The sequence below is a fragment of the Ureibacillus sp. FSL E2-3493 genome (assembly GCF_038077515.1).
Lineage (GTDB): Bacteria > Bacillota > Bacilli > Bacillales_A > Planococcaceae > Ureibacillus > Ureibacillus halotolerans.
Genome location: NZ_JBBOPK010000001.1, coordinates 1,412,159 through 1,469,829, shown reverse-complemented (window position 1 = coordinate 1,469,829; position 57,671 = coordinate 1,412,159). Strand labels below are relative to the sequence as shown.

General features: G+C 34.8%; 51 protein-coding genes (1 of these 51 cut by a window edge). 15 read left to right on the top strand and 36 right to left on the bottom strand.

The window, feature by feature from the left end; translation table 11 throughout:
- The 3 genes from MHH69_RS07460 to MHH69_RS07450 all read right to left on the bottom strand — a co-directional run.
- A protein-coding gene (locus MHH69_RS07460; protein ID WP_122971707.1) for a tubby C-terminal domain-like protein crosses the window boundary here: on the bottom strand, window positions 1-160 show its 5' end (the start). Its footprint begins 365 nt before the window's first position; the window shows 160 of its 525 coding nt (coding positions 1-160); its start codon is at window positions 158-160; its stop codon lies beyond the left edge, outside the window.
- A 126-nt stretch (window positions 161-286) separates the two neighbouring features.
- The gene (locus MHH69_RS07455) at window positions 287-1,648 is read right to left on the bottom strand and encodes an aspartate kinase (protein ID WP_122971706.1); all 1,362 of its coding nucleotides are present in this window, start codon (window positions 1,646-1,648) and stop codon (window positions 287-289) included.
- Between the two features lie 654 nt (window positions 1,649-2,302).
- Window positions 2,303-4,375 (bottom strand): type IA DNA topoisomerase, encoded by a 2,073-nt coding sequence (locus tag MHH69_RS07450; protein WP_341362028.1) that lies wholly within the window; start codon window positions 4,373-4,375, stop codon window positions 2,303-2,305.
- A 206-nt stretch (window positions 4,376-4,581) separates the two neighbouring features.
- On the opposite strand from MHH69_RS07450, the gene MHH69_RS07445 reads away from it, so the two are divergent.
- Together MHH69_RS07445 and MHH69_RS07440 are read left to right on the top strand one after the other, a co-directional pair.
- Window positions 4,582-4,983, top strand: coding sequence for a glucosamine 6-phosphate synthetase (locus MHH69_RS07445; RefSeq protein WP_341362027.1), 402 nt, complete (start codon window positions 4,582-4,584; stop codon window positions 4,981-4,983).
- Between the two features lie 271 nt (window positions 4,984-5,254).
- Window positions 5,255-6,160 (top strand): DMT family transporter, encoded by a 906-nt coding sequence (locus tag MHH69_RS07440; protein ID WP_341362026.1) that lies wholly within the window; start codon window positions 5,255-5,257, stop codon window positions 6,158-6,160.
- 72 nt (window positions 6,161-6,232) lie between these two features.
- On the opposite strand, the gene MHH69_RS07435 is transcribed toward MHH69_RS07440, so the two are convergent.
- Window positions 6,233-7,357: a conserved virulence factor C family protein gene (locus MHH69_RS07435; RefSeq protein ID WP_341362025.1), complete on the bottom strand. Its 1,125-nt coding sequence runs from the start codon at window positions 7,355-7,357 to the stop codon at window positions 6,233-6,235.
- Window positions 7,358-7,369: 12 nt separating this feature from the next.
- Window positions 7,370-9,265, bottom strand: coding sequence for an ABC-F family ATP-binding cassette domain-containing protein (locus MHH69_RS07430; protein WP_341362024.1), 1,896 nt, complete (start codon window positions 9,263-9,265; stop codon window positions 7,370-7,372).
- Window positions 9,266-9,647: 382 nt separating this feature from the next.
- Here MHH69_RS07430 and MHH69_RS07425 point away from each other — a divergent pair, with 382 nt between their 5' ends.
- Window positions 9,648-10,838 (top strand): C40 family peptidase, encoded by a 1,191-nt coding sequence (locus MHH69_RS07425; protein WP_341362023.1) that lies wholly within the window; start codon window positions 9,648-9,650, stop codon window positions 10,836-10,838.
- A 162-nt stretch (window positions 10,839-11,000) separates the two neighbouring features.
- Complete coding sequence (locus MHH69_RS07420) at window positions 11,001-12,215, top strand: ISL3 family transposase (RefSeq protein ID WP_136292374.1); 1,215 nt, start codon at window positions 11,001-11,003, stop codon at window positions 12,213-12,215.
- Between the two features lie 112 nt (window positions 12,216-12,327).
- Here MHH69_RS07420 and MHH69_RS07415 read toward each other — a convergent pair whose 3' ends face one another.
- The 3 genes from MHH69_RS07415 to MHH69_RS07405 form a co-directional block, all read right to left on the bottom strand.
- Window positions 12,328-13,821 (bottom strand): aldehyde dehydrogenase family protein, encoded by a 1,494-nt coding sequence (locus MHH69_RS07415; RefSeq protein WP_122970981.1) that lies wholly within the window; start codon window positions 13,819-13,821, stop codon window positions 12,328-12,330.
- Window positions 13,822-14,017: 196 nt separating this feature from the next.
- Window positions 14,018-14,386: a YybH family protein gene (locus MHH69_RS07410; protein ID WP_122970980.1), complete on the bottom strand. Its 369-nt coding sequence runs from the start codon at window positions 14,384-14,386 to the stop codon at window positions 14,018-14,020.
- A 72-nt stretch (window positions 14,387-14,458) separates the two neighbouring features.
- Window positions 14,459-15,091, bottom strand: a complete 633-nt coding sequence (locus MHH69_RS07405; RefSeq protein ID WP_341362022.1) for an HD domain-containing protein — start codon at window positions 15,089-15,091, stop codon at window positions 14,459-14,461.
- Window positions 15,092-15,238: 147 nt separating this feature from the next.
- Here MHH69_RS07405 and MHH69_RS07400 point away from each other — a divergent pair, with 147 nt between their 5' ends.
- On the top strand, window positions 15,239-15,661 hold the full coding sequence (locus MHH69_RS07400) for a DoxX family protein (RefSeq protein WP_341362021.1): 423 nt from the start codon (window positions 15,239-15,241) through the stop codon (window positions 15,659-15,661).
- A 59-nt stretch (window positions 15,662-15,720) separates the two neighbouring features.
- Here MHH69_RS07400 and rbsB read toward each other — a convergent pair whose 3' ends face one another.
- From rbsB to MHH69_RS07355, 9 genes are all read right to left on the bottom strand, one after another.
- On the bottom strand, window positions 15,721-16,632 hold the full coding sequence (gene rbsB / locus MHH69_RS07395) for a ribose ABC transporter substrate-binding protein RbsB (protein WP_122970977.1): 912 nt from the start codon (window positions 16,630-16,632) through the stop codon (window positions 15,721-15,723).
- A gap of 13 nt (window positions 16,633-16,645) precedes the next feature.
- Window positions 16,646-17,563, bottom strand: coding sequence for a ribose ABC transporter permease (gene rbsC, locus MHH69_RS07390; protein WP_122970995.1), 918 nt, complete (start codon window positions 17,561-17,563; stop codon window positions 16,646-16,648).
- Window positions 17,564-17,573: 10 nt separating this feature from the next.
- Window positions 17,574-19,070: a sugar ABC transporter ATP-binding protein gene (locus MHH69_RS07385; protein ID WP_122970976.1), complete on the bottom strand. Its 1,497-nt coding sequence runs from the start codon at window positions 19,068-19,070 to the stop codon at window positions 17,574-17,576.
- A 42-nt stretch (window positions 19,071-19,112) separates the two neighbouring features.
- Window positions 19,113-19,502 carry a D-ribose pyranase gene (gene rbsD / locus MHH69_RS07380; protein ID WP_122970975.1) on the bottom strand — a complete coding sequence of 130 codons (390 nt, stop codon included), beginning with the start codon at window positions 19,500-19,502 and terminating at the stop codon, window positions 19,113-19,115.
- A complete protein-coding gene (rbsK, locus tag MHH69_RS07375) occupies window positions 19,499-20,377 on the bottom strand; it encodes a ribokinase (protein ID WP_341362020.1) in 879 nt (292 codons plus the stop codon). Before rbsK ends, rbsD begins: the two co-directional genes overlap by 4 nt.
- Window positions 20,378-21,361, bottom strand: a complete 984-nt coding sequence (locus tag MHH69_RS07370; protein ID WP_122970973.1) for a LacI family DNA-binding transcriptional regulator — start codon at window positions 21,359-21,361, stop codon at window positions 20,378-20,380.
- Between the two features lie 360 nt (window positions 21,362-21,721).
- Window positions 21,722-22,300: a hypothetical protein gene (locus MHH69_RS07365; protein WP_122970972.1), complete on the bottom strand. Its 579-nt coding sequence runs from the start codon at window positions 22,298-22,300 to the stop codon at window positions 21,722-21,724.
- A gap of 442 nt (window positions 22,301-22,742) precedes the next feature.
- The gene (locus MHH69_RS07360) at window positions 22,743-23,195 is read right to left on the bottom strand and encodes a GNAT family N-acetyltransferase (protein ID WP_122970970.1); all 453 of its coding nucleotides are present in this window, start codon (window positions 23,193-23,195) and stop codon (window positions 22,743-22,745) included.
- Between the two features lie 139 nt (window positions 23,196-23,334).
- Window positions 23,335-24,327: an ABC transporter substrate-binding protein gene (locus MHH69_RS07355; RefSeq protein WP_174232644.1), complete on the bottom strand. Its 993-nt coding sequence runs from the start codon at window positions 24,325-24,327 to the stop codon at window positions 23,335-23,337.
- Window positions 24,328-24,435: 108 nt separating this feature from the next.
- On the opposite strand from MHH69_RS07355, the gene MHH69_RS07350 reads away from it, so the two are divergent.
- Both MHH69_RS07350 and MHH69_RS07345 read left to right on the top strand, forming a co-directional pair.
- The gene (locus tag MHH69_RS07350) at window positions 24,436-25,440 is read left to right on the top strand and encodes a FecCD family ABC transporter permease (RefSeq protein ID WP_122970969.1); all 1,005 of its coding nucleotides are present in this window, start codon (window positions 24,436-24,438) and stop codon (window positions 25,438-25,440) included.
- Window positions 25,440-26,459 (top strand): FecCD family ABC transporter permease, encoded by a 1,020-nt coding sequence (locus tag MHH69_RS07345; RefSeq protein ID WP_122970968.1) that lies wholly within the window; start codon window positions 25,440-25,442, stop codon window positions 26,457-26,459. The genes MHH69_RS07350 and MHH69_RS07345 overlap by 1 nt, the downstream gene beginning before the upstream one ends.
- A 63-nt stretch (window positions 26,460-26,522) precedes the next feature.
- On the opposite strand, the gene MHH69_RS07340 is transcribed toward MHH69_RS07345, so the two are convergent.
- Entirely contained in the window at window positions 26,523-27,011 is a 489-nt protein-coding gene (locus MHH69_RS07340; RefSeq protein WP_445954565.1) for an HXXEE domain-containing protein, read from the bottom strand.
- A gap of 270 nt (window positions 27,012-27,281) precedes the next feature.
- On the opposite strand from MHH69_RS07340, the gene MHH69_RS07335 reads away from it, so the two are divergent.
- The gene (locus tag MHH69_RS07335; RefSeq protein WP_122970966.1) at window positions 27,282-27,482 is read left to right on the top strand and encodes a cold-shock protein; all 201 of its coding nucleotides are present in this window, start codon (window positions 27,282-27,284) and stop codon (window positions 27,480-27,482) included.
- A 101-nt stretch (window positions 27,483-27,583) separates the two neighbouring features.
- Here MHH69_RS07335 and MHH69_RS07330 read toward each other — a convergent pair whose 3' ends face one another.
- The 3 genes from MHH69_RS07330 to MHH69_RS07320 are packed head-to-tail and all read right to left on the bottom strand — an operon-like array spanning window position 27,584 to window position 31,871.
- Complete coding sequence (locus tag MHH69_RS07330) at window positions 27,584-29,023, bottom strand: M20 family metallopeptidase (RefSeq protein ID WP_341362018.1); 1,440 nt, start codon at window positions 29,021-29,023, stop codon at window positions 27,584-27,586.
- Window positions 29,016-30,326 (bottom strand): amidohydrolase, encoded by a 1,311-nt coding sequence (locus MHH69_RS07325; protein ID WP_341362017.1) that lies wholly within the window; start codon window positions 30,324-30,326, stop codon window positions 29,016-29,018. The genes MHH69_RS07330 and MHH69_RS07325 overlap by 8 nt, the downstream gene beginning before the upstream one ends.
- A gap of 12 nt (window positions 30,327-30,338) precedes the next feature.
- A complete protein-coding gene (locus MHH69_RS07320) occupies window positions 30,339-31,871 on the bottom strand; it encodes an AbgT family transporter (protein ID WP_122970963.1) in 1,533 nt (510 codons plus the stop codon).
- Window positions 31,872-31,976: 105 nt separating this feature from the next.
- Here MHH69_RS07320 and MHH69_RS07315 point away from each other — a divergent pair, with 105 nt between their 5' ends.
- Window positions 31,977-33,287 (top strand): HTH domain-containing protein, encoded by a 1,311-nt coding sequence (locus MHH69_RS07315; protein WP_341362016.1) that lies wholly within the window; start codon window positions 31,977-31,979, stop codon window positions 33,285-33,287.
- Between the two features lie 69 nt (window positions 33,288-33,356).
- Here MHH69_RS07315 and MHH69_RS07310 read toward each other — a convergent pair whose 3' ends face one another.
- From MHH69_RS07310 to MHH69_RS07295, 4 genes are all read right to left on the bottom strand, one after another.
- The gene (locus MHH69_RS07310; protein ID WP_341362015.1) at window positions 33,357-34,490 is read right to left on the bottom strand and encodes a PstS family phosphate ABC transporter substrate-binding protein; all 1,134 of its coding nucleotides are present in this window, start codon (window positions 34,488-34,490) and stop codon (window positions 33,357-33,359) included.
- A gap of 50 nt (window positions 34,491-34,540) precedes the next feature.
- Window positions 34,541-35,305 (bottom strand): VOC family protein, encoded by a 765-nt coding sequence (locus MHH69_RS07305; protein ID WP_341362014.1) that lies wholly within the window; start codon window positions 35,303-35,305, stop codon window positions 34,541-34,543.
- Window positions 35,306-35,323: 18 nt separating this feature from the next.
- Window positions 35,324-35,848: a YbaK/EbsC family protein gene (locus tag MHH69_RS07300; protein ID WP_122970960.1), complete on the bottom strand. Its 525-nt coding sequence runs from the start codon at window positions 35,846-35,848 to the stop codon at window positions 35,324-35,326.
- 94 nt (window positions 35,849-35,942) lie between these two features.
- Entirely contained in the window at window positions 35,943-36,617 is a 675-nt protein-coding gene (locus MHH69_RS07295; protein ID WP_122970959.1) for a phosphopantothenoylcysteine decarboxylase domain-containing protein, read from the bottom strand.
- A gap of 336 nt (window positions 36,618-36,953) precedes the next feature.
- Between MHH69_RS07295 and MHH69_RS07290 the strand changes: the two genes are divergently transcribed.
- Complete coding sequence (locus tag MHH69_RS07290; protein WP_122970958.1) at window positions 36,954-37,940, top strand: SEC-C metal-binding domain-containing protein; 987 nt, start codon at window positions 36,954-36,956, stop codon at window positions 37,938-37,940.
- Window positions 37,941-38,110: 170 nt separating this feature from the next.
- On the opposite strand, the gene MHH69_RS07285 is transcribed toward MHH69_RS07290, so the two are convergent.
- A complete protein-coding gene (locus MHH69_RS07285; protein WP_122970957.1) occupies window positions 38,111-38,305 on the bottom strand; it encodes a zinc-finger domain-containing protein in 195 nt (64 codons plus the stop codon).
- 155 nt (window positions 38,306-38,460) lie between these two features.
- Here MHH69_RS07285 and MHH69_RS07280 point away from each other — a divergent pair, with 155 nt between their 5' ends.
- Window positions 38,461-38,850 carry a ribonuclease HI family protein gene (locus tag MHH69_RS07280; protein ID WP_122970956.1) on the top strand — a complete coding sequence of 130 codons (390 nt, stop codon included), beginning with the start codon at window positions 38,461-38,463 and terminating at the stop codon, window positions 38,848-38,850.
- A gap of 143 nt (window positions 38,851-38,993) precedes the next feature.
- Here MHH69_RS07280 and coaW read toward each other — a convergent pair whose 3' ends face one another.
- Together coaW and MHH69_RS07270 are read right to left on the bottom strand one after the other, a co-directional pair.
- Entirely contained in the window at window positions 38,994-39,839 is an 846-nt protein-coding gene (gene coaW, locus MHH69_RS07275) for a type II pantothenate kinase (RefSeq protein ID WP_122970955.1), read from the bottom strand.
- A gap of 131 nt (window positions 39,840-39,970) precedes the next feature.
- Complete coding sequence (locus tag MHH69_RS07270) at window positions 39,971-41,029, bottom strand: exonuclease domain-containing protein (protein ID WP_421930383.1); 1,059 nt, start codon at window positions 41,027-41,029, stop codon at window positions 39,971-39,973.
- A gap of 350 nt (window positions 41,030-41,379) precedes the next feature.
- Between MHH69_RS07270 and MHH69_RS07265 the strand changes: the two genes are divergently transcribed.
- Window positions 41,380-42,207, top strand: coding sequence for a squalene/phytoene synthase family protein (locus MHH69_RS07265; RefSeq protein WP_122970953.1), 828 nt, complete (start codon window positions 41,380-41,382; stop codon window positions 42,205-42,207).
- Window positions 42,208-42,244: 37 nt separating this feature from the next.
- Here MHH69_RS07265 and MHH69_RS07260 read toward each other — a convergent pair whose 3' ends face one another.
- Window positions 42,245-43,567, bottom strand: coding sequence for a D-serine ammonia-lyase (locus MHH69_RS07260; protein ID WP_341362013.1), 1,323 nt, complete (start codon window positions 43,565-43,567; stop codon window positions 42,245-42,247).
- Complete coding sequence (locus tag MHH69_RS07255; RefSeq protein ID WP_122970951.1) at window positions 43,564-44,055, bottom strand: YaiI/YqxD family protein; 492 nt, start codon at window positions 44,053-44,055, stop codon at window positions 43,564-43,566. The genes MHH69_RS07260 and MHH69_RS07255 overlap by 4 nt, the downstream gene beginning before the upstream one ends.
- A 134-nt stretch (window positions 44,056-44,189) precedes the next feature.
- Between MHH69_RS07255 and pepF the strand changes: the two genes are divergently transcribed.
- Complete coding sequence (gene pepF / locus MHH69_RS07250) at window positions 44,190-45,998, top strand: oligoendopeptidase F (RefSeq protein ID WP_122970950.1); 1,809 nt, start codon at window positions 44,190-44,192, stop codon at window positions 45,996-45,998.
- A 54-nt stretch (window positions 45,999-46,052) separates the two neighbouring features.
- On the opposite strand, the gene MHH69_RS07245 is transcribed toward pepF, so the two are convergent.
- The 4 genes from MHH69_RS07245 to MHH69_RS07230 all read right to left on the bottom strand — a co-directional run bounded on the left by MHH69_RS07245 (window position 46,053) and on the right by MHH69_RS07230 (window position 52,590).
- Window positions 46,053-47,261 carry an NAD(P)-dependent malic enzyme gene (locus tag MHH69_RS07245; protein ID WP_122970949.1) on the bottom strand — a complete coding sequence of 403 codons (1,209 nt, stop codon included), beginning with the start codon at window positions 47,259-47,261 and terminating at the stop codon, window positions 46,053-46,055.
- A 528-nt stretch (window positions 47,262-47,789) separates the two neighbouring features.
- Complete coding sequence (locus tag MHH69_RS07240; RefSeq protein ID WP_341362012.1) at window positions 47,790-48,086, bottom strand: hypothetical protein; 297 nt, start codon at window positions 48,084-48,086, stop codon at window positions 47,790-47,792.
- A gap of 73 nt (window positions 48,087-48,159) precedes the next feature.
- A complete protein-coding gene (locus MHH69_RS07235; RefSeq protein ID WP_122970947.1) occupies window positions 48,160-48,966 on the bottom strand; it encodes a sulfurtransferase in 807 nt (268 codons plus the stop codon).
- Window positions 48,967-52,590, bottom strand: coding sequence for a dynamin family protein (locus MHH69_RS07230; protein WP_341362011.1), 3,624 nt, complete (start codon window positions 52,588-52,590; stop codon window positions 48,967-48,969).
- A 432-nt stretch (window positions 52,591-53,022) separates the two neighbouring features.
- Here MHH69_RS07230 and MHH69_RS07225 point away from each other — a divergent pair, with 432 nt between their 5' ends.
- Both MHH69_RS07225 and MHH69_RS07220 read left to right on the top strand, forming a co-directional pair.
- Window positions 53,023-53,478: a chemotaxis protein CheX gene (locus MHH69_RS07225; protein ID WP_122970945.1), complete on the top strand. Its 456-nt coding sequence runs from the start codon at window positions 53,023-53,025 to the stop codon at window positions 53,476-53,478.
- A gap of 271 nt (window positions 53,479-53,749) precedes the next feature.
- Window positions 53,750-54,178: a PH domain-containing protein gene (locus MHH69_RS07220; RefSeq protein ID WP_341362010.1), complete on the top strand. Its 429-nt coding sequence runs from the start codon at window positions 53,750-53,752 to the stop codon at window positions 54,176-54,178.
- A 66-nt stretch (window positions 54,179-54,244) separates the two neighbouring features.
- Here MHH69_RS07220 and MHH69_RS07215 read toward each other — a convergent pair whose 3' ends face one another.
- Complete coding sequence (locus MHH69_RS07215) at window positions 54,245-56,146, bottom strand: ATP-dependent DNA helicase (protein ID WP_122970943.1); 1,902 nt, start codon at window positions 56,144-56,146, stop codon at window positions 54,245-54,247.
- 91 nt (window positions 56,147-56,237) lie between these two features.
- Window positions 56,238-57,380: a THUMP domain-containing class I SAM-dependent RNA methyltransferase gene (locus MHH69_RS07210; RefSeq protein ID WP_341362009.1), complete on the bottom strand. Its 1,143-nt coding sequence runs from the start codon at window positions 57,378-57,380 to the stop codon at window positions 56,238-56,240.
- Window positions 57,381-57,671: the final 291 nt, after the last annotated feature.

Here is a 57,671-nt window from a genome sequence, read left to right as displayed (position 1 = left end):
TTAAAAAATAGCGATAATCAAATATAGAGTCAATGATCCGTTGAAAAAAATGTTTGTAAACCCGTCTTGAATGGGCTATTGTTTCTCCCTTGTCTTCTCTTATTGCCACTTCTCCCGTATATTCAATATTTTCCGGGTGTATGTATTCATATGTTTTCATTATTTCTTCACCAATATTTCAAATTATTTTCCACTATACAATACTAGATGAAAATGATGGTTTAAGAAAGTAAAAAGGTTCTACAGTATGTCTGTAGAACCTTCCTTATTTACGGCTAGTCATTTCCTAGCCGACTGTTATGGGAGCAAAAAATTCGTCGTAAAGGGCACGTAAAATTTGATTTTCCGTTTGCTGTAATACACCAAACACAAGACTCACTTCTGAAGAACCTTGATTAATCATTTCGATATTTGCTCCAGTTCTTGAAATGGCCGAAGTAGCACGAGCCGCAAGACCTGTATTGTTACGCATACCTTCTCCAACAATTACAATTAACGACAATCCATGACGGAAATAAACGTCATCCGCATGTAATTCCTCTTTTACCCGCTTAACAATACGTTCTTCCGCTTCATCTGTTAATTGTTTTGAACGAATGACAACAGAAATATCGTCTAATCCTGAAGGTGTATGTTCATAAGAAATATTTTCTTCCTCGATAATTTGAAGAAGTTTACGTCCAAATCCAATTTCACGATTCATTAAATATTTCGATACATATAAAATAGAAAATCCGCTATCCGCCGATATCCCAGTTACAGGACGCCCTGTTAAGGCACGTGTTGGCACAATTTTTGTTCCAGGGGCAGATGGGTTATTTGTATTTTTCACAGTAACTGGAATACCTAATTTATAGACAGGCATTAATGCTTCATCATGGAAAACGGTAAATCCAGAATAAGATAATTCACGCATTTCACGATACGTAATTTCAGAAATACCAACTGGATTATTAACAACTTTAGGATTGGCAGAAAATACACAATCAACATCTGTAAAGTTTTCGTACAAATCCGCTTTAACCGCTGCCGCAAGAATAGACCCTGTAATGTCTGAGCCTCCACGATCGAAAGTACGTAAAATACCTTCCCTTGTATAACCAAAGAATCCTGGGAAGACAATTACTTCATCGCCTTTACCTAGGTCTTTTAAGTTTTCATATGCTTCAGGAAGTGCAATTGTACGCTCTGGATAATCGTTTAATATTAATTTATTTTTGGGGCTAACATATTTTGCACGTAAACCAATGGCATTGAAATATTCCGCAATCAATTTTGCGTTATTGTCTTCTCCACTAGCTTTAATATTATCTATAAATAAAAATTCATTTGTTTTATCTAAAGCGACCCGTTCTTGCAAATCCTTTGCAATAACATCGCAAATTGAATCATCTATTCCAAGTTCTTCGGTAATTTCTTTAAATCGATCTACTACGATTTGTAATTTCCCCGAAACATCCCCATTATTTAAGGCTGCATCAGCTAGTTCGATTAAAAGATCCGTTACTTTAATATCATCGCCAAAACGTTTACCAGGTGCTGATACTGCAACAATCTTTCTCTCAGGATTGGCTCTCACAATATTCGCCACTTTTTTAATTTGTTCTGCGTTCGCAACGGAAGTACCACCAAATTTACATACTATCAATATCACCAAATCCTTACTATTAAAAATTGTATTTTCTGAAAAAACATTTGATTGTTCACAGTGTACAAATTTTATAAACTTGCGTCAAGCTTATTTAATGAAAAGGAACATAATGGACCTGAAAGAAGCCAAAATTGCAACTATATTATGGGAAAATTGGCCTTCAGTTACTCAGGTCAGTTTATTATATGTCATTTTCTATTGGATGGTAGCATACTTGCCTAAAACCAATAGAAATCAAAACAGCACCCGAAAATAAAAGATGCACACCGCTCCTAGACGATGCACAAAAGGATAATATCGTTGTACCAAGTAATAAACTAAAATAATTTCGTCAATTAATTATATACTATGTTGACGGTTTAGCAAGATAGAAATAATTGTTATATCCATACAAATTTTCTTATAAGACAACCATTCTAATCTTCCTATCCTATTAATAGGAGGATTTATGTTAATAGTCTTTAACGACAACACAAAAACTGAAAAATTTCTCCTTTATAACAATTCTTTCCGCTCTTTTATAACTTTTAAAAAGAATCCTAAATAGAAAATCCTTACTTTTTTTCAAAAATAAAACCTCTTCATCGTTAAAGAAATCATTACATTCATGTGTAATTTCTTAACTTAGAGAGGAAATATTTCATTCAATTTTTATTTAGTTCGGGATGGCGCGCTAAAAACAAATTCTAATTTTTCGCCATTTAGTTTTAATCGGGCTTTCCCCTTTTTACCACTTTTCCAAGTAAATCGGATTTCCCTTGTTTCCTTACCACTTAATAATTTTTTCGCATCGACAGGAGTAATTTTCCCCTTCATAATCGATTTACTGATGAAAAATTTACACCCTTTCTTCGTGCAACTATACCCTTTAAAACCTTCGACTACTGGACTGCCACATTGAATACAGTTCCCTACCACCTCAATGGTTTTTTCTGCAACATTCATATTTAAATTAATAAAACCTTGGGTCGTATTTTTTACGTATTGCAACATTTCTTTGTAAAACTGGCTTGAGCTAAGTTGACCATCAACAATATCTTTCAGTTTTTTACTCCATATCGCTGTTAATTCCGGTGAAACGATATCATGCTCCCCAATACTCGTAATCACATCAATTCCAAATTGAGTAGCCATAAAGGATTTCCCATTTCTTGCAATCATTCCAATAGAAATGAGCTTTTCAATGATTTCCGCCCGCGTTGCTGAAGTTCCAATTCCTTCTGCATCCTTTAATATTCTTTGCAGTTCCTTATCTTCAATAAATCTACCTGCGTGAAACATCGCATCTAATAAGGTACTATCCGTATATCGAGCGGGTGGTTCTGTCATTTTAGACAATAATTTTTTCTCAAAAATCCTTATTTCTTCATTAATTCGTAGTGTTGGTAGAGGCTCCTCCTGCTTCTTTTTAAATACTTCATAAAGAATCGTATATCCTTTATCAATGACTACATTACCGTTTGCTTTAAAGAAGTTTTCCTCAGACTGTAAAAGGATTTCCGATTTATCGATTACATATGGGGGCAAAAAGATTGCCAATAATCTTCTCGCAATAAGATGATAAATCTTTAACTCTGATGGAGAGAGTTTTTTCTTTCCAATCGGTACTTCTGTTACTGTAATCGCATGGTGATCTGTTAACTTTTTATCGTCAACATATTTTTTAGAACGGATCGTTTTTTGCATTTGCCCTGGATTTTGTACAATTTGTTGAACAATTGCTTCATATTCCTCTAATGACCTTAAGGATTGTAAGTTCGTTTGAATATTTTGAGCAAAAGCTGTTGGTAAATGTTTTGACTCGGTCCTAGGATATGTAATCAGTTTCTTTTCATATAAACTTTGCGCAATTTTTAATGTTTCCGATGAAGTAAATCCAAAGAACTTATTCGCTTCCTTTTGCAACTCTAATAGTGAATGGAGTGGCGGAGCAGTCATTATTTTTCGTTCAGTTTTCATATCACGAACAATTACTGTTGATCCAATGTTAGAAAGAATTTGTTCCGCCTCTATTTTTGATTTCAATTTATTTTCATTTTTATCCGGATTAAACCATAGAGCTTTAAATTGCCCTAATTCAATTTCAATTTGAAAGTAAGGTTCCGGTTGAAATTGTTGAATTTCTAGTTCTCTTTTAACGACAATCGCTAGAGTCGGTGTCATCACCCGCCCAATTTTAATGACCCTTCCACCTTTTACAGTAGCCGCCCTCGTTAAGTTTAAACCAATTAACCAGTCAAAAATGGAGCGATACATGGCGGCATTTCGTAAGTTACGAATCAGTCCATCTTGTTCGTCGATTAGATGTAACAACGCTTTTTGGATAGCTCCATCTGTCGTTTGGGACGTCCAAAACCGTTTCACCGGAAGCTTGCAACCAACTTTTTTATAGAAGGAATAAAAAATGTTTTCTCCTTCCATACCGGCATCGCATGCATTAATAATAAAGTCATAATGATTCGTTTTTAATAATTGTTCAATCTCTTTATATACTTTATAAGCTGATTTTTTCACGCGAAATTCATATCGTTCTGGTATCATTGGCAAAACATTTAAATCCCACTTTTTCCATTCCGGTTTATATTCATGAGGTTCTTTCAATTCCACTACGTGACCGACAAAGGATGCAAAGTCGATTTCGAAAGGCAGCTGCAACTTTTTATATACTTTTTGTATATCACGCATAAGAGACGGTTTTTCTGCGATTAATAATGCTTTTGTCATTGACAGAATACCCCCTTCTTAATGATTAGTATAAAGTAGAATCCTATATTTTTAAAATCTTTCATTTAACGAAATAACTATTTAAAACTTAAATTTATTTTATACAAAATAATATACTAAGTGCTCGAAGTAGAAGATTTCAACATTTTATAGAAATAGTATACATAGATTGCTATAATATTTTTACATCAATAGGGGGGATAGTTTTGCAAAATGTTTCGAAACGTACCATTTTATGGATCGTACCAATTCTCATCATCGCAATCTTTTGGTATTTTTACGGACCGCAGGAAGAAATTACCGATAATGAGTACATTACGTACATTAAAGAAAAAACGATTAACGAAACTAGTAATCAAACATTTGACCAAGCTTTTTCTAATCATTGTAAAGAAGGAAAATGGGTTTATTTTAAAACCCAACGAAATCAACATGTCGTAGAATATAAAGGATCTTGTGATGTAGAAGGTAAATTATCCGAAGTCAACCTACAATACGTAGTTGAAGATGATCAAAAGGACTATCAAATCGGCGTTCTTCTTTTAGATGGCGAACAACAATCCGAAAAGATCCGTGATGACTTTATCCAGCACATGGCAATTCAATAACAAAAAATAACTTACATAAGTAACGAAAAGGATTAAGTTTTCATCAGCAAACTTAATCCTAATCTTTTTATATCATAATATTTTTACTCTCCAATTCTACACTCAAAAACTTTGCCACTTACAACCATCCAGTATTTTTATACCATTTCCCCTATAACCATAGACTTTTCTATTTTTTTAAAAGAATAATCAAAAAAATTTGAAATTATATTATCTTTTTATGGTATTTTGCTATAGTGGTTAATGATTGAGGGTGAAAGTAGGGATTAAAATGAATATAGGTGCAGCCATTAAACTGGCAATTGCCATGGCCATCTTTGGCTCTATCGGTTTTTTTACGATTAATACTGGTATTCCAGCAGTAGAACTCGTTTTCATCCGTTGTATTTGTGCCACACTATTTTTAAGTATTTTATGGTACTTTACCGGTGGTCATAAAACGGAACAATGGAATAAAAGAGAAGTACTCCAAACGTGTCTTTGTGGGATATTTCTAGTATTAAACTGGGTATTTTTATTTAAAGCATTTAACGAAATGTCAATTTCTATAACCATTTCTATTTACAATTTAGCTCCAATAATAGTCCTTATTCTTGGAACAATATTTTTAAAGGAACGGATGACCGTAAAAGCTATACTCGCGACTGTCGTCTGCTTTATCGGTAGTATTTTGATAGTTGGAATAGATAATTTCCAATCAATAAATTCATTGATGAATTCTGGCTTTGTTTGGGCATTGTTATCTGCTATTTGTTATGCACTTACAATGCTTACAAGTAAAACGATTCACAATTTATCAGCCTATTCGATGACATACATTCAGACAACTGTCGGAATTGTTATACTTCTGCCCCTCTGTGATTTCACAGTTTTTAATGGGCTAACCGTTTCAAATTGGCTATACATTCTCGGAACAGGAATTATCCACACCGGTTTTGTTTATTATTTGTTTTTTGATAGTATACGAAATTTACCTACAATGGTCGTATCGGTCTTAACCTTTGTCGATCCTGTAGTGGCTATTTTACTTGATGTACTCGTTTTATCATTTATCCCTTCATTATTACAAACCTTTGGGATTATATTAATTTTTGGAAGCATTTTATATATCATATTTAAACCAACAACGACAATCGAAACAAATCCTTCTGAAGAAAAACAAGCAAGTACTTCGTAAAGGTATAGTTTTATAGCATCTAATTTAACCATTTAAAAACCGCTTGATGGATTCATCAAGCGGTCTTTCATATTATTCAGTTACATTTCTTTCTGTCATTTGCTTCCAAACAGAACCTTTTGCTTCTTCCCCTTGCTCGATACGCGCAATGGCCATTTTCACTTGGAGTTTCACTTCGAATTCCGGATCATTTTCAGCTTCATGCAGTGCAGGTAAACATTGTTCTGTACCTGTTTCAAATAGAAACATGGCCGCGCGCCAACGTACAAGTTTGTTTCGATCTTTTAACGCTTCAATCATGAATGGTTCAAACTCAGAAAAGCCTAAATCACTCATACAATCCCCAGCTGTACGGCGAACAGAAGAACTTTTATCCTTTAAAGCACGACTTAAATATGGTACAACCGCCACATCTTCAATCATTCCTAGATAAACCGTTGCTAGCCGCCGAATGGACATTTGGTCATCTTCTAATGCTTTTTCTAGAAGGGGTAAATCCTCTACTTCCGGATCTGGCATTTGATCTAATAATTGATAACGTTTTTGCCAATCACTAGCTGCGATAAACTGTTCCAACGTTACTTTTTCCCGTTCTAATGTAACGGTATTTTTCTTACTTGCGGCATCAACAATTTGAGCAATACGCTCTTCTGGATATGTCGCATAAATTTCTTCTACAATTTGATTAGCAATGTCTTCTTTGTCACCGTAACGTACTCCGAAATCTACCCATTTTCTTTCTAAAATATAGTTATCATCAAATTTATCTACTTCAATCGATTGGAACGCTTGTACAAATCGGTCACCGGTAGAAACTCGATGTTCTGATGAAGAATCAAACACTTTTACTTGAAGGGGTAGTCCTCTAAACATTTGAACATGGACAAATACTTCACCAAAATGATCGGCAGCTTGCACTTCTTGTTGCGTTGCTTCACCTTTTTCACCTAATGCTACCCGGACACCAGATAAGATAGATTCCCAATTATATTTTGCGTTACGTTCGACCGCTAAAAAATCGGCTACATGGTAGACACCTTTTACACCTTCAATTGCTAAAATCGAACGAATCGCTTCAGGAGCATCACTAACGTTTTCTTTTGTGTAATTATAGCTTTTACCAAAGGGTAGTTCTTCATCTACAATAACTTTCATTGAATTGGGGCTTGGTGTTGGTTCAATTGTTACAATTTTCATATATGATCTCTCCTATCCATTTACTATGTCGTCTAAGTAAGTCCATCTTTCAATTAAACGTTCATATTCTTTATTTAACTCATCAAGTGCTTCTGTAAGTTGCTGCAACTTTGTATAGTCAGCGCCAGCATTCGAAATATCCTCTTCTGTCTGAAGGATTTGTTCCTCCACTTTAGCGATATCATCTGAAATAGTTTCCCATTCCTTTTGCTCTTTAAAAGAAAGTTTTTTCTTTTCACTTTTGACTTTTTGTTGCTTAGGCTTTTCCTCTTTCACTTCTTTTAACTCTTTTGCTTCTACTTTTTGTGCCAATGCTTGTTTTTCCAAATAATCACTATAGATGTCAAGATTTACTTCAACATTCCCTTGGCCGTTGAGAACCCAAAGTTTTTTAGCTATTCGGTCAAGGAAAAAGCGGTCATGGGAAATCGTAATGACAACACCTGGAAAATGTTCAATAAAATCTTCTAACACACCTAACGTTTCAATATCTAAATCATTTGTCGGTTCGTCAAGTAGTAAAACATTTGGTTGTTCCATAAGTAAGCGTAATAAATGAAGTCTTTTTCGCTCCCCACCAGATAATTTTCCAATTGGTGTACCGTGGGTATGTAGTGGGAATAAAAATCTTTCAAGCATTTGAGCAGCAGAATATCTTACCCCTTCTGCATCTGTTATGTCATTGGAAGCTTCCCGAATATATTCAATCATTCGTTGATTTTCATTCATGCTAGGTAATACTTGTTTAAAATGAACTCTTTTAACCGTAGAACCAACAATTACTTCTCCACTATCTGGTTCAAGTTCTCCAGCTAAAATATTTAGCAAAGTCGATTTTCCATATCCGTTCGCACCGATAATACCGATACGGTCACCTGATTGTAATAAAAAATCAAAGTCCTTTAAAATGATTTTATTACCGAAAGCCTTTGATAATTTTTCACCCTCGATTACTTTTTTTCCAAGGCGGGTTGTCGCAAGGGATAATTCTAAATTCGCATCATTTGATCCCCGTTCAATTTTCGAATCCAATTCATCAAAGCGTTGAATTCTCGCCTTTTGTTTTGTTGTTCGAGCCTTAGCACCCCGGCGAATCCACTTTAACTCGGAACGATATCGGTTTCGTAATTTTTCTTGACTTGCTGCATGCATTTCCTCGCGAATAGCACGGGCTTCTAAATAATCTGCGTAATTCCCCGTATGGCGAAACAATGTTTGATTCGCCAATTCATAAATATGGGTAGAAATTTCATCTAAAAAGTAACGATCATGGGTAATGAAAATGACTGCTCCTTTAAGACGTAACACCATTTCTTGTAACCATTCCGTCGATTGAACATCTAAATGGTTCGTCGGCTCATCTAATAAATATAAATCGGCCGGTTCAATTAATACTTTTGCTAATGCAACACGTTTTTGTTGACCGCCAGAAAGTTTTGTAACTTGTTGGTCATACATATCAATTCCAAGTTTTGTTAATGCTTGTTTTGCTAGAGCATTAACATCCCATGCTTTCTCACTATCCATTTGCTGTTGCAATCGGAACAACTTATTTTGAAGTTCTTCTGATTGAGGATTCTCAGATAGTAAAGAGACCGTATCTTCATATTCTCTATTTAATTGTAAAATAGGGGAATCACCAGAGAATACAGCTTGTAATACCGTTTCCCCTTCTTGAAATTGGGGCTCTTGAGGTAAATAGGCAATCCGATACTTATTGGGATGGTCTAGTTCAATCACATCTGCCTCTTGTTCACCAGCGAGAATAGATAAAAGTGTTGACTTTCCCGTCCCATTAATTCCAATTAATCCGGCACGTTCCCCTTCATAAATGGTAAATTCGATATTTTTAAATAACGTCTTATCGCCTACTGTTTTTGTTAAATTCGATACAATTAAATGACTCATATTATTCCTTCTCTTCTGTTTTTTACAAATGAATATTGTAAAATTCCATTTTATTAAGCAATTTTATAGGTCAACCTTTTAGACTATATAGTTATTGTTTCATTATAATGGATTTTCTATTGAATTGCATTGCTTACGGTTTCCCAATGACACGTTGAACTATAAAACTACTACCTATATATGTATAAATAAAATGGAGAAATTATAATATTTCTAAATAATATGTAACAAATGTAATATTCAAGTTACACAAAAGAAAAGTAAATGAAATATAAATGACCTTGAGTGACAGTACGCTAATTGTTAAAGTTATAACTAGATTAAATTAGAAAATAAAGGTACATTTCATAAAAATTAAATATGGATAAAGGAGCTGGAAGTAATGAAAATTCACTCGAAAATGGGTGGAGTGCTTACTTTAAGTGCTTTAATAACATTCGGATCTACTTTCACAATGACATCAATCAACGCTCATGCTGAAACAGTTCAACAATTAGAAGCTGAAAAAGCGAGTGTTGATCAAAAAATACAACAATTAAATGATCAAATTGCATCTTTACAAAAAACTTTAGCCGTTAAATCGGAAGAATTTAATGCAACAACTAAAAAAATTGCAGAAATTAATGCTTCAATCGAAGAAACACAAAAACGAATCGAAGAACGTTCAACAATTATTTCTGACCGTTTAGTAGCGTATCAAAACCAAGATTCCGTTTTAGATACGTATATTGAAGTAATTTTTAGTTCTGATAGTATTGCAGATTTAGTTGACCGCGTATCTTCTGTTAAAACAATTGTAGACGCTGACCAACAATTAATTGCTCAACATGAAGCAGATAATAAAAAATTAGCTGATCAAAAAGAAGAACTTAAAAAAGTAGAAGAACAACAACGCGTTCAATTCCAACAATTACAAGAACAAGAAGCTGAATTAGATACAATTATTGCTGAAAATAAAGCTGAATCTTTACGTTTAAAATTAGAGATCGCTGATCAAAAGGAAAAAGAACGTTTAGAAGCTGAACAACGTCAAGCAGAACAAGAAGCGTTAGCTTTACGTCAATTACAAAACACTTCCTTTGTAGCAAATGCTCAAGGTCAAGGAACACAAAACTCTGCAAATACTGAAAGTCAAGGAACGAACAGTACGACAGAGACTAAAGCGAAAACAGAAACAAAACAAAAAGCTACAGAATCTTCTAAACCAGTTGCATCTGGTCTTTCAGGAGCTATCGCTGAAGCGAAAAAATACATCGGTATGTCTTATGTATATGGCGGAAGCAGCCCATCTACTGGATTTGATTGCTCAGGTCTTATCTATTGGTCATACAAACAAGCAGGTATTAGCTTACCAAGATCTTCTGGAGCACAATATTTAGCAACAACTCGCATTAGCCAAAGTGAAGCTACTGCAGGAGATTTAGTATTCTTTAGCTATGGTTCTGGTATTGCCCACGTTGGTATTTACTTAGGAAATGGCCAAATGTTAAATGCTCAAAATCGTGGTGTAAAAATCGAATCAATCAACGCAGCTTGGTGGAAACCATACTTAGTAGGTTTCGGACGAGTTTAATTCACTTATAGTTATTAGCCTTCTAAATGATCATTTAGAAGGCTATTTTTATGGCTCTATAATATTTGTTGGGGTTTGAAAAAATTTCATAAATAAAAAAGCACGTAATCACCGATTTCTATATACTTGAATTGTCGAGAAACAAGCAATGAAAGGTGATACGTGCAAATGAATTTTAACATGAATATTCCAGGATTAAAAGGTGTAACTGTTCATAAGGTGGAGGAGATGGGGGAACGTATTGTTCTACACGTTTCCATACCAAAAAAAGAACATCAATGTCCAGCATGCAAGAATATAACATCAAAAGTCCATGATTATCGAATTCAAAAAATTAATCATTTAAAATGGTTTGAACGATTAACCGTCCTTTTTTATAAACGTCGTCGTTATGTATGCCAATGTGGGAAACGTTTTTCAGAAAAATCCCCTTTCGTGGATAAATATCAACGTTTCTCGAAAGAATGGAATCAAGTTGTACGAATCCGTTCAATAAAGGCAAAAACATTTAAAGAAGCAGCTGAAGTACTTGGTACATCAAGCTCAACAGTGATTCGTCGCTTTAAAGAAGTAGTAAAGGAACAATTAAATGAAGGGGTTCATTTACCAAAATGTATCGCGATTGATGAATATAAAGCAGATACCGATGCGGGAACTTATCAATTAATTATTGCCAATGCGGAAACACATGAACCAATTGATATTTTACCAAATCGTAGAAAAGAAACCATTAAGGATTACTTGATGAAATACGGTGCAGATGTAGAAATTGTGGTTATGGACATGAATCCAAGCTTTAAAGCAGCAGTTAGGAAGGCGTTAAATCGCCCGATTATTATTGCGGATCGCTTTCATTATTGTCGTTATATTTACTGGGCACTAGATGAAGTACGTCGAAATGTTCAAAAAGAATGGCATGCATATGATCGAAAGAAATGTAAGAAAATGCGTCATGTACTATATAAACGATTTGATAAGTTAACAGAAACGAATCGTTGGTACTTAAATCGTTACATAGGAATGTCGAAGGAACTAAAGCAAGCCTATGAATTAAAAGAAGCTTACTGCGAATGGTTTGATTGGGCAAAAACTTCAAATGATTTGATAGAAATAAAAAAAAGATTAGAAGCCTTTTACCGAAAGGTAGAAAAAGCAAATATTCCGGCATTTTTAAAGGCCATTCAAACGCTAAAAAATTGGCAAGTTGAAATTTTAAATAGTTTAAGTTTTGGATATTCAAATGGTTTTTTAGAAGGAATTAATAATAAATCAAAAGTTTTGAAGCGTAATGCTTATGGTTTTAGAAGCTATGAACACTTTAAAGCGAAAATTTTATTAAATAATTTATCTAAGAAAATTGGGATTCATTTAGGATAATCGGGGTGCCGTGTAATATCACTTCACCCCAACATTTGACATAGAACCATTTTTATTTATCTACAAATAGTCCCCTATTTACTATTTGCCGCTAAAAGTTTATTTCTTTTAATTAATCGATATTCACCCAAATGTTTTTAATTTCTGTATAGGCATCAATAGAGGCAAAACCATTCTCTCGACCTAATCCACTTTGTTTATATCCGCCAAATGGTGAACCTGGCTCTGTAATGTTGTACGTATTAATCCAAACATTTCCCGTTTTCAGAGCGTGGGCTACTTTATGCGCCTTACTTAAGTTTGTCGTACATATCCCCCCACCTAATCCATAGTCTGTATCATTTGCTAAATGGATTACTTCCTCCGTATCTTTAAATGGAATTCCTGATACGACCGGACCGAAAATTTCTTCCCGTGCAACAGTCATTGTATTATTGACATTTGCCAACACAGTTGGACGTACAAAGTGACCTTTGGCTAACGCGCCTTCTTTAACTTCCCCACCAACAATTAGTTCAGCCCCTTCTTGTTGGCCAATATCAATATAATTTAAAACCCGTTCTTTTTGTTTCGCTGAAATAACAGGTCCAATGACAGTTGTTGGATCAAAACCATTTCCTACTTTGTATTTCTTAGAGTAATCTGCTAAATCGGTTAAAAACTTATCATAAATTTTATCTTCAATAAATAGTCGCGAACCTGCAAAACATACTTGTCCAGTATTCCAGAACACTGCATTAGCAGCATTTTGTAAAGCTAATTCATAATCTGCATCTGCAAAAATGATATGAGCAGATTTGCCACCTAATTCCAGAGTAACTTTTTTAATGTTCGTCGCACTATTTTGAAGTATTTTTTTACCTACTGCAGTAGAGCCTGTAAACGCAACTTTATCTACATCAAGATGTGTGGCAATTGCTTCTCCTGCCGTTGGACCATAACCTGTTACGATATTCACAACACCATTAGGGAAGCCTGCCTCTTGAATTAATTCCCCTACCCTTAATAAACTGAGCGGTGTTTCTTCAGATGGTTTAATGACAACTGTATTCCCTACAGCTAAAGGAGCTGATAATTTCATCATCGCATTCATAAATGGAGCGTTCCATGGAACTATTGCACCACATACCCCTAACGGTTCACGACGTGTATAGTTGAATATATTACCCGGTTGACTTGATGGTATCGTTTCACCATTTAAACGGGTCGTCCATCCTGCATAGTAACGGAAATTATCCGCTGCTGCTCTAGCAAAATTTAACGTCGTTGATAATGGTTGACCATAATCCAATGTATCTAAATGAGCCATTTCTTCTCCATTTTCTTCAATCAAATCGGCTAACTTTAAAAGAAGCTTTGCCCGTTCATTTGGCTTCGTTGCAGGCCATGGACCTGTTTCAAATGCCTTTCTAGCAGCAGCAACTGCTAAGTCAACATCTTGTTTATCCGCCTCTGGAACAGTTGTGATTAAGGAACCATCTGCCGGATTTCGCACTTCTATTCTTTTCCCTGACTGTGCCTCTATCCATTCCCCACCAATGAACATTTTTAACGGCTTCGAAATAAACTGTGCAGCCTTTGAATTTAACTGAACTACTGTTGACATATTATTCTCTCCCATCTAAATAGTTTCTGTTTCCATCATGGCACTATCTAAAGTCTATGTTGACTATAATAGTATTATCATTATTTTTAATAGATTTTTATAAAAATTGATTCCGAAAAGCTTCATTATCAATTGCATCAAAAAATGCTGATGGAAATCTCCATCAGCATTTTTCATAATCCGAATATAATTTAATTTATTTTATACTACTTAAATGTTCATGAACTAACTTCCAATGTTGCTCATGATCTTTTACGAACACATTGGTCGCACGTCCACTTCCAGTTATAAAACTTCCATTAAATTGTCCTTCATAGTTGAAATTGTAAATACATGTTGCCGTATTTTCCTCAACTACTAACCATTGTATATTGGAAGCAGCGTATTTTTCTTCTTTTATTGTATTCCATGCATCTTCAAAATAATGTTGAATTTCTTCTAATGTGGTACAAGTTTTATCAGAGAACCAATAAATAGCTTTAGGGTGTAGTAATGGTTTAACATTTTCAAAATCATGGGTATTTGTTGCGGTAATATACTGCTCCAATGCATTCATAGCACTCATTGAATCCATTTCTCCTTCGTAATTTTAAAATTGTAAACTTAAAACTACTTTTATAATAGAAGAAGTTTGCTATTAAGCTTTTCCTGCCCTTTCCTTCTTCAACTGTTCTAAAAATCCTTCCATAAAGGCATGGCGATCCTGTGCCATTTGCTTCCCTTTCTCCGTTGTCATTAAGTCTTTTAGAAGTAATAGTTTTTCATAGAAATGGGTTACGGAAGCCGTATTTTTAGAATGGTATTCCTCTTCCGTCATTTGCACCCTCACTTCTTCTGCGTCGTCATATAATTTCCGCCCCTTTGCTCCACCATAGGCAAACGTACGTGCAATACCTACTGCTCCTATGGCATCTAAACGGTCCGCATCTCTCACAATTTTTGCTTCAATTGTCTTTGCTTCTACTTCATTTCCACCATTAAACGAAACACTTTCAATAATATCTTTTATATGTTGTTTCTTTTCTTCAGACAGATTTAAAAGGTTTAAAAGTTTTTCTTCAGTTTCTTTACTATCGCTATATTTTTTATCACTCACGTCATGTAATAAGACGGCAATTCGAACAATCTCCCCATCAGCATCAGGCTCCGTTGCAAGGATTGCCTCGGCATTTTGTAAAACCCGCTCGATATGCTGAAAATCATGACTAGCATCAAATTGGTCATAAATCTCTTGAACCGCAACTTTTAGTTCCTTTAACACAAAAATCATCTCCTCTTCCCATTATTATAATGGATGAAACTACTATATATATAGAAATGATTTCAACTAAATGAAGAACTATTTCCCTTAATCAGTATTATATTGGGACTAGCCACAATAAGATAATACAAAGAAGATTACGAGAGGGGAAAAAATATGTACAAAAATGAGGTTGGTGGATTGTTTTTAAGAATTGTGCTAGGAGGTATTTTTCTTCTACACGGTTTGACGAAGTTCCAAGAAGGAATCGCTGAAACGATTAGTAGATTTCAAGGCTATCAAATTCCTTATGCTGAAATTGTGGGATTTGGTGTAACTAGTATTGAATTAATTGGTGGATTCTTTTTAATTATCGGATTTTCAGTTCGTTTTGTTTCTATACTTATGATTGGTATTATGGTAGGAGCTATTGTTACTGTGAAATTTGAACAAGGTTTCTTTGATGGCTATGAATATAATGTTGCATTAATTGCAATGGCTCTTTATTTATTATTTTCCGGAAGCAAATTAATGTCTTTAGATCAACTATTTACGACAAAAGAAAAGAATAGTAAAGGGAAAATTCAATTCCGTAATTGAAGGAAATTAATAAAACTGCAGTAGTCATTGCTAAAAAAACAATGGTACTGCAGTTTTTGTTATTTTACTAATTCTAATTCAACGGGAACAAATTCTTCTACTTTTTCCCCATTTAAGTAAGCTACAGCAGTTTTAATAGCCGCTTTACCTATTTCTTCCGGTTTTTGAGCTACGGACGCTGCAAGTTTTCCTTCTTTAATTTTCGCAAGGGCATCATCTGTTGCATCAAAACCGATAACAACAATATTTTTACCGGCAGCTTCAATTGCTTCCAATGCACCTAATGCCATTTCATCATTTTGAGCGAACACTGCTTCAATTTCTGGATTTGCTTGAAGCATGTTTTCCATTACCGTTAAGCCTTCTCCACGGTCAAAATTAGCCGTTAAGCTTTTTACGATATCGACTTTCCCTTCCACTGCTTGAAGGAAACCTGCCCCACGATCACGGGCTGCCGATGAACCGGCAGTACCTTCCAGCATCGCTACTTTTGCCCCTTCACCCGCTAATTCAAGTAAATATTCTCCTGCTAATACACCACCGGCCACATTATCAGAAGCGATGTGCGATACAACTTCTCCGCTTTCTGCTGAACGGTCAACTGTAATGACTGGAATTCCAGCAGCATTGGCAGATTCAACAGCAGAACCTACTGCAGAAGAGTCAACCGGATTAATTAAAATTAAATCAACCCCTTGTTGAATTAAATCTTCCACGTCAGACGCTTGTTTCGAAGCATCATCTTGGGCATCGACGATTGAAATATCTGCCCCTTGCTCTTTTGCGTTTGCCTCTGCCCCTTCGCTTAATGTAACGAAGAATGGGTTATTTAACGTAGAAATCGAAAAACCGATTTTAAAGTTTTCATTTGTTGTACTTTCTTCCGCATTTTCTAAAAACGGTGATTCCATGGAACAGGCAGTGAGAACTAGTAACATTAACGTTGCAAATAATAATTTAAACTTTTTCATGTTTCGAAAACTCCTAAACAGTTTTTTTACGATCCATTAATACTGCAATTAAAATAACGATCCCTTTGACAACTTGTTGCCAGAAGGAAGAGACACCGATTAAGTTCATCCCATTATTTAATACACCGATAATTAATGCACCAATTAATGTTCCGAAAATCCAACCTTTACCACCGTTTAAGCTCGTACCACCTAATACAACCGCAGCAATTGCATCCAATTCATAGGATTCCCCAGCTGTTGGTTGAGCTGAATTTAAACGGGATGTAAGGATTAAAGCAGCTAATGCAGCTAAGAAACCAGTAATAGCATAAACTGCAATTTTCACTTTATCTGTATGAATCCCAGATAACTTTGCAGCCTCTTCGTTACCACCGACTGCATAAACACGGCGACCGAAAGTCGTTTTCTGTAATATAAAATACAAAATAACGAAGGCAATAACCATTGTGACTACCGGTACAGGGAAACCTAAAAAGTAACCTTTACCGAATAATTGGAATGAATAATGATCCCCTAAACCAGAAATAGGTCGACCATCTGTATATACTAAAGTTAATCCACGGTAAATTGTCATTGTTGCAAGGGTTGCAATAAATGGCGCCACTTTCCCTTTCGTTATAATAACACCGTTAATTGCTCCTAAAATTAAACCAATAATTAAAGCAATACCCATTGTTAAAAATGGATCTGTCCCACTTGCAAGAAGACTTGCAGCGATTGCACCGGTTAAAGCTAATGTGGACCCAACGGATAAATCAATACCGCCTGTCAAAATAACGAAGGTCATACCAAATGCGATAATAGCACTAATAGAAACTTGACGTAAAACGTTGAAAATATTTGCGATTGATAAAAAACTTGGATTTAAAATCGATACGACGATTATTAATAAAATTAACCCGAATAGTGGTCCAAGTTTTGATAACATTTCTTTCGATTTATGATTGGACAACTTTTTCTCCTCCTGTTGCGTACTGCATAATGATCTCTTGTGTCATTTGTTCTTTCTTAACTTCACCAGTTAACTTTCCTTCTTGCATAACAATAACGCGATCCGCCATACCGATAACTTCCGGTAATTCAGAAGAAATCATCAAAATAGCTACTCCCGCTTCTGCTAATTGATTAATAATATGATAGATTTCTTTTCTTGCACCGATATCTACTCCGCGAGTCGGTTCATCTAATATTAAAATATCTGGTTCTGTACCGAGCCATTTAGCAAGTACTACCTTTTGTTGATTCCCACCGCTCAAAGACTTCACCCTTTGATCTGGACCAGAAGTTCGAATTTTTAATTCTTCGATATATTTTGCAACCATCGAATTTTCTTTCGTTTGATTGACAATGCCTGATGAAGCACATTTATTAAGGTTTGTTAGCGTAATATTTTCTTTAATCGAAAAATCTAAAACTAATCCTTGTGTTTTACGATCTTCTGTTACAAACCCGATACCATGTTTCATAGCATCGATGGGCGACTTTATATTCACTTTTTTTCCATCAATTAAAATATCCCCACTACTAGCCTTTCGATAACCAAATAGAGTTTGAGCTACTTCTGTGCGACCAGCTCCCATTAAGCCAGCAACACCAAGTACTTCACCTTTTCGTAATTCGAAGGAAAGGTTGTGGAATAAACCATTGACAGTTAAGTTTCGTACTTCTAATTTCGTATCACCGATGACACTTTTTCTTACCGGGAAGCGTTCCCCAAGCTGACGACCTACCATCATAGCCACAATTTCATCAAAATTCGTTTCAGGAATATTCCGAACCCCAACATATTGACCATCACGTAAAATCGTAATTCGATCGCAAATGGCAAAAATCTCTTCCATACGGTGGGAAATATAAACAAAGGAAATCCCTTTCGCTTTTAACTCACGAATCGTTTGAAATAAAGTTTCAATTTCCCGATCCGTTAGTGCGGCAGTCGGCTCATCCATGACAATTACTTTCGCATTACTTGCAATTGCTTTTGCGATTTCTATAATTTGTTGTTTCCCAACGGATAAGTCTCCAGTTCGAGTTTTCGGATTTATGTTCAATCCTAATTTTGAAAGTAATTGAGTTGCCTCTTTTTCCATTTGACGAGTTTTTAAAATACCGGTTTTCCCGTATGTTAATTCTTTTCCAAGAAATAAATTTTGTGCCACTGTTAAATCGGGCAACATATTTAGTTCTTGATGGATAACAATAATTCCAAGCTTTTCTGCATCTTTAGGTGATTTAAAATTGACTACTTGTCCATCTACTTTGATTTCACCGGCATCCTTTGTATAAATACCGCTTAAAATCTTCATCATCGTTGATTTCCCAGCACCGTTTTCACCCATCAATGCATGAATTTCGCCATCCGCTAATTCAAATTGCACATTATTTAAAACAACGTTTCCACTGAATGCTTTTGTAATGCCAGACATTTCAATCATGCAAAATCACCTACTTTTATTTTTTAACTTTTATTGTGTCCTTTAAAAAATAACGCCACATTGTAAAATCACATTGGCATACGGAGTTGTTTCTCCTGTCCGAATGATTAATTTCGCCTCTTTAGTTAGCTCTTTGAACTCTTCATGGGTTACATAGGAAATATTTGATAAGCTACTTGCTACTTCTTTTGCAACCTTTTCATTATTCCTTTGAATCTCTTCCGCCAATACCGCTGCTTCAACAATCAAGTCATCTAAAACGACTTCTAAAATGGAGAGGAATGTTGGTTCGCCTAATTTATAAGCCAAATCGATACACGGTACCTCTTTCGGTATTGGCAATCCACAATCGGCGATAACAATTCGATCAGTATGACCTAATTTAGCAAAATGTCCAGCTAATTCTCGATTTAAAATGCCATGTCTTTTCATTTCATTTCCTCCAAACGGATCATTACATCCTCTATTCGAGGCATACCACCTTGAGCTCCAAACTTTTCAACTGAAAGGGATGCAGTTATGTTTGCAAATCGTACGGCTTCTTCAATTGATTTTCCTTCTATAATGGCATGGGCAAAGGCACCGTTAAATGTATCTCCAGCGCCTGTTGTATCAACGGCCTTCGTTTTATAACCAGCTATTCGAATAATTTGATTCCCATCAAAGTAGGCTGCCCCTTCTCCACCTAACGTGACGATTATTTTATTTGGGTATTGTTTTAAAACGGTTTCATAATCTTCGCCAAACATAACTTCACACTCAGTTTCATTCGGTGTTAAGTAGGAAACTTTATCGATCCACTCTTGTTTAAAATTAGCGGCAGGTGCTGGGTTTAATAAAACAGGAATAGCCAAATCCTCACAAACTTTCAGCACGTACTCAATCGTTTCAACAGGAATTTCTAACTGCAACATGACTAAGGCACTTTGTTTAATTAACTCCAAATTGGCATCGATCATCTTTTGATCCACATCAAAATTGGCACCTGGAACGACAATGATACGATTATCATTGTTATGCAATAATATATTGGCAATCCCCGTTGAATTGTCCGTTTTTTGAATGCCGTCAACATGAACATTTTCATTTTTTAAATTCATATAAAGTTCTTTACCAAAGGCATCTTTACCTACCGCTCCAATGATTTGTACATCACTTCCAAGTCTAGCAGCCGCCACTGCTTGATTCGCACCTTTTCCACCTGGAATCGTTGTAAATAAATTTCCTAATACCGTTTCACCTTGTTTTGGAAAAATAGTTGTCTGGATAGCAATATCCATATTGATGCTACCAATTATTGTAATCATTTACGTTCTTTCCTTTCGAGTTGTTTCTCGCTCTATAAGCTTCGGATTAATACATACGGATGTATTTTCCAATGGTTTACCTTCTATTTGATGAATTAACATTTTCGCTGCAGCTTGACCTAATTGATAAATATTTTGTGCAACCGTTGTTAAACTCGGAGATACAACTTTCCCCATTTGTATCCCATCAAAACCTACAATTTGAATATCTTCAGGTACGGATAAATTTAATTTATGAATCGCTTTTAACGCACCTATTGCTGATGCATCACTACAGGCAAAAATACCATCGATAGTCGGATTATGTTTTAAATAATCGAAAATAATTGTTTCGGCTGTTTCAAAATCATAGGGACTTTCAATAATATGTGAATCAATTGGGTATTCTTTAATTATTTCTTGAAACCCTTCAACTCGTAATTTAGAAGAGCGAATTTCCTTTGGACCGCCAACACATAACAATGAAGTCGCACCTTTATCAATTAAAAATTGTGTAGCTAGCTTTGCACCTTCTATATTATTCGTTGTAACAGTCGGTATATTGATTTCTAATGGTCTATCTAAAGCAACCATTGGAATTTTTAATTTTTTAAAGTTCGTTCCTTGATCAAAAATAGAAGTCAGTATAATTCCTGCTACATATTTATTTGTCAAAGTTTGAAAATAATGTTTTTCCTTTAATTCATTTTCATCCGAATTACACAATATGACAGTATAACCATATTCAAAGGCAGTATCTTCTACTGCTCTAGCTAACTCGGGGAAAAAGGGATTTTTAATATCTGGAATAATAAGTCCGATAATATCCGATTGTTTTGTTGAAAGCGACCGTGCTACTTCACTAGGGACATAGTCTAATTCTTGAATCGCTTTTTTTATCGCTTCTCTTGATTTTTTCCCTACGTATCCGCTGTCATTTAAAAATCTAGAAACCGTCGCAACCGATACTTTGGCAAGTTTTGCAACATCACTAATCGTCGGCACTCATCATCACCCATTTCAAAAAAGTAAAACACAATATGGTATCGGTTACATATTTCATAAAAAGAAAAAACCATATGTAATCGGTTCCATCTTTTATTTTATCGTAAACCATTCCATATAAAATATCATTTAAAACTTTTTATAGTATGTCACATTTGAACCGTTTAAGCTATACTAAAATTTCAAATTCAACAAAATGTCATATTTTAATAGTGTAAAAAACCCTTTATAAACGTGATAAAATCAATATTTATTGATATCTAGAATGAGAAAAATATTTTTATAAAAAATCCGTACAATTGAAGAGATTTAAGTTGCATACAAAAAGAGGAGCACCTTTATAGATGACTCCCCACTATATTATTTGGAATTTTTCCTTTTATTTGTAATGAAATATGTTATAAAAATAATCATTAATGCACCTAATGATAAACCGATAATGATTGAAGTGGCTGTTATTCCCCCGTCTCTATCGTTTTCATTCAGGTTTACAATTTTTGCAGGTTTTTCCCCTTCACCTAGTTCATGAATGTCAGCTGATGCATCAACTAAAGGAGTTGTTCTTGAACAACTAATTACTTTCTTTTTTCCATTCTCATTATCACCATATACTAAATAGTCTTCATTGGCTGTAAATGAAAAACCGCAACTCGCTGATTCCCGCTCCGTAAAGACGATTACTTCCGTTTCATCTATCCCTTTCCACGTCTCATTCACTTTGAGATGAATTTCTAGTAAATCGGCAGACGATTTTATAATAGCGTGTTCATTTGGATCCATAATACTCTTTACCTTTCCTGAAAAAACAAAGTCCCGTCCATTTAATTCCTTTTGTGGAGACTCTGGTTGTACACAGGAACATGCATAACTTGACGTTCTCGTTAAATTGAATAGAAACGAAATGGCTAATAATGAACAAATGAATATTTTAAACTTCATCAATATGGACCCCTTTTTACCATTTGACTTAAAAATTAGTTGGAAGTTACATGAAAATTTAGATTTCGTTTAAAAAAACATGGTATATTGGAATAAAATTTCCAACGAGTGAGGATCTAACATTATATATTTTAATTAGTATAACTCTATTATTTGGCTTCTATTTGTACATTTACTTTACACAGAAGAAAAAGATTAAAAAATGATTGAAGCGGAGTGGAAAGAAAAAAGGATACTTTCTTCTCAAGACAATATAAAATCTATTGCTACTTATTGGATGATGCGTAGTAAAAATTCAAACTATATTGGAGTAGTTACGTGGCGAGACTTATCAATGGACGATGTTTTCTATAAAATCAACTATACCCAAACCTATGTAGTTCTATAAAGTGAAGAAAATCATGGAAATCATTTGTTTTCTTCACTTTTACTATTTTAGGAATTATAAATCCTTTGATAATCGAATCATATCTTTACATTGAATTCCATTTTCATAGATTTCTTCTTCATAATGTTTAACAAAAAAATCTATCTCTATATTAACGATTCGAAAACCACATTTTTGATAAAGGGCTAATTGATTAATACTTGAATTTCCTGTACCAAGTTCAATTGTTTGATAACCCATTGATTTGGCCACCTGTATGGCATTTAATACTAATTGTTTTCCTATTCCTTTACCTTGTTGTTCTTCAGAAACGGCAACATTAACTAATTCTACCGTTTTAGGTCTTGTTGGGAGTAATACATAAACACCTATAATCTTTTCCCCACTGTCCGCTACGAAACAATATCCCCGTTTTACATAATCATGAACTAGCTCTTCAGAAGGATCGGCTAAAAGCAACAATTCCATAGGTGCCTGTTCTCTTTCATTCAATTGCCTAATCTTCATGTCATCACCTTTATTATTATGAATAAAAAATTTTTATTAAATAACCTATTATCTTATTATACAAAATAGTATTTTCTTTAATAGCAGTTTGAATGAAAAAATGACTCCCAATGGAAGTCATTTTTTCAAACTATCCCTACTATTTCGTTAGTGATGTTACAATATCATCTACAATTTGTGAATTCGCAATTGGTCCTGTATATAACCAAGCTGTTTCTGCTGAGAAGGAGAAAACATTACCTTCTTTAACCGCCGGGATTGTATTCCATAAAGCATCACTTACCGCGTTTGGATTTTCAGTATTATCACTATTGATTAAGAATAGGTAATCCGCATCTAATTCTACTAATTTCTCTAAAGAAACGGCATTCCAACTTGCTGTTCCGCTAGCAGAAATTTCTTCTACTACAGGAGGCACTTCTAAGCCTAGATCTTCATACATTACTGCACCACTAGATAATTTGTCAGAAACGATATAGTAGCTTCCCCCTACTAACCAAATAGCCGCTACTGAAGGTTTCCCTACTGCTTTTTCTATTTCAGCTTTAGCAGTTGCTACTTTTTGATCATATTCTTCTAAAACTGCTTGAGCTTCTTTCTCTTTACCAAAAACTTCACCAACGACTTTCAATTCATCGCGCCAGTTATTATCATTTTCTTTACCAACTACATATGTAGGGGCAATTTTATTATATTGGGCGTATTTATCTCCTTCTACCATAGAAGCAGAATCCATTAAAATTAAATCTGGTTCGAAGCTTTGTACTGATTCAAAAGGTAAATCGTGAGGAATCGTAGGAATATCCTTTAACTTATCTTGTAAATAATTTTGGATGCTTGCTCCATCTCCTACACTCCATTGGGCTACTGGCGTTATACCTAAAGCGACTAAATAATCTTCTAAATAAGAAGCAATGACACGTTTTGGTTCATTCGGAATGGAAACCTCGTTTCCTAACGCGTCTGTAACGGTTCTTGTTTCGGATCCGGTTGTTTCAGTCTGCTCCGTTTTTTTTGTCGTTGTATTGTCTTCTGAACTTGAAGAGTCATTTCCACATGCTGCTAATGATAATGCTAATAAGCTAGCACAAATTAACCCTACTTTTTTCTTATTAAATAAGTGAATTGACATTTTCATCCTCCTAAAAATGTGATATAATTCGACATTGATAATCATTCTCATTAAAATTACAGTAATCAAGAACGATTGTCAATATGATTATGTAGGAGTTTTTTTGAAATGGCTGAAAGAAATCTATTTATTAAAATTGGAAGTTTTTTAATCGGACTTATCATCATTCTATTAGCAGTCATTCTTTCCATTCGTTTCGGTGCTAATGACATCACCTATTCTACAATTTGGAAATCTATATTTCAGTATGATGCTTCCGATTCAAATCATATATTGATTCATCAACTAAGAATTCCAAGGGCAATTGCTGCCATTTTTGTAGGGGCTGCCCTTGCAGTTTCAGGTGCGATTATGCAAGGAGTTACTCGTAACGCTTTAGCTTCCCCTTCTATTATGGGCGTTACTGCCGGAGCAACATTTTTTGTTGCGATCGTTTTTGCCATTTTCCGTGACCCTTCTTATTCGGCCATTGTTATCGGTGCTTTAGTAGGTGCAGGTTTAGGTGTTGGTCTTGTATTTCTATTTACTTCTATTGCAAAAGGGGGCATAACCCCTGTTAAATTAGCATTAGCTGGGTCAGCCATTACATCCCTATTAAGTGCCTTATCTACCGCTATAGGTTTGAAATTTGATATATCAAAAGATATGAGTTATTGGTATGCTGGTGGACTTAGTAGTATTCAACCGATTCATGTTCAAATTGCTGTTCCGCTCATTTCCGGAGGGATTATTCTTGCAATCCTTCTTTCTCGTTCTATTTCTGTTGCAAGTTTAGGGGATGAAGTAGCAAAAGGACTTGGGTTAAAAACGAACTTTGTTCGAATACTCAGTACGATTGCCGTACTCATTTTAACAGGAACAGCCGTATCAATTGCAGGAATGATTGGATTTGTCGGATTAATTGTTCCCCATATCGTTCGAATCATTGTCGGTGTTGATTATCGATGGATTATCCCTATGTCCGCAATCTTTGGAGGCGCACTTTTACTTGTAGCTGATATTGTAGGTAGGGTTATTAATGATCCCTTTGAAACGCCTGCAGGAGCTGTCACTGCACTAATAGGAGTTCCATTTTTCTTATATTTAGCCCGGAAAGATGGGAGAGGTTTATAATGCAAATATTAAAGAAAAAAATCCCTTTCACCCTTTATATCAGCAGCTTAGTCGTACTTATTCTTGTCATGATATTTATTAGTATCAACGCCGGATACATAGAAGTTCCTTTTCAAAATGTACTAAAAACCTTCATTGGACAAGGAACCGATTCTGATGAGTTAACAATAGTTAATTTTCGATTACCTCGTATTATAATGGCCATATTAGTCGGAGCTGGTATTTCGGTTTCTGGTGCTATATTACAAAGCATTTCAAGAAATCCTTTAGCTGACCCAGGAATTCTTGGCATTAATTCCGGTGCAGGATTTATGGTTGTGTTCTATATGTTTTTCATTCAAGGAAACGTATTTTATCAATCTTGGGTTTCGGTGTTTTTAATGCCCTTAATTGCACTCTTTGGTGCTTTTAGCGCTGCGCTCATTATTTATTTGCTAGCGTGGAAAAAAGGGACAATAAAACCAACGCGAATGATCCTTGTCGGCATAGGTGTTAATGCAGCTTTTAGTGCCGGATTAACCATCTTTCAATTGAAAATGGAACCAGCCGATTTTACAAAAGCGCTCATTTGGATATCAGGAACGATTTGGGGGTCTACTTGGACCTATGTATGGGCCATCATTCCATGGTTAATGATTCTTATACCATTTGTAATTTATAAATCTCGTACTTTAGATTTGTTAACATTAGGTGAAGTGCCTTCCATTGCGGTCGGTATATCCGTAGAAAAGGAACGACGACTACTGCTATTTGTTTCCGTAGCGTTAGCAGGCGCTTGTGTAGCGGTTGGTGGTGGTATAACGTTCGTTGGACTAATCGCTCCCCATATGGCACGAAAACTTGTTGGAGCAAGCCATCGTCGAATTATTCCGATTAGTTTATGTCTAGGAGCATTATTAGTTTTAGTAGCAGATACAATCGGACGGGTACTATTAGCCCCTGTTGAATTGCCAGTAGGTATTGTTATTTCAGTTATTGGTGCCCCTTATTTTATTTATTTGCTGTTATTTAAACAATAAGAAGGTAAAAGCCGCTTATACCTTTTTTGGAGTAAGCGGCTTTCATTTTCATAAATGATTATATCAATAGATTTGTTGAGTAATCGGTTTTCCCACTTTAAATAGAACAGGAATGAGACTTAGCAATACGATACCAACAATGATTGTTGATAAAATTAAACCGGTAATCGTTATTTCGTTTCCTTGAATAAATCGAAGGATAATCAAACTATTGATGGGTATGTTCAATAATACTCCAGTTACAACACCAGGTGCATATCGTTTTAATAAAATTGTCGCAAGCAAATGAGGAAAAATAGCATTCACTACCATAGAACCGAGGAAACCAATTAAAATATATTTAATGAAAGTCAAATTTGGGTAACACAGATAAAGGAAAGAAGACAAATATGCTAATGAAGTTATGACAATTACTGCAAAATGAAATTCATTTTTCCCAACTGGTCTATGAAATTTAGAACTATGCTGGGACCAAGTTGGTAACCATAATGCTTCTTCTAAATTATGTAATGTAATGGCAAATAAAAATAAAATGATAAAATCTTCCAACATACCCCTCCTTTCTATCTACTTACAACTTAAGTATTTTCTATCCTGAAAACTGCTTAAAAATAGAGATTATTGAATATCCTAAAAGAAAGTTGAAAGAATTTATACAATATATTTTTACGAATTGTACAGTTCTATTCCTCATTTTTCCATTTCATTTATTTACGAAAATGTCAAAATGTTGACACTATTTTTATAATAATGTATATTTTAATTCGTAACAAGCTTCATAATAAAGATGCCATTACTATGGAATAGGAGGAGAACGCCTCTATGCACCAAGGAAAAGTGAAATGGTTCAATAACGAAAAAGGTTACGGTTTTATTGAGTGTAACGATGGTGAAGACGTTTTCGTTCACTTCACTGGCATTAAAGAAGAAGGATTTCGTACATTGGAAGAAGGGCAAGCGGTATCATTCGATATCGTAGAAGGTAACCGAGGCCCCCAAGCTTCAAATGTTGTTAAATTATAGAGAGATGGGTACCAGTCAAAATATGTTGACTGGTTTTTTATAATTTTTCATTAAAAGAGCTGGTTTAGTATTCTTAACTAAACCAGCTCTTTTCCCATTTATTAACCGTACATATTTGGTACAATTTCTTTTGGTATCGGGTTAATATATGTATCTTTTACTTGTTCTTGTAGCTCTTTTTTCGCTTGCTCAATTAATTCAGGGTTTTGTAAAAGCTCTAAACCAGTTAGTGCCATTACTTTACTTGCATAAATCATCCCTTTATGGGCAAGACCCGTTTTACCTTGAGAGACAAGCTGCCAACTATGAAGCGGTGTCCCTAGTACAAAACAAGTTGCAAAAAATTGGGCAGTTGGTACGACCCAACTTACATCTGCTACATCGGTAGAACCTGCCATTGACGCCTTTGACTTTTGGTAAGGAACCACCACAGGATAAAATACGGATTCGCTCCCCTTTTCCTTTACCACTGGGTTATCTTCAGACATCGTTTTAATTTCATCCAAGGCACTAGAAAATTCAGCTGGACTAATCGTTTCAGCCATTTTCCTCGCATACTCCAATTCAGCCTCATTATACGTAGGTAACCCTACTAACTGTAATTTTTTATAAATAATTTGGTTGATCGTATCATTAGGGATATAATTCGAACATGCTTTATCAAATTTTACTTTTACTTTCGTTTCAGTCATTAATGCAGCGCCCTCTGCAATTTTCACAATTCGTTTATAAATCTCATCTACTTCTTGAATTGTATTAGCACGGATTAAATATAAAACTTCAGCTTCCGCTTGAACGACATTTGGGGACATCCCACCAGAGTTCGTAATCGCATAATGGACTTTTGCATCCTTCGAAATATGTTCCCGTAAATAGTTCACCCCAACATTCATTAATTCAACCGCATCTAATGCACTTCTTCCTAAATGGGGAGAATTTGCTGCATGGGAAGCGATCCCTTCAAACTCAAAATATACTTGATAGTTTGCAAGGGAAGAAAAATTAAATACACTTGTAAAAGAGTTCGGATGCCAAGTTAATGCCACATCGACATAATCAAATACCCCTTCACGGACCATAAAGGTTTTACCTGAGCCACCTTCTTCGGCAGGGCATCCGAAGTAGTGAATTTGACCTTCGACTTCTCCTTTGTCAATTAACTCCTTTAATACGACAACCGCTCCTATGCCAGCTGTGCCAAGTAGATTATGACCGCAACCGTGACCATTTCCACCTTCAACTAGCGGTTCTCTTATCGGACTGCCCGCTTTTTGACTTAACCCAGGGAGGGCATCATATTCACCTAATATTCCAATAACCGGACCTTCTGTACCATATTTTGCAACAAAGGCCGTGTCGATGCCACCTACACCCATTTCAATTTCGAATCCGATTTGACGTAAATAGTTGGTGAATACTTTAACAGATTCTGTTTCTTTAAAACGGGTTTCAGGATGTTCCCAAATACGATCAGAAAGATGAATCAATTCCTTTTCATATTGGTCATATAGATTTTCAACCTCTTCTACTATGTTAGCCATTCTCTTTCATCTCCTCATAAATTTTGAATGGCACGTTTAACCAAATTTCAAGGGCTGCAAGCATATCATCTTCTTCAATATCAAATTTTTCGTGATGATGATCTGCAGCTAACGTTGTCCCAATAATGGAGTAACATGCTAATCCACCTTGTTCTTGTACATGCTTCATTAAAAACGTTGCATCTTCAGAACCGGAATTAAATTCTTTATACTCGACAATCTCATGAATCGCCGATTGGAATTTAGCCGTTTCCTTTAACGTTTTGGCCAATTTTTGATCTGAAGGAATATTTAACGCATATCCTACTTTTTCTACTTGAATGTCAACATCATACATTGCTCGTATCCCATTGAAAATCTCTTGAACACGTTTTTCATAAAAGTCATGAATCGCTGTTGTTTCTCCGCGAATTTCCAATTCCATTTTTGCTAAAGACGGGATAATATTACGTCCACTTCCAGCTTGTAACGTTCCGACGTTCACACGTGCTACCCCTTCACTATGGGGAGGCAAACTATGTAATGCGAGTGTTGCTTGAGCACTGGCTAACAAAGCATTTTTTCCTCTTTCAGCATTAATTCCCGAATGGGCGGCAACACCTTTAATCGTTACATCAAATTTCGATGTCGCTAAAAAACCATCTACTCCTGCAACAAATGTCCCTTTTGGTACACCCGTTCCAATATGGAGGGCAAATAAATAATCAATATTTTCTAACAATGGAGAAGAAACGATAGCACTTCCTCCCCTTACACCTTCCTCTGCAGGTTGGAAAATAATAATGAACTTTCCACGAAGCATTGCTTTTCTTTCCATTAATTGTTGTGCCAACCCTAATCCAATTGTTGCATGACTATCATGACCACAAGCATGCATAAACCCTTCATTTTCAGAACGGAAATTTAATTTTTCAGGCATGTGATCTTCATCTGCTGATTCAAGAATAGGAAGCGCATCTATATCGACACGATAAGCAATCGTCGGTCCTTCAATACCTGTGTCGAAGGTAGCTATCACACCGGTTTTACCAGCCTCCATTTTTTCTAACCATTTTGATGAAACATTACTTTGTACCGCTTTTTGATAAAATGCCTGTTCTAATGATTGATTTGGTACACCTAATGAAATACCGTTAACAATCTCTTTCCCTACATATACATCATATCCCCAAGATTTGAGTTTTTCGGCGATTATTGCAGAAGTGCGGAACTCTAACCAACCTGGTTCAGGAAATTTGTGAAAATCCCTTCTCCATTCTTTTAAAACTTGTAAATAATCCTTTTCTAACGTAAGAAAATTCATGAACGTCATCTCCTATTTTAATAAGTAGTGAACACCCGGACCAATTGGAATATTAAACATTACAAACACTAACATTAAAAGAATCCATGCAATTAAAAAGATAATTGTGTATGGAATCATCAATGACATCAATGTACCTATTCCTGCTCTTTTGTTATAAATAAGCATGAAACCTAGTATTATCGCAAAATATTGATTTAATGGTGTTACCATATTTGTAGATGATTCCCCAATACGATATGCTAATTGAACGAAGGCAGGATGATAACCTAATAACATAAAAGTCGGTACGAAAATTGGAGCCACAAGGGACCATAGGGCAGATCCACTAATAATAAATAAACTTAATACAGCTACAAGCAATGTGAATAACACGATTGCAAAGACATTTGTTAAATTAATAGCCGTTAGAATGTTAGCTAAATGGACTGCCATCCACGTAGCGATATTCGTCCAGTTAAAATATCCGATAAATTGGCCAATCATAAAAATTAAAACGATATAGCTTGAAAGATCGCGAATCGCCTCTGCCATTAAATTCGGAACATCAGCTATTTTCTCAATTTTTTTAACTGACATACCGTATGTAATACCTGTTACTAAGAAAAATGCAAAAAGAATTGGTACTATACCTGATAAAAATGGTGAGCGTAATAGTGTACCGTCATCGTTTAATAACGGTGAATTCGGAATAAACATTAAAACTAATATGAACCCGATAAATAATAAAGCAGCGATTCCTGTATTACGAAGAGCTTTGTTTTCTAATGGTGTCAATTCATGTAAATCGGCTTTCTTTTCTCCATTATATGTACCTAAACGGGGTTCCACTATTTTATCCGTAACGATCGCACCTAAAAAAGCTAATAAAAATGTAGATGCGCTCATAAAGAACCAGTTATCTAATGGTGAAACGACCATCTCACTATCAATTGACTTAGCGATTTCTGTAGTAATACCCGAAAGTAAAGCATCTGTGCCGGCAACTAAAATATTTGCTGTAAAACCGATTCCGGCTCCAGCTAGTCCAGCTGCTAAACCTGCTAACGGATGTCTTCCTAGTGATAAAAAGACTAAAGCAGCTAAAGGAGGAATGACTACAAAGGCTGCATCAGAAGCAATATTTCCTAAAATACCGATGAATACGACCATAAAGGTTACGATTCGTTTAGGGGTTTTGATAATTGCCTTTGTCATTAATGCAGAAAATAGTCCTACTCGTTCAGATAAACCAATACCAAGCATCATTGTTAACACTAAACCTAATGGTGCAAAACCGGTAAAGTTTGTTAGCGTATTACCTAAAATATAGCGAACGCCTTCTTTTGAGAGCAAATTGTTAACCGCTACCGTTTCACCCGTATTAGGATGAATAACAGAGGCATTCATAACGCCTAAAATAAATGAAATTGCAACGAGAATAAGTGTAAGATAGAAGAAAAGCATAAATGGATGGGGTAATTTATTACCGATTTTTTCAACAGTGTTTAAAAATTTGTTGAAAGCACCATTTTTGGCAGTTTCTATTTCCTGATGATTGTTCATATTTTTACTTCCCCCTTTTTATTTTTGGACTATTTTTTACAATGTCTTTAAATTAGGTTAAAATATTTTGAAAATTACCACAATAGTGACAACGGAGGATATTAAATGTATAACGTATGCGTCTTTTCGACTAAATATTCATACAGATGGTTAAAAAATTGTGAAACGATTCAAATTGATAATATTAATCTGCAAATCTTCTTTTATGAAAATTTAGTTGATTTAGAAATGGCATTTTTAGAAAAAGTGAAAACCTTTGATGGAGTTATTTTCAGTGGTCAAATTCCTTACTTACATATCCAAAGAAACCTTCCTGACCATTTTTCTAAAGTACCATGTGCCTATTTTGACATTTCTGAACGAGATTTTTATTTTAAAATCGCAGAAATCCAATATAAATATCCGGATTTCTCTTTTAAACATTGCATCATTGATTTTTTATATAAAGAGAATAATTATTTAAGATTAAAGGAAATTATATCGCCAGAAGATTTCCCCTACTTACTTGGGGATACGGTGGAAGTTTTTGGACATCCGAATGCGTACGATGTCGTCTATGAAGCCCATTCAAAACTTTGGGAGGAACAAAAAATTCGTTTCTCTTTGACTCGGTTAACGAATTTACATTCCTTTTTTGATGATCAAAATATAAATCTTATTCTTGTCACACCTACTTTAGAAAGTATGAAGTCGACCATTTTAGAATTGTTAAAAGAAATAGAAGTAGCAGATTTAATGAACAGTCAAGTCGTTGCAGGATTTTTAGAATTTTCCATGTCTCAAAATGATCCTACTGAAATTGAATACAGGCAAATTGCTCTTTACAAAGCGATTTTAGACTTTAATCGAAAATTAGGAATTTCATTAATTACATATAGAAGTGCTATCCACTACGAATTAATAACGAACTACAAAGACTTTTTATTGATAACAAATCATCAAGAAATGTGTTCCCTTGTTGAGTTTTTAAGAAATCAATTGTCCTTCAAAGTAAAAATTGGTTGGGGAATCGGTAAAACATTACAAGAGGCAAGAATACAAGCAGAGAAGGCAGCAACCTATTGTACTGGTTCACTTACAGAGGCTTATATTTTAACGAAAGAAAATCAACTAATCGGACCACTGGATGGCAACGCTACTGCTACGATGAACGATTTTGATAACGAAAAATTAGTAAAAATTGCGGAAGATACGAATATATCCCTTCTCCATTTACAAAAAATTTATAGTTTAGTTTACAAGCTGAAACGCGAGGCGATAACAGCTGAAGATTTGAGTATCCATTTATCTGTTTCCATTCGCACTGCCAATCGATTGTTAAAACGACTAGAAGAAACGAACTATGCGACTTCCATAACAAATAAAGTTACAAAAGCAAAAGGACGGCCAAGCAAAATTTATCAATTGAATTTTTAATTAGTAAAAGAGCATGGATACCCATGCTCTTCTCACCAATTTTATTTTAATTCAACTCTACGCTTCACTTTAACGTACAGGCACAAACCCAGTTTTTTCTAAAATTTCTTGTCCCTGTGAGGATAAAATCCATTCAATAAATGGTTCTACATTTGGATTATCAGTACCAGCTGTTACAATATAAAATTCTGTTGAAAGGGGATAAGTTCCATTTTGAATCGTTTCTTTTGTCGGTGCTATGCCATCAATTTCTAACAATTTAATTTGGTCATTCTTAACCATTTCCTTCACATAAAAACGGAAAGTATAGCCAATTGCATTATCATAATTTCTATAGTTAGCAACCTCTTCAATAATGTCTCCCATGCCAGAAGCAACATTTTCTGTTGGTGCCTCCATAATGGCCTTATCACCCATTAAACGTTGCAACGCCGATTGGGAACCACTATCTTCAGGACGTTGAAATGCTCGTATCGAATCATTCTTTCCTCCAACATCTTCCCAATTTTTCACTTTACCCGAATAAATATCTTTTATTTGATCTATAGACAATCCGTTGATTTGATTCTTTTGATTCACAAAAAACACAAACGCTTCGCGACCAATTGGCGTCATTTCAAGTTCAAGTCCCTTATTCTTCGCTACTTTTTTCTGGGAATCAGATGGAGCAGCGACAAAAATCATGTCTACTTCTCCATTAAATAATTTCTCGTAAGCATTAGGGGTTTGATTGACCATCACTTCACTGAAATAAGGGTCATAGTCTTTTTTAGGAAATGTAGCTTGTACGAAGGCAGAATACAAAGGATAAAGAGCAGTAGCTCCATCAATTTTCGGTAAGTCATCTGTTACTTTGAAAGATGATTCTTCCTCTAACGTTGCTATTCTTCCGTTTTCAGAGAACGGTATATATTGATAGATATCAACTTCCATATTTCCAATGATTTTTGAACTATCATATGCACGGTAGATTGGTTGAATAGATGCAATGATAATAGCGATTATTGAAATCGATATAAATACCCTTTTCCTTTTTTTCGTCTTAAAAAAATGAGACATTAAAAAAACAAACAGTAAGTAAAGTATACAAGCAACAACAACAATCAATCCTATATAATATATTTCACCTGATAATAAAGTAAAAATTACTACGATAAACGTAACAAAAACCATGCAAATAAACAAAAAAATAGCGTTAATCATGACACATAACCCCTTTTAATAAACACCTGCTATAAGTGAAGCCCTCATACTCACTTCGTAAATTTGTACAACCCGCACTCTAATTGAACCATCTTTTCTTCTATAGCACCTGAAATGACAACTTGATCAATATTGTTGCGTTCCCCTTCTTCCTGGAGGTTTCCATAAAAAGTAAAGTTACAATTAGACGTTCGTAATGTAATGCATGAATCATTTTTTTCGATAGCAAATCCGAAAACGTCCGCCCATTTTTGTGGGATTTGTAAATCTTCCACCTGATAGACTACTTCTGATATGCGAAGATCGCCTAAAGGGTGGTTTCCGATAGTACCCCTTTTAACTAAATCATCCAAACGAGCCTCATCCGTTTCTTCCCATTGGATTAAAAACGGCCATTCTACTTTCGTGTTTTCTTCACCTATATGTAATAGTTTCCAAGTTAAAACCGAACCATCAGGACGTGTCCTTGAGAAGGTTTCCGGTCCATAAACGACTAACCCTACTTGTCTTAACCGAAGAGCGTCTTCTTCAATGGAATTTGTTCGTAGCGCCATACGTGTGAAGCCATTGCTCCTATTACTCTTTTTATAAGTTTCATGTAATGTGTAAGGTTCTTTCGCCGCCCTCTCAAATAACTCGTTATTAAAGATCCCGATGAATTCTATGTACGTTAACCCAAAGTAACATAACGTGTTATAAGTTCCCCACATTTCATGTTTACCGCCATTAACTGTATAAAGCCCGATTTCCTTCGTTTGATCGATAAGATGTTCAGGTTTTTCTACAAAATGTACAATATGATCTAATAAGTACATAACGAACTCCTTTCCATATCAATAAAATGAAATTGACGTCTTTTCCTCAGTACCGGCCTCACTTACGTCTTGATCCCACCCTTTACTTACATCTACCCAAGCAATAGCGCTCGAATATTCTTCTAATTCATGGCAAGTTAACTCGATTGCGGAATGATCATGACCACATGCTGGGAAAACCGTAGAAAATCGTTGTAAAGATTGATCTAAATACACTTTCAAATCCTTAGCCAATCCAAAAGGACATACACCGCCAACCGGATGTCCCGTTTGCTCCTCTACTTCATCGGCATTCAACATTTTAGCCTTCATATTAAATTGATTCCGAAATTTTTGATTATCAATCTTCGCATCGCCTGCAGTAACAATTAATAAGCCATTTCCCTCTTTATCTTTAAAAGATAATGTTTTGGCGATTCTGGCAGGATGAACATTTAATGCTTCGGCAGCCTGTTCCACCGTCGCACTAATTTTATCAAATACTAAAATATCTTGTGCACGATGAAATTTCTCTAAATGTTCTTTTACGCTTTGTAATGACATTGTATCCGTCCTTTCAAAGATTTTATTTTAGAATATACACAGAAATTTCTGAAATCAAATGATAAAATAGACTAGAAATACTAGTCTATAAAAGTTAATTGTCCGCTAATAATTCAATTAGCTTTTTAGCTGTTTTTTCTTTTCCCTCAACTTTTAATACTTCCCCCTCTTTTGAGATGATAAAGTGGGGTTCTTCTACTCCATAAAGAGAGTTAGAACTGTTGGCAACCATATATTCTGCATTGGAAGATTCCATTCTTAACTTAGCTCGCTCGATTAAATAATCAACATCATCCGTTGCCTCTAATTTAAAACCAATTAATGTTGTGTTCGGCGACCAACCTTTAATTTGACCTAATACTTTTGGTGCTTTTTTAAAATGAATAATTGGTGGTTCATCTGAGGGCATTTTCCCCTTTTCTTCTAACAAATTGCCGGATTGGTCATATACTTTATCGATTACCCAATCGGAACCAGCAGCAGCCATAATAACGAAATCAATGACTTCCCCTTGAACAATTGATTTTATTTTTTCAGCTAAATCTTCTATCCCTTTAAATAAAACTGTTCTCATTTCCGATACATGTTGGGGGAGATTAGCAAAATAGCCGTGCATATAAATAACTTCTGCCCCTGCCGCTAAAGCTTCTTCTGCAAGAAAACAACCCATCGTTCCTTTGGATAAATTTGTATGTCCACGCACCCGATCCCATTTTTCTAATGTACCACCACTTGTAATTAACACTTTCTTACCTTGTAATGTTTTCAACCGTATCACCTAATTTTATTGTAGTTATTATATTGATTTTATCATTTACTATATTGCCATTATATATGAATCGTTGCCTATAAGATATATTTCGGGTTTATATTAATAAACACAAAGAAAATCTATTATTTGATTCAATTTAATAGATTTTAATTCTATTTTTTCCATATAAAACATATAAATAATAATAAGTCCGATATTTCAAATAGTTTAAAATAAACTTTCATTTTTCATCGGATAGTAATTTTCGATATTATTATGAATGCATAGTAATAAATATAAAATTACTAAACCATGTAACTATTCAACTAGATTTTAAGAAAAGGAAGTGTTCGTATGGTAGGACGTAACGACCCATGTCCATGTGGAAGTGGAAAAAAATACAAAAAGTGTTGTGAAGGTAAAGAACAAGTTACTACCGAACAAGTGTTTTTAGAAGAAATAGAACAAGTTCTTCAAACTTTTTATAACATATATCCCGAAAGAAAAGATGTAAAAGATTACTTAGATATTGTAAAAGAATGGTCGCCCCAATTAGAAACCCACCTACAGCGTGAGTTAATCGAAGCGGTCGCCCTTGACGACTTTTTCTTCCATAAACGATTAGATATTTGGACAAATTATATTAAACGTACGATGAAGAAAACGATTCGTCCAGCGATTGTGGAGTTATTGAATCAATGGCAACAGCCGAAAATGTTTATCGGAGAAGTAGAAGCTGTAGAGGAACGATATTTTAAAGCGGTAGGATCGATTACAAATGAACCTATTTTTATTCGTCGTGAATCAAACCGCGTTATACCGGAAGGAATGCAAGTTTTCGCCTTTTTACTACCAGATGGTTCAAAAAAAGAGAACCATTACTTAGCGGTGTCGACATTGATTTTCTTCCCAACAAATTATAAACAAGCCTTTGAAAGCTTTGCAAAAACATATGATCAATCGAACGGAACAGTTGAGCAATTTTTACAAAATAACCATCTACAATTTTGGACGAATCTCGTTGCTTCAGGGTATAGCGGCGAAGAATATACTTCTTTCGAAATCGAAGTCGTGGAACAAGCGAAACAATTTTTAGAGGAACGTCAAATTGAAGCGAACCAATTATTAGAACAATTGGAGGATTATTTAGTTGTTAAAAAACCAAAAGCTAGAAAAGCTGCGGCAATTGCAGCGGGTGCTATTCGCTTCGGACAAGAAAAGGATCTTTTCCATGGCACAACATTTACGATAAAAGAAATTGCTGAATACTTCGGCGTATCTTCCTCTTCATTAAATAAATATTATCAAGAACTTCTTGAATATAATACAGTGCTCATTTAATTCGAGACGAATTGGTCCTATAGGATGGATAGAAACCTATAGGACTTTTTTGTATCTCGATCCCAACCATCAACAAAAAATCGTCACCAATTTTCGGAGACGACCTCTAATTGAAAAATTTATTTACATGTATATAAATGAAAAGAAAGTTTCATTATTGTTCCCCAACTTTACTTCTTCTCATAAATTTTCATTAATTCATTCCCTAAAAATTGTAATTGTTCCCCAACAGAACATTGTTCAATACAAAAACGATGTGCACCTGATTTTCCCCTCTTATTGCGTAAATCCCGTTTAATTGGACAATCGTTGCAATAAGTATCGGTTAATTCATCAATATCTTTTATTACAGTATTTTTATTCACAATACTCCCCCTTTACACAACGTTTTCCTATTTTACTACTATCATTTTTCATTTGTCAAAGTGAAGGCTACTTTCATCATTACTAATAATTTTTTAAAATTCCCTAAAAGTAAGTTATAATATGTTCAAAATAATGATGAAAAAGTAGGGATAGTTTGTTAGAAGTTTATATCGACGGTGCTAGTGCTGGAAATCCGGGACCAAGTGGCATTGGCATCTTTATAAAAGGTGAAGGTCATCACATTAAAATAAGTGAATACATCGGTGAAACAAATAATCACATTGCTGAATTTACTGCCTTACAACGTGGGTTAGAAGAAGCATTGAAATTAGGTTCTTCCTTTATTTCCGTTCGGTCCGATTCAAAAATTGTTGTATCTTCTATTGAAAAACAATATGTGAAAAATGAGCAATATAAACCATTTTTAGAAAAATCCCTTCAGCTATCAGAACAATTTGACTTATTTTTTATCAAATGGATTCCAGATAACGAAAATAAAGCAGCAGATGCTTTAGCCCGCGAAGCCATTTTAAAGGCAAAATAATTGTCATCTTATTATGTTCAATTTTCCACCTTCAATAAACGATTCATGAAAAACTGTTTTTTGTATATGCTATGCAAATCAAGCTAAAATGAACAGGTTAAAAGGCTTTCAAGCAAGTAAAAGTTGCTTAAAAGCCTTTTCAATTAAGGTTGTGTAATATGGGACTGTTCTACTTTGTTTAATAAAGCACCAATAGCACCTGTAAAACCACAATCATCTAAAAAAACAGGTTTATGTTTTTTCAATATTGTATAGTTGGAAATAACTTCTTTTAAATGATCATTATTCGTTAAAGTTGACCCGATATAAATAATTTCATTTGCTTTTTTCTCTTCAGCAAATTGAATGCTCAACGTCGTAATCACTTCTCCGACTAACCCTTGAATAGTCGCTAATAAGTCATTTGTTTCATATTTCGTATCTTTTAAAATACTAACATTCCCAAAATTACTTGCTGTTAAATGTCCTTCAATAGGGGGCTCCATTCCTTGGAAAATATCTTTTACAAACAAATCAATATTTTCCCGACTACCTAAAGCTGCATTTGAAGTAATTTCATTGAAATCCGAAACACCGGTCATAATCGTTGAAAGGCCCGTTAATGTACCTCCACCAATGCCCGTACCTCCGACTCGAATATGGCTATAACCTTCCATATAGTGAATAGAAGTACCTGTGCCAATGTTTGAAATAATGGCATTTTCAATGTCATACCCATTTTTATTTAATAAATATTTAACACCTTTGAAAGTAGCTTCAAACTCAACTAAATATTGAATGGATTTCATTGTTTTTAACACGTTCAATAATTGTTTTGTACGGCCACCCGTTAACCCAATTTCTTCTATATGAGGATGATTTTCAAGCCAATTTTTTACTTTTGAAAAATCATTGGACGGAAATATTTCAAAATCCATTTCATTTTGCTCATTAATATAAGCTAATTTTGTTAAAGTTCCCCCTGCATCAATACCAATTACATTTTGCATAAAAGTTCTCCTTTATTTTCTCCCTTTTTAAACTTTAACTGTCTTATTACTATTGTGCAATGATTTTATCTTATTTCAATTCAATGATTTTACAAAATTGGATTTTTAAGAAAAAACCTCTAGGCACTAGTTTATATATCCACTTTTTCTTTTACAAATAAATTTCTTTTCTCAAATTCTGCTATAATTTCTTTTTCATATTTCCCTATCAACTGTTGAAGTTTCATTTCATAAGTTGTAACCGTTAACTGACTAATCGTAAATTCATTTACAGCCTCTTCTTTTTGAAGTAAATGTTGTAACGTCATAACTTCTGTTTTTGGAAATACAGCATGATGTAGCCGATTAATTTTCCCTAGTTGTTTTAAACCACTGCGAGTAATTAATACTTTATCCTGTATATCTTCCATAACCATTTTTAAAAAAGTTTCGACCTCAGCATTTGGTTGGATAATTGTACGATGAATCGTTTCGATTTCCCCGTCTTCCAATTCCCTTCGTTCTTCTTTTATATCAAAAAATAGTTGTTTATGAATTGTTTTAACAGATTGCACATCTATAAAAGTTGGCCATACTCGACCTGAGATATATGAAAGATAAAGTTCATACATTTCTTCCTGTTGTCGAAATTCACTTAATATTAAACCAAACTCATCGGTTTTATGTTTTTCAATTAGTTCTTCACCATTTACCTCTTTAAAAACTTGAAATAAACTAATCGCATCAGCTAAAGCACGATGGTTTATATCTGAAGTGATGTCATATGTCTCTAATAATTTTTTAAGACTTGGTTGCTCCTTCAGTTGAAATTCAATCATATATTTTTGTTGAAAATCAACAATTGGATATAAAAAACGAACATCCATATGATTTCGTATTAGCTCCTCCTCTAAAACTTTTCGATCAAATTCACCGAAGGTTACGATAACCGAATTTCCTTCACACCACTGGATGAATTTAGGCATGACCTTTTTAAATGAGGGAGCATTTAATATTTGTCCCGTCGTAATGCCTGTTAGTTTTTGAATATGGGAGTTTAACTTTTTAAATTTATACGGTTGAATTAGCTGCGAAAAACGTTCAATCGTTCCATCTGGCAACCATTTAATTGCACCGATTTCAATAATGTGTTGTTTGCCACGGATTAATGTAGCCTCTACATCGACAAAAATGTAAGTATTTTTACGCACCATCATTCCACCTTTAACTGTTAGAGAAACACAATTGAGCACATATGGAAAGATAAATAACGATGTTATACTATATTGATATATTTAAAATCCCATTATCTATTTCAATATTAATATTGCTTCTCTCTTGTAATTTCTATTATTTATTGTAACGAAATTTTATAATACTGACATAACAATGTCACAAAGACATTATAACACCTATAAAAGTAGAATATAATAACTTTTAATTGGAGAAACGTTATCATACAAAATTAATTTCATGTAAAAAATTAGAGTTTCTATTTTTCAATTGAAGAAATTTAATGTAACATAATATAGATGTATGTGATGAACGGAGGAACATGTGAATGAATGACAAAGAACTCCTAAAAGATGCAATGCGAGTATTAAAGGAAACGAGTCGGACTTTTTATATTCCAATTACATTTTTACAAAAAGAGTTGAAAACGGCTGTTGCTACTGCTTATTTAATGATGCGTGCAATCGATGAAATTGAAGATAATGAACATGCAGAAGTATCAAACGAATTAAAATACGCCATGTTGGCAGATGTTAGTGTCTTGTTAAAAGAGAAAACTTTTAATGAGGAAAAATATTTAGAAATTCTTCGTCCTGTAAAAGATTTTATGCCCGAGGTTACTTTACGACTTGCCGATTGGATTCGTTTAATTCCCGCAGGAGCTGAACAAATCGTAAAAGATGCAACGAGTGAAATGGCAGATGGCATGGGGAAATGGTCTAAATCTAATTTCCAAGTTCGTACGAAAGAAGACTTAGATGAATATACATATTATGTAGCTGGACTAGTAGGCGTCATGCTTTCAGAACTTTGGGAATGGAATGCAGGGATAAAAACGGATCGGGAATTAGCTATTGGATACGGTCGCGGTCTACAATTAGTAAACATTTTACGTAACCAACAGGAAGATATGGAAGAGCGGGGTGTAAGCTTCGTTCCAGAAGGTTGGACACGTAATGATTTATTTGCATATGCTGAAGAAAATTTAGAAAAAGCCGATTTATATATGAAAGATATTCATAAACGATCTATTCTTTTGTTCTGCCGACTGCCCCTTGCATTAGCCCATAAAACGTTAAAGGCAATGAAAAATGGCCAAGAAAAAATGACAAGAGAAGAAGTAGAACGAACTGTAAAAGAAGTTCAAGCTGACTAATTAAAATGCCCTAGACGTAAACGTTTAGGGCATTTTTTTAATTGCTGTTTTGTAAATATTGTTGTCTTTGATCTATCGGCACCATATTACCACCAGTTGACCAAATAAGATGGGTCGCTTGTTCCATTTTATCGGATAATTGATTACGTTCGATATATTGCTGCCCATTTTTAAATAAGGCGATGGGACCGTAAATCCCTGCATGGGCAGAAGGTTCTGCAAAAATTTGTTCCATTTCATTTAACCGTCGTAAGCTTTGAAATAAGAAAGATTCATCCACAGTATAGCAACCGCTAATGATTGGCTCCATTACTTTCCCAACAAATTTCGAAGCCCTTCCTACTGCTAATCCATCTGCTTCGGTTTTATTCGTTAGACCAATGTCAACAACAGAGATTTCATCATGTAAACCTGTCATCATACCGATTAACATACAAGGAGATTGCAGTGGTTCACCAAAAAATATATGTACATGTTCCCCATAAAGTTGCTTTAATCCATAGGCAACTCCACCAGGACCTCCCCCTACTCCACAAGGTATATAAACAAATAGGGGATGATTTGCATCGACTTTAATATTAGCATCCGCTAATTGTTTTTCTAACCTTAAGGCTGCAACGGCATAACCAGCAAATAAATCCTGTGAATTTTCATCGTCGATAAAATGACACTTTAGATCTAGCTCTGCTTGTTTTCTACCTTGTTCCACTGCTTTACTATAATCAGACATATATTCAATGACTTCTACACCTTTTTGACGAAGTAATTGTTTTTTCCATTCCTTCGCATCAGCAGACATATGTACGGTTACTTGGAAGCCTAGCTTCGCTCCTATAATACCGATGCTTAACCCTAAGTTCCCAGTTGAACCGACTGCGATTTTATACTGGTTAAAAAATGTTCGGAAAGATTCAGAATGAAAAATGGAATAATCATCTTCTAGACGAATCATTTGATTTTCTAAAGCAAGTTGTTCGGCAAATTTTAATACTTCGTAAATACCACCTCTCGCTTTAATCGAGCCAGAAATAGGTAAGGCATGGTCACACTTTAACAATAGTTTCCCCTGTATGCTAACATCACCACTCTTTTGTAACCAATGTCTAAAATTCGATATGTTTTTAATATCCGATTCAATAATACCGTTACAGTATTCAGTTTCAGGAAAGGCTATTTTTAAATAAGACGAAAAGCGTTTAAGCCTTTGTTCTGCATCTAATACTTTATGAAAAGAAAAAGATTCTACTTTTTTATCACGGGCTTCAAACGGATTAAGCCACAAAACCTTTTTCAGAGAAGCGATTTTCTTCAGTAAAGGATGTTGTTGATATAATTGATTTATTTGTTTATTTTCCCTCACCGATTTCCTTCCCCCTTTACTAATACAGCTTTTTCACATATTCGTTGAAAGGAATTTTTAAAGTTTAAATTATTTTGTTCTGTCCTTTTTTTCGGTCCTTTTGTTCTTCCACCTGCACGCCTTAATTTTGCATTTTCATAACGGATAGCAAGCAACTGATCAATATTTTCTGACGTCATTTCTCGACCGTTTTGATCAACAACAAAGGCACCCTTAGCTATACACATTGCTGCAAGGCCATAGTCTTGAGTAATAACAATATCATGTTTATTGATTGCGTTTACCAATTTAAAGTCTACGGAATCCGGTCCTTTTGGTACTATAATTGTCATCGCATTTTCCCTTTCAATCCGATGGGAAGTATCACAGAATAAAATCGGTTTAATATCGTATTGAGATGCGACAGTTAGCGCTAAATCAATAACTGGACATGCATCAGCATCAATTAGTAATTGTAAAATCTCTAATCCCCTCCTATAATAAATCATTTTACATTGATTCCTTACATTATATTCTATCTAAATTAACAAATTAAATGTTCGAATTTTCGCTCAATAGATATTCATATTGAAAAGTTTATGGTACAATTTATTTCGACTACCGGAATAAGGGAGGAAAAGGAATGTTAAAAAGAAGCGAAGTTAAATTAGAAGAAACTTGGGATCTATCCCATCTTTTCGAAACAGAACAAGCCTTTGAAGAAGCAATGAAAAACGTTCTAAAAGTATCCAATCAAATTGAAGAAGAATTTAAAGGGAAAATCGATAGTGCAAAAAAAGTTACCTTAGTTCTAACAGCTTACCAAAATTTATATGAAAAAATGGTCCCTATTTCAACCTATGCAAGTCTTTCATTAAGTGAAGATCAAACAAATGATGAAGCACAAATGCGTTCAGCTAAAGTAGGGCAAAATTATTCAAAAGTTCGCGCTCAACTTTCTTTCATTACAAGTGAACTTCTTCAATTGAATGAAGACGTTTTAATGGAGGCTAAAAAGTTAGCACCTCAATTTGAACATTACATTGATGACGTGTTACGTCAAAAACCTTATCAATTGCATCCAGAAGCAGAAAAAGCTTTAGCGGCTTTCGGTTCTACCTTTGACGGACCTTATGAACTATATAATACGACGAAATTAGTAGATATGAAGTTTGATAATTTCGAAGTAAATGGGGAAAGTTATCCACTTAGCTACAATTCCTTTGAAGGAGATTGGGAATTAGAAAGTGATACAGCCATTCGCCGCGCTGCATTTGAAGCCTTCTCTACTAAGTTACGTGATTATCAACATACGACAGCTAAAACGTATGACAACCATTTAAAAATTGAAAAAACAGATGCTGATTTGCGTGGTTTCGATTCCGTTTTTGATGCCCTCCTTTTTGATCAAAAGGTTGACCGCGAACTTTATAATCGCCAAATTGATTTAATTACAACAGAGTTAGCTCCACATATGCGTCGTTATGCAAAGCTATTACAAAAAGTACATGGATTAGAGAAAATGACGTTTGCAGATTTAAAAATTTCTTTAGACCCGACATATGAACCAAAAATTTCAATTGAAGAATCGCGCCAATATATGCTCGACGGTTTAGCCGTTATGGGGGAAGATTATCAAAACATGTTAAACCGTGCCTTTGATGAGCGTTGGATTGACTTTGCTCAAAATCAAGGAAAGTCAACGGGTGCCTTCTGTTCAAGCCCATATGGGTATCATCCATACATTTTAATTTCATGGACGAGCCGTATGAACGAAGTGTTTGTCTTAGCCCACGAATTAGGTCATGCGGGCCATTTCTATTTAGCCCATGGCGAACAAAACATTTTCAATTCAAGACCATCTTTATACTTTATCGAAGCACCATCTACAATGAATGAAATGTTAATGGCCAATCATTTACTTGCAAATTCAAATGATCCTCGCTTTAAACGTTGGGTTATTTCAACAATTATTGCCCGTACTTACTATCATAATTTCGTTACCCATTTACTTGAGGCTGCTTACCAACGTAAAGTTTACGAAATCATCGATGAAGGTGGTAGTGTAAATGCATCGATTTTAAATCAAATTAAACGCAACGTATTAGAAGATTTCTGGGGAGACGCTGTTGAAATTACTGAAGGTGCAGAGCTTACTTGGATGCGCCAACCACATTATTATATGGGCTTATATCCATACACTTACTCAGCTGGACTAACTATCGCTACTCAAGTTTCTCAGCGCATTCTTCAAGAAGGAGAGACAGCTGTACAAGATTGGATCAATGTATTGAAAACTGGTGGAACAAAAACTCCAGTAGAACTTGCTAAAATGGCAGGAGTCGATATTACGACAGATCAACCATTAAAAGATACAATCGCATTTATCGGTTCTTTAATAGACCAGCTTGAACAATTAACAAATGAAATAGTAGAAGAAACAAAGGCATAAGAGGAAAAGGACTACACTGATCTATTTGAAAAAATAGATCATGTAGCCCTTTTTTTAAATTACTAATTCGCTATTTAATGACTGTTTATATAAAATAGATACACCGGTTTGAATAGCTGTTTTTCCAACCGCTTTTGCTACCACTTGAGCTACCCGTTCATCCATCGATTTTGGAATAATAAAGTCTTCACTTAACTCTTCATCTGATACTAATGAAGCAATTGCTTCTACTGCAGCTAACTTCATTTCTTCATTAATCGCCGTAGCTCTTACATCTAAAGCACCTCTAAATATTCCTGGGAAAGCTAACATATTATTTACTTGATTTGGATAATCTGAACGTCCTGTTCCAATAACACGAACCCCCCAAGCCTTTGCATTTTCATAGGTGATTTCTGGATTTGGATTTGCCAAGGCAAATACGATGGAATCAGACTTCATTGATTGTATATGCTCTTTCGTCAATAAATTAGCTACAGAAACACCAATAAATACATCCGCTCCAATTAATGCATCACTAAGACTACCTTGTAAATTTTCAGGATTTGTTAAATGGGCAATTTTATCTTTCATTGGATTCATTCCAGTTGGTCGACCACTATAAATAATACCCTTCGTATCACAAATAACAACATTGTTAAATCCTAAATGTAATAAAATACGTAAAATAGCAATTCCAGCAGCTCCTGCCCCATTAATGACAATTTTCATATGATCCATTTTTTTGCCCACTAACTTCATTGCATTCAACAAACCAGCACCTACCACGATTGCTGTTCCGTGTTGATCATCATGGAATACTGGAATATTACATTCATTCCGTAACCGTTCTTCAATTTCAAAACAGCGAGGAGCTGAAATATCTTCTAAGTTAATTGCACCAAAAGTTGGAGCAATTAATTTTACCGTTTGAACAATTTCATCAACATCCTTTGTATTTAAGCAAATTGGTACTGCATCTACATTACTAAACCTTTTTAGCAACAATGCTTTTCCTTCCATAACCGGTAATGCAGCCTCTGGTCCGATATCACCTAATCCTAATACTGCTGTACCATCTGTTACAACCGCTACAAGATTTCCTTTCATTGTGTAGTCATATACAGTGGACGGATCTTGTTGGATTGCTAAACATGGTGCTGCAACCCCTGGTGAATAAGCTAAACTTAAATCGTACGTATCCTTCAAAGGTACTTTCGAAACAATCTCCATTTTCCCCTTATGTTGACCGTGCATTTCAATTGATTTTTTCATTAAATCCAAAATACCCACCCTTTCCAAATTCCAATTTGGTTTATATAGTTTTGAATAATATCGCTTTAACAAAACAGAGTCAACAAAAAATAGCGAAAAATTACAAATCAAATTGACAAAACGTTATTATTGCAACATTTATGCCATTTACTCATTTTTTCACAACCACAATTTCAAACGTATTTTTCAATATTTTTATTTTATTAATATAATATTTGCAACCCCTTACTTTTTATAAAACTCTATTTCGTTGAATGCCATTGTGTGAAATAAAACACGTATTACTTTTTCAATCGTAATATGAAATCTTTCACAATGTCTTCTGTTCAAAATTTCACAAAAGCAACCCATCAGTTCACAATTTCGTCACATATTACAGTCAGACTTCATGCCTATTATTTATTTAGAATGATGCATTTTCTCCATTTAATCCAAAATGTTGTGGTCATTTTATTTAAATAACCATAAAAAACAGCACTCTTTAACAAAGAGTGCTGTTGAATAAAAATTGTGCTATTCATTTACACGTTCGATAACCTACTGAATAAAAGGCGCCATGATAAATAGGAAAACAGAAAGGGAGATAAGAGAACAACTTACCTTTTTGGAAAGTTTTATTTTCCCTTCCCCATCATAAAAACCTGAAAATTGAAGTTTATTTCTATACAATACGAAGAGCAATATGAAAATGGCTATTCCGACTAAAAAAACACCATTTGTATTCGTAATATCTACAGAAAATAATCGATAAATAATAGTCATCATGGCACTCATTATACTTCCGAGAATGAATGATATCACTAAAATTCGAATTAATTCTAAAATTACTTTCAAAATGTCATTTCTCCTTTTTAATAAGCGACATAATTGTACAACGCTTCATAAAGATGATTTGTCCAATAAGAACTTAGTTATTGTCACCCGTTTCAATATCGTATTGTGTAATCCAGTCACTGTAACTACCGACATATAACTTTAAGTCATCGTATCCTAAATCAGCTAACACGGCATATAAAGGTGATGCCGTTACCCCCGAACCACAATAAACTACAATTTGTTCATCCTTTTGTACTTGCTGTTGTAATAATTCGTTCCCACGAAGGAATGTTCCTTCTTTCAACTGTTCCCAGTCAAAATTTTTCGCAGTCGGAATATGGCCAGCTACTTTATCAATCGTCTCTGTTTCGCCTAAATAACGCACCCTCGCCCGCGCGTCTAAAAGAATCGCTTTGTCAACACCATCTACGATCCTTTTCACATCTTGTCTTGTTGCATAGATGGAATCGTTCCAAGTAATTGAAAGCTGCGTCGGTGGAAAAACAGAAACTTCCGCTGATGATTGCCAACCTGCTTCAATTAAGGCATCATAGCCCCCATTTACAATAAAAACATTTGGGAAATTTGCATATTTTAACATCCACCATGCCCGGGCAGCAAAGGGAGCACCGCCTTGGTCATAAACATAAATGGTATCTTCATAATTTAACCCAGATGTTTCAAATAAATTTTGTAGTTTTTCTTTTGACGGCATCGGATGACGCCCTTCTGTTTTTATCATATCGGATAAATCCCGTTCTAAATCCCAGAAAAGCGCCCCCTCTATATGAGCCTGTTCAAACACCTTTTGCCCCCAAAGTTTATCTTGCAAATTAAAACGCGTATCGATAAATCGTCCCTTTGTAACCTTTGAAGCATCAATAAACACATTCCCCATCTACTTTACCTCCGTCTTTTGTAATTCCGAATAAATCGTTTTCCAAGACGCTAATCGGCTTTCTTCTTGTAGTAATAGACGTTCTGTTTCAATTTGATTTAACGCTTGTTTCAATAAATGATCGTTTAATTCCTTCGTTTTTAAATCAATTAATTGGGCAGCCCATTGCAAAATTTGTTCTTTTTCATAATCTAAGTAACTTTGCGCATCTGGTTTCGTTAACTCCTCTAAAGCTGCTTTCAATTGTTCCTTCTCATTTTTCTCAAAGAAGGATTTTGCATTTTTAAAGTAAGATTTTACCGATGCATATTTTTTCTCGTCGTCAAACGGTCCTTTAAAATCTAACAAACTTGGTTCTTCGGACTCAAAGGAAATAAAGGAGAAGCTTGGGTTTAACTCTTTTAATGACCTTACTTCATCTTTGAATCGTTCTTGAATACGTTTTTGTATAAATTGGGCTAAACGGAAATTTGTCACCCGTAGTTCTTGGGCAAAATCAAATCTTAGAGCATGGATCGTCTCCTTTAACGCTTGTTCTAGCGCAGCTTGTGCTGGTTTAGATGAAAATGCTGAAGGATTGTACGCTTCTCTAAAGAAATCAGGATATCGATAATAAACGCGTTGCATAACGTAGTAAAGAAGTTCATCCAACTCTTGCTTCATATCGCTTTTTAACATGCTAGTAGAAGCACTACTATACGTTTTTTCTATATGCTGTTCCAGCTCTTCTAATTCTTTTAATCGCTCATCTTTTCGCTTTAAATTTTCTTCCGTCTGAGCAATTAAGTCAAATAGTCGTTGCTGTGTTTTTTCAACTTCCTCGTGCAATGCTTGTACCGCAATAGAGGCCAATTCTTCATTTAAGAAGTGATGGAACGATTCTTCAAACGGTTCCATACCTGAATGGAGATCGGTACCTTCCACTTTTTCCTTTAAGGCAAGTAAACTTGAAACACCAAATAATTTAGGGAATCGAATGCCAAATCGTTGAAGTTCTGTTTTAACATAATTTTTTACGTCCTCTTCTTCTTCTTTCGTAGAAGCAAGATCAATGGCGTTTACAATAAAGAACATTTTATCTAATTCAAAGGCATCCTTCACACGACCTAATTGAATTAAAAACTCCCGATCAGCTTTTGCAAAGGCATGATTGTAATACGTAATGAACAAAATAGCATCTGCATTACGAATATAGTCAAAGGCTACTCCCGTATGGCGAGCATTTATCGAGTCTGCTCCTGGTGTATCAACAAGGGTAACACCCATACGAGTTAATGGACTATCATAATAAAAATCAATATTATCAACAAAGCATGAACGACTCTCTTCCGCAACAAAACGCTCGAACTCTTCCCGGTCTACACGTAAAGTTTGACCTAATTGGGATTCGTACGTTTTGAAACCGTGGGCAAAAGCACGGATAAAAGATTTGTGTACATTAAGACGTTCATCGGTTAATTGTACTGCAACGCCTTCTTCTGCCCGTTCAAATGCTTCTTGTAAAGAATGAATCGACATACCGATAGCTTCATAAGAACTACGGATATCTTCTAGTAACTGTTCTGCTGTTTTCAATTGAACATCTGCCGTTTCATGAAGATGTTCATTCGTTACAGGGCGAATTTTATTAATCGCCGCTGTCGTTGGATTTGGTGACACAGGTAATACTTTAGCCCCCATTAACGCATTGGAGAAACTCGATTTACCCGCACTAAATGCACCGAATAAGGCGATTGTAAAATCCTTTTTCTCTAAACGTTCAACCTTCTTCATTAAAAATTGAGCAACTTCTTCAAAGCCGTCAACTTTTTTCACTGCATTGGCTGTTCGAATCGCAGCTTGAATGACTTCACCGCTTTTTTCATTATAATGGGCTGTTTGTTGTACTGAATCCGTTTCTTCTTCCGTTTTGGACTCCTTAACAACGAGCATTGAAGGATCGAATGGTCGAATGTCTTTCAATGACTGCTCATAACTCTCCTGCCATGCTTTGTATTGGTTTGATGCTCCATTACGCGTATCTTTCGTTGCAGTTTTAATTTCTTTTTCAGCAAACTGTTTTTGTTCATCAACTTTTATTATCGATTGAATCGCTTCTACTTTTTCTTCTAACACTTTTAACTTTGCCTTTACTGGGGCAGAAAGTTGTTTAGAGGCATCTGCCAATACATCCTTTTGTTGATCTCTCCAAATTTCCGTTGCTTCAATGAAATATCTTTTCGTTGCTTCCGCTACTCGGTTAGCAAAGTTTAGAACGGCATCACCAGTTACTAACGAATCCTTTTTAACCTGTTGTTCAATTAAAGAAAATGGAACATCAAAGGACATCGAATCGATGTTGCTAGCCCGTTCATCTGTCAATACGCCAACATCTTTTAATGATTGTTTCATTAAATTTTTTAAATGGCCAATAATTTGGGATTGTAAAATGACTTTATATTGCTCGTATACGTCTTGAATTCGGCGATTTCGTTCTTCTTCCGTTTTCTTCTTGGCAGAAAATAGACCACCCACTTTAAATCCTTGTTGAGTACTTTCAAGATACAACCGTAATTTCTCGCGGAAGTCAGCTGGGATAATAGCCGCATTCGAAAGTAATTCTTTACTTTTCTCTTTAAAGGATTCGTTCCAATTTTCAATGGAAAATAATTCTGTTTGAAGCTTTAATTTTTCGTATTGTTCCAAAATATCCTGATGATTTTCCCATTCTTCATCACTTAAAACATTTTCAGATTCGGTCAATAACTGTTGTTTTTCTTCCTCTAAATAATAGATATGTTCATTTTGTAATTTTAATAAAGTATTTTCCGCGGTAACAATCAACTGTTCTTTCCAATCTTTCATCGAATCTATCACGATTTTTTTCACCGTTTCAAAATCGTTATGAGGATGTTCAAAATCCCGCAATGAAGTGAAAAAGATCCCTTTAGGTTCAACGCCCCACGCTGCAAAGGATTGATGAACGGACTGTTTAAAGTCTTCAAAGGAAAGTTCATAATCTTTATGTTTATCTATTTGGTTAACAATTAAATATACATTTGGATTGTATTTCATTAATTGCTTTGTAAATTGGAAATTCAACTCGGATTGAACATGGTTATAATCCATCGTATAGAAAACGACATCGGCAATATGGAGTGCTGACTCTGTCGACATGGCATGGGCATCATCGGTAGAGTCGACTCCTGGGGTGTCCATTACAGTGACCCCTAAAGGTAATGTGGAATCACGATGGCCAATTTCAATTTGGGATACGAGCTCACCGTTTTTACTTAACTCTTTAACCGTTTTAAAGTCATAACCTGCTTCAAATTTCACCGGTTTTTCATGATGCATATATACAATGGCATAATCTTCTTCCGATTTATGCACTTTGACGATATTTGCACTAGTAGGAATAGGACTTGCTGCTAATATGTCTTCACCTGATAACGCATTGATCATACTGGATTTCCCTGCTGAAAAATGACCAGCAAATCCAATAACATATTCCTTTTGTAACAGTTTACGGGCGAATAAATGAAGTTTTTCCATCCGTTCTGTATCTTCATTTTTTTTATAAATTATGTATTGTACAGCGGATTGCTGTAATAAATTTTCAATTTTTTCATCAAAAGAACTCATGCAAATAAATGCCCCTTTGTCTCATTTTTGTCACAATTATATACTATCATAATAAAAAAGACAAAATTCGCTAAAGAAATGAACAGAAAGGGAATTTTTTTGACATAAAAGGGAAGGAATTAAAAAATAATGATGATTGTTGGGGAATTAATAGGTAAAAAAGAATGTTTTATGATTTAATCGTTCTTTTTAGTACATAAGTACCAACTCCAACATAAATGACAATTGTTGCTGCAACAAATAAATAAACCACTCTTTCCTACCTCCTATAATGAGAATCATTTTCACTAATTATAATAAAAATTTTGTAAAAACGTCAAGTTCATACTACTTCCGACTTAAAAAGAATGTAAATTATAATAATTTTCATATACTATTATACTAGAACAATGGTAAGATAGGGAAAAATAGAAAAAAGGATGGATGATTTTATTGAATAATTCAAAACATATACAAACCGTTTTAAATGGATCCATTCATTCATTAAAAACGATTCTACCAATGGAAATGAATATTCAACCCCCTTCTGTATTAAATCAACCATACATACAAGAAGAAATGGGCGTTTTAATCGGTCTGATTGGAGATATTAAAGGAAGACTTGTTATTAATAGCAGTTCATCCACCATCAGCGCTATTGGTACTAAAATGTTTGGAATTCCAATCGAAGGAGAAATGTTAGAGTCTTTTACAGGAGAGTTTGGAAATATGTTTGCCGGAAACCTTTGTACCCATGTTGGTCAACAATCATTAAATGTTGATATTACACCACCAACGGTTATGGTCGGTACAACTAAACTATGTGGATTTGAAAAAGCATTTAAATTACCTGCCATGTTAGAAAATATCGGTCCCCTTACCATTCTATTTACGATCGACGAAGAGTAATAGATTGTTCCATTCTTTATTAAAACAACAAAAAGGATGACTTTTTAAGAGATTGATTTAAGGAGTCATTCTTGTTGTTGTTTTAATTGAAAATAAAAATCCTTCGCCTTTTTATCTTATTAAACGACAAATAAATGTATTCATAGGTCATAAAAATTTTAACAATTTTCCTTTCAACAGTAGTTCAATTATGTGAAATTTCGTCATAAACTCCTTTTTAGAGTGAAACTTTCCCTTTTTCCTTCCGTATAAATGTTAAGGAGGTAATAGGATGGAGTTTCGTTCGAAAGTAGATAACTTTTTTGTTGTTGTTATATCCATTACGTTATTTATCATAATGGCTGTCTTGTTAATTCCTCTCATTTTAGATAATGACAAAACGTTAGTAGATGTAATCATTGTCCTCTCTTTATGTTTCTTATCTATTGCCTTTATTTTATGGACGTCCTTTTCTATTAAATACATTTTTAATCCAGATACGTTACTCGTAAAAGGCGGACTTTTTAAAACTTGTATCCCTTATGAAGACATAACAAAACTAACAGAGACAACAGAAATCTTTACAGGTTATCGGGTGTTGGCATCAAAAGATAGCCTTGAGATCTTTTATAAAAAAGGTATTTTAGGGAGCGTTAAAATTTCACCTACAGATAAAAAACGTTTCGTTTCTGAATTAAAAAAACGATGTCCTAATTTATAGCATAAAGAAGAACCTTTTCTATGAAAAAAGCAAAAGTCCCATAATGGAACTTTTGCTTTTAAACTTTCACATCGGATTTACTGGTAAAATGTTTATAAACTCTGAACGATATATACTCTCCTCTTCGTTCAATAATAGGTGAATATCACCATAGTCATTAGATGTACGAATCAATCTTCCAATTCCTTGTTGGAGTCGTAATTGCATAAATGGTAATTCCACTTCTTCGAAAGGATTTTCGGCAAAGGCACGTTTCGCATCAAATAATGGATCTTGAGGTGGGAATGGTAAATCAAATATAATCACACGGGTTAATGCTTCCTCTGGTAAATCTAACCCTTCCCATAAATGGTATGAACATAATGTTTTTACTGTTCCCTCTTGGAAATCACGAATAATAGCCGATAATTCCCGATCACCTTCAAAGGCAACTGTTAACTTTGTCATCATAGATAATTTCGACTTAAAGGACAACATTGACTGTTTTGATTTAAATAATATTAATGTCTTTTGTCCATCCTGTAATAACTTTTCAACTTTCGATACTTTCTCCTCTTGCTTCAAGTCATGTAAATATACTTTCATCACTTCTTCATAATCAAATGGAGAAGGCACGCTAAAGGATTGATATTTTTTAATGCCTAAGCTATACGCAATATAAGAGAAATCTTTATTTACCGATAAAGTAGCCGATGAGAAAACAATCGGTATTTTTTTAGAGAATAATTTCTCTTCCAGAACATCTGTTATTAAACGAGGCATGATGACTAATGTTTCTTCCCCATCGGTTTCCTCTAACCAATCGACCGCATCTCCTTGAGCAATAAAAATACGGATTGCTGCTTCATATTGTTCTAGAAATTCTTCAGCCATATTTAATTCGTATTCTGGAATCATATATAATTCAGATTCAAATACAAACTCTTCTAATAATTTTTCAACATCAACGATTAATTGTTTCCCTAGTTGAAGTAAACGTTCTGACTTTCGAATTGATTTTCTGTCCTCTTCTGATGGTACTACATCGTCTCGTAATTGATCGAAAAATAATTCGTGATCATCTTGTAATTTCTCCATTGCATATAAAGTTTTTTCACGAACACCATCTACCATCAAACGTTCCAATAAGTTGACAATCGTATAACTTTGTACTTTAACCGTCATTGCATTTTGAGCTGCATATTCTAATAAATGTCCCTCATCTAAAACGATCATCGATACTTCAGGTAGCAATGGTAATTGACCTTCCCGTTCCCGTGATTCTTTCGTTGCTAAATGTTCCATTAGAAAATCTTGAGAACAAATAATTAAATCACTAGATTCACGATAATGGGCTCGGTGTAAAGTTTGACCGCATCGGTTTCTCATGTCGCAAACTGAACATTGCATAATTGAGTTATAATTAACCTTTTGCCAATCTTCATCACTAACCGATGGATAGTCACTTCTCGCCCCAAAGGGACTCACCGTTAACATAGAACCTTGGGCATACACACCATCAGGAATAGACATGGCAATATCATCGATCCATTCTTCTGTTACTACTTTTTCAGTCTCTTCAAATCTTTTTAAACATAAATATTGATTGCGAGACTTTGCTAACCGAACATCAATCGTTAAACCGAGGTGTTCGGTTAATTTATAAATATCTCCACCCTCTTTAACAAGCTGGTCAATTAAAGTTTCATCTGCACACGCAATTAATGCTGGACGACCAGTATAACGGGCGTAGGAAATTGCCGGTAATAGATAGGCAATCGTTTTACCAGTACCAACACCGGCTTCTGCGAATAAAACATTTTTTTCTTTTAATGCCTGTTCAATTTGATATGCCATAAAAATTTGTTCATCACGACATTCAAATCCTTTTTCAGGCAATTCATCATATAAAACATCTCCCATCCAATCTCCAAGGGAGTCGAAAAAGGAACGATCTTTTGATAATTCAAACGGTAAAGACTGTCTCATTCTTTTATCTCCTTCATACTCACGTCTATTATAAAGACATGGAAACGGAAGGAGTATTTCTCCTTCCGTTCAATTTCCAATTTAATTTACTTTAAATATTATCACGTTTTGACTTTTGACCCCAGTATTGATATAAATCCGTACGAATAAATCCATTAAATAATTTACGTTTTTTTGTAGCCTTCTTGCCATAAAGCTCTTCAAAATTTTCCATTGAGGAAAGCATATATACGGACCAAGTTGGATAGTTTTTCATTATTTGTCCTAATGTACGAATAACGTTTTCAATTTCTTCCTTTTCTCCAATACGTTCCCCATACGGTGGATTGGAAATAATAACGCCATCTAACAGTTTTGTTGTAAAATCCGTTGCCTGCATTTGTTTAAACGTAATTAAATCACCAAAGCCTGCCTCAAGCGCATTACTTTGCGCAATCGTTACCATGCGATGATCAATATCCGAACCAATAATTTCGAGAGGTTGATCGTAGTTTGCTAAATCGTCCGCCTCATTTCGAGCATCTTCCCATATTTTTTCTTTCATCCAATTCCATTCTTCTGAAATGAATTCACGATTATAACCAGGTGCAATATTTTGCCCAATCATCGCAGCTTCCAACGGAATTGTACCGGAACCACAAAATAGATCAACAAAAGGTCTACTTGGACTCCATCTGGAAATTTTCACAAGGGCAGCAGCTAACGTTTCTTTTAACGGCGCTTCCCCTTGGGATTGTCTATAGCCACGTTTATGTAGGCCAGCTCCCGATGTATCAATCGTTAAAGTAGCTACATCTTTCAAAATAGAAACTTCAATTTTATATGTCGCTCCCGACTCATCTAAAAAGCCCAATCGTTTATAATGAAATTTCATTCGTTCGACAATTGCTTTTTTCACGATCGATTGGCAATCCGGAACGCTAAATAATTTCGATTTGACCGACTTACCTGATACTGGGAATGCCGCATCAACAGGTAAAAATTTCTCCCATTCAATTGCTTTTGTATTCTCAAATAATTGATCAAATGTGTGGGCTGGGAATTCTGCTACTACAATTTTCACACGGTCTGCTACACGTAACCAAAGATTACATCGAGCAATGGCGGTTTCATCGCCTTCAAAATATACTTTTCCATTTTCCACACGTGTTTCATAGCCTAAATCTTGAACTTCTTGGGCAACAATCGATTCTAACCCCATTGCCGCAGTCGCTACTAATTGAAATTTTGTCATTCTACAATTTCTCCTTGGTGTTGTTATTACGGTTGTGAAAAAAGTTCACGTAAATTGTAATTCTTTTAGTTAAAACATCTTATTATATGCCAACCTCACCTTCAGAATAAAAGGATATTCTTAAATGAGAAAATTACGTTATTTATTAACTTTTGGGACCGATAATGTAATACGTATTGGAAAAATCAAATTCCATTTTATGTATTTAAACGATACCATTAGCATATTACCCTAAATTTTACTCTCCCATACACTAAAAGAAAAGCTCTCCAATAGGATGGAGAGCCTCTT

Bases quoted from the DNA above. Each gene is read 5' to 3' on its own strand.
- MHH69_RS07405 (WP_341362022.1), bottom strand. From the start codon at position 15,091: ATGATTTTTGTGTTAAAGGAACTAAAAGTTGCGGTTCAAGAGATTTAT.
- MHH69_RS07235 (WP_122970947.1), bottom strand. From the start codon at position 48,966: ATGGGGAATGTGTTTATTGATGCTTCAAAGGTTACAAAGGGACGATTT.
- coaW (WP_122970955.1), bottom strand. From the start codon at position 39,839: ATGCAAAATGTAATTGGTATTGATGCAGGGGGAACTTTAACAAAATTA.
- MHH69_RS07415 (WP_122970981.1), bottom strand. From the start codon at position 13,821: ATGTCAACAGTAGTTCAGTTAAATTCAAAGGCTGCACAGTTTATTTCG.
- MHH69_RS07310 (WP_341362015.1), bottom strand. From the start codon at position 34,490: ATGATTAACGCTATTTTTTTGTTTATTTGCATGGTTTTTGTTACGTTT.
- rbsB (WP_122970977.1), bottom strand. From the start codon at position 16,632: ATGAAAAAGTTTAAATTATTATTTGCAACGTTAATGTTACTAGTTCTC.
- MHH69_RS07365 (WP_122970972.1), bottom strand. From the start codon at position 22,300: ATGAAGTTTAAAATATTCATTTGTTCATTATTAGCCATTTCGTTTCTA.
- pepF (WP_122970950.1), top strand. From the start codon at position 44,190: ATGTTAAAAAGAAGCGAAGTTAAATTAGAAGAAACTTGGGATCTATCC.
- MHH69_RS07215 (WP_122970943.1), bottom strand. From the start codon at position 56,146: ATGAGACAGTCTTTACCGTTTGAATTATCAAAAGATCGTTCCTTTTTC.
- MHH69_RS07230 (WP_341362011.1), bottom strand. From the start codon at position 52,590: ATGAGTTCTTTTGATGAAAAAATTGAAAATTTATTACAGCAATCCGCT.
- MHH69_RS07335 (WP_122970966.1), top strand. From the start codon at position 27,282: ATGCACCAAGGAAAAGTGAAATGGTTCAATAACGAAAAAGGTTACGGT.
- rbsK (WP_341362020.1), bottom strand. From the start codon at position 20,377: ATGATTACAATAATTGGTAGCATCAATATGGATATTGCTATCCAGACA.
- MHH69_RS07350 (WP_122970969.1), top strand. From the start codon at position 24,436: ATGGCTGAAAGAAATCTATTTATTAAAATTGGAAGTTTTTTAATCGGA.
- MHH69_RS07290 (WP_122970958.1), top strand. From the start codon at position 36,954: ATGGTAGGACGTAACGACCCATGTCCATGTGGAAGTGGAAAAAAATAC.
- rbsD (WP_122970975.1), bottom strand. From the start codon at position 19,502: ATGAAAAGACATGGCATTTTAAATCGAGAATTAGCTGGACATTTTGCT.
- MHH69_RS07450 (WP_341362028.1), bottom strand. From the start codon at position 4,375: ATGACAAAAGCATTATTAATCGCAGAAAAACCGTCTCTTATGCGTGAT.
- MHH69_RS07430 (WP_341362024.1), bottom strand. From the start codon at position 9,265: ATGAGTCATTTAATTGTATCGAATTTAACAAAAACAGTAGGCGATAAG.
- MHH69_RS07255 (WP_122970951.1), bottom strand. From the start codon at position 44,055: ATGATTTATTATAGGAGGGGATTAGAGATTTTACAATTACTAATTGAT.
- MHH69_RS07305 (WP_341362014.1), bottom strand. From the start codon at position 35,305: ATGTACTTATTAGATCATATTGTACATTTTGTAGAAAAACCTGAACAT.
- MHH69_RS07315 (WP_341362016.1), top strand. From the start codon at position 31,977: ATGTATAACGTATGCGTCTTTTCGACTAAATATTCATACAGATGGTTA.
- MHH69_RS07330 (WP_341362018.1), bottom strand. From the start codon at position 29,023: ATGGCTAACATAGTAGAAGAGGTTGAAAATCTATATGACCAATATGAA.
- MHH69_RS07400 (WP_341362021.1), top strand. From the start codon at position 15,239: ATGTACAAAAATGAGGTTGGTGGATTGTTTTTAAGAATTGTGCTAGGA.
- MHH69_RS07210 (WP_341362009.1), bottom strand. From the start codon at position 57,380: ATGACAAAATTTCAATTAGTAGCGACTGCGGCAATGGGGTTAGAATCG.
- MHH69_RS07300 (WP_122970960.1), bottom strand. From the start codon at position 35,848: ATGTCATTACAAAGCGTAAAAGAACATTTAGAGAAATTTCATCGTGCA.
- MHH69_RS07340 (WP_445954565.1), bottom strand. From the start codon at position 27,011: ATGTTGGAAGATTTTATCATTTTATTTTTATTTGCCATTACATTACAT.
- MHH69_RS07410 (WP_122970980.1), bottom strand. From the start codon at position 14,386: ATGAGTGCTATGAATGCATTGGAGCAGTATATTACCGCAACAAATACC.
- MHH69_RS07320 (WP_122970963.1), bottom strand. From the start codon at position 31,871: ATGAACAATCATCAGGAAATAGAAACTGCCAAAAATGGTGCTTTCAAC.
- MHH69_RS07355 (WP_174232644.1), bottom strand. From the start codon at position 24,327: ATGTCAATTCACTTATTTAATAAGAAAAAAGTAGGGTTAATTTGTGCT.
- MHH69_RS07425 (WP_341362023.1), top strand. From the start codon at position 9,648: ATGAAAATTCACTCGAAAATGGGTGGAGTGCTTACTTTAAGTGCTTTA.
- MHH69_RS07265 (WP_122970953.1), top strand. From the start codon at position 41,380: ATGAATGACAAAGAACTCCTAAAAGATGCAATGCGAGTATTAAAGGAA.
- MHH69_RS07435 (WP_341362025.1), bottom strand. From the start codon at position 7,357: ATGAAAATTGTAACAATTGAACCAACACCAAGCCCCAATTCAATGAAA.
- MHH69_RS07220 (WP_341362010.1), top strand. From the start codon at position 53,750: ATGGAGTTTCGTTCGAAAGTAGATAACTTTTTTGTTGTTGTTATATCC.
- MHH69_RS07325 (WP_341362017.1), bottom strand. From the start codon at position 30,326: ATGAATTTTCTTACGTTAGAAAAGGATTATTTACAAGTTTTAAAAGAA.
- MHH69_RS07345 (WP_122970968.1), top strand. From the start codon at position 25,440: ATGCAAATATTAAAGAAAAAAATCCCTTTCACCCTTTATATCAGCAGC.
- rbsC (WP_122970995.1), bottom strand. From the start codon at position 17,563: ATGTTATCAAAACTTGGACCACTATTCGGGTTAATTTTATTAATAATC.
- MHH69_RS07385 (WP_122970976.1), bottom strand. From the start codon at position 19,070: ATGATTGAAATGTCTGGCATTACAAAAGCATTCAGTGGAAACGTTGTT.
- MHH69_RS07360 (WP_122970970.1), bottom strand. From the start codon at position 23,195: ATGAAGATTAGGCAATTGAATGAAAGAGAACAGGCACCTATGGAATTG.
- MHH69_RS07440 (WP_341362026.1), top strand. From the start codon at position 5,255: ATGAATATAGGTGCAGCCATTAAACTGGCAATTGCCATGGCCATCTTT.